General features: G+C 50.6%; 47 protein-coding genes, 1 tRNA gene and 1 pseudogene (2 of these 49 cut by a window edge). 28 read left to right on the top strand and 21 right to left on the bottom strand.

The window, feature by feature from the left end; genetic code table 11:
• The 3 genes from emrD to tisB form a co-directional block, all read right to left on the bottom strand.
• Positions 1–123: the start of a multidrug efflux MFS transporter EmrD gene (emrD, locus tag SK36_RS21460; protein ID WP_045448926.1), read on the bottom strand. 1,062 nt of this gene lie to the left of the window's left edge; 123 of the gene's 1,185 nt are visible here — the first part of the coding sequence; it begins with the start codon at positions 121–123; the stop codon falls past the left edge of the window.
• Between the two features lie 224 nt (positions 124–347).
• Complete coding sequence (locus tag SK36_RS21455) at positions 348–1,181, bottom strand: DMT family transporter (protein WP_048223184.1); 834 nt, start codon at positions 1,179–1,181, stop codon at positions 348–350.
• A 118-nt stretch (positions 1,182–1,299) separates the two neighbouring features.
• On the bottom strand, positions 1,300–1,389 hold the full coding sequence (gene tisB, locus SK36_RS21450) for a type I toxin-antitoxin system toxin TisB (protein ID WP_003840643.1): 90 nt from the start codon (positions 1,387–1,389) through the stop codon (positions 1,300–1,302).
• Between the two features lie 522 nt (positions 1,390–1,911).
• Here tisB and ivbL point away from each other — a divergent pair.
• The 3 genes from ivbL (at position 1,912) to ilvN (ending at position 4,224) form a co-directional block, all read left to right on the top strand.
• Entirely contained in the window at positions 1,912–2,010 is a 99-nt protein-coding gene (gene ivbL, locus SK36_RS24155; protein ID WP_003827118.1) for an ilvB operon leader peptide IvbL, read from the top strand.
• A 231-nt stretch (positions 2,011–2,241) separates the two neighbouring features.
• Positions 2,242–3,930 (top strand): acetolactate synthase large subunit, encoded by a 1,689-nt coding sequence (gene ilvB, locus SK36_RS21440; RefSeq protein ID WP_048223182.1) that lies wholly within the window; start codon positions 2,242–2,244, stop codon positions 3,928–3,930.
• Between the two features lie 3 nt (positions 3,931–3,933).
• Entirely contained in the window at positions 3,934–4,224 is a 291-nt protein-coding gene (gene ilvN / locus SK36_RS21435; RefSeq protein ID WP_045448917.1) for an acetolactate synthase small subunit, read from the top strand.
• 1 nt (position 4,225) lies between these two features.
• On the opposite strand, the gene SK36_RS21430 is transcribed toward ilvN, so the two are convergent.
• Positions 4,226–5,011 (bottom strand): DeoR family transcriptional regulator, encoded by a 786-nt coding sequence (locus SK36_RS21430; protein ID WP_048223179.1) that lies wholly within the window; start codon positions 5,009–5,011, stop codon positions 4,226–4,228.
• Positions 5,012–5,337: 326 nt separating this feature from the next.
• Here SK36_RS21430 and rbsK point away from each other — a divergent pair, with 326 nt between their 5' ends.
• From rbsK to uhpT, 7 genes are all read left to right on the top strand, one after another.
• A complete protein-coding gene (gene rbsK / locus SK36_RS21425; protein WP_045448909.1) occupies positions 5,338–6,258 on the top strand; it encodes a ribokinase in 921 nt (306 codons plus the stop codon).
• A 27-nt stretch (positions 6,259–6,285) separates the two neighbouring features.
• On the top strand, positions 6,286–7,599 hold the full coding sequence (gene fucP / locus SK36_RS21420; protein WP_045448907.1) for an L-fucose:H+ symporter permease: 1,314 nt from the start codon (positions 6,286–6,288) through the stop codon (positions 7,597–7,599).
• 11 nt (positions 7,600–7,610) lie between these two features.
• Positions 7,611–8,624, top strand: coding sequence for an aldose 1-epimerase family protein (locus tag SK36_RS21415; RefSeq protein ID WP_048223176.1), 1,014 nt, complete (start codon positions 7,611–7,613; stop codon positions 8,622–8,624).
• 183 nt (positions 8,625–8,807) lie between these two features.
• On the top strand, positions 8,808–9,401 hold the full coding sequence (gene uhpA, locus SK36_RS21410; RefSeq protein WP_048223174.1) for a response regulator transcription factor UhpA: 594 nt from the start codon (positions 8,808–8,810) through the stop codon (positions 9,399–9,401).
• Positions 9,398–10,900 (top strand): signal transduction histidine-protein kinase/phosphatase UhpB, encoded by a 1,503-nt coding sequence (uhpB, locus tag SK36_RS21405; RefSeq protein ID WP_048223173.1) that lies wholly within the window; start codon positions 9,398–9,400, stop codon positions 10,898–10,900. Before uhpA ends, uhpB begins: the two co-directional genes overlap by 4 nt.
• Before the next feature lie 9 nt (positions 10,901–10,909).
• Positions 10,910–12,238, top strand: a complete 1,329-nt coding sequence (locus SK36_RS21400; RefSeq protein ID WP_048223172.1) for an MFS transporter — start codon at positions 10,910–10,912, stop codon at positions 12,236–12,238.
• Between the two features lie 142 nt (positions 12,239–12,380).
• Positions 12,381–13,772, top strand: coding sequence for a hexose-6-phosphate:phosphate antiporter (uhpT, locus tag SK36_RS21395; protein ID WP_048223170.1), 1,392 nt, complete (start codon positions 12,381–12,383; stop codon positions 13,770–13,772).
• Positions 13,773–13,985: 213 nt separating this feature from the next.
• On the opposite strand, the gene adeD is transcribed toward uhpT, so the two are convergent.
• The gene (adeD, locus tag SK36_RS21390; protein ID WP_048223168.1) at positions 13,986–15,758 is read right to left on the bottom strand and encodes an adenine deaminase; all 1,773 of its coding nucleotides are present in this window, start codon (positions 15,756–15,758) and stop codon (positions 13,986–13,988) included.
• Between the two features lie 176 nt (positions 15,759–15,934).
• On the opposite strand from adeD, the gene SK36_RS21385 reads away from it, so the two are divergent.
• A complete protein-coding gene (locus SK36_RS21385) occupies positions 15,935–17,269 on the top strand; it encodes an NCS2 family permease (RefSeq protein WP_048223164.1) in 1,335 nt (444 codons plus the stop codon).
• A 52-nt stretch (positions 17,270–17,321) separates the two neighbouring features.
• Entirely contained in the window at positions 17,322–17,774 is a 453-nt protein-coding gene (locus tag SK36_RS21380; RefSeq protein ID WP_045448890.1) for a DUF1198 family protein, read from the top strand.
• A 126-nt stretch (positions 17,775–17,900) separates the two neighbouring features.
• Here SK36_RS21380 and SK36_RS25100 read toward each other — a convergent pair.
• Positions 17,901–18,056, bottom strand: a pseudogene (locus SK36_RS25100) (hypothetical protein); the annotation flags it as partial.
• Between the two features lie 138 nt (positions 18,057–18,194).
• Here SK36_RS25100 and nepI point away from each other — a divergent pair.
• Complete coding sequence (gene nepI, locus SK36_RS21375) at positions 18,195–19,388, top strand: purine ribonucleoside efflux pump NepI (RefSeq protein WP_048223494.1); 1,194 nt, start codon at positions 18,195–18,197, stop codon at positions 19,386–19,388.
• A 106-nt stretch (positions 19,389–19,494) separates the two neighbouring features.
• On the opposite strand, the gene SK36_RS21370 is transcribed toward nepI, so the two are convergent.
• The 5 genes from SK36_RS21370 to SK36_RS21350 form a co-directional block, all read right to left on the bottom strand.
• Positions 19,495–20,874, bottom strand: a complete 1,380-nt coding sequence (locus tag SK36_RS21370) for a carbohydrate porin (RefSeq protein WP_048223157.1) — start codon at positions 20,872–20,874, stop codon at positions 19,495–19,497.
• Positions 20,875–21,079: 205 nt separating this feature from the next.
• Positions 21,080–21,382 carry a PTS lactose/cellobiose transporter subunit IIA gene (locus SK36_RS21365; protein ID WP_008786514.1) on the bottom strand — a complete coding sequence of 101 codons (303 nt, stop codon included), beginning with the start codon at positions 21,380–21,382 and terminating at the stop codon, positions 21,080–21,082.
• Positions 21,383–21,394: 12 nt separating this feature from the next.
• Positions 21,395–22,777, bottom strand: coding sequence for a glycoside hydrolase family 1 protein (locus SK36_RS21360; RefSeq protein WP_048223155.1), 1,383 nt, complete (start codon positions 22,775–22,777; stop codon positions 21,395–21,397).
• A gap of 20 nt (positions 22,778–22,797) precedes the next feature.
• Positions 22,798–24,129 carry a PTS sugar transporter subunit IIC gene (locus tag SK36_RS21355; RefSeq protein WP_045448884.1) on the bottom strand — a complete coding sequence of 444 codons (1,332 nt, stop codon included), beginning with the start codon at positions 24,127–24,129 and terminating at the stop codon, positions 22,798–22,800.
• A gap of 12 nt (positions 24,130–24,141) precedes the next feature.
• The gene (locus SK36_RS21350) at positions 24,142–24,456 is read right to left on the bottom strand and encodes a PTS sugar transporter subunit IIB (RefSeq protein WP_045448882.1); all 315 of its coding nucleotides are present in this window, start codon (positions 24,454–24,456) and stop codon (positions 24,142–24,144) included.
• Positions 24,457–24,748: 292 nt separating this feature from the next.
• Between SK36_RS21350 and SK36_RS21345 the strand changes: the two genes are divergently transcribed.
• Positions 24,749–25,696, top strand: a complete 948-nt coding sequence (locus tag SK36_RS21345; RefSeq protein ID WP_045448881.1) for a LacI family DNA-binding transcriptional regulator — start codon at positions 24,749–24,751, stop codon at positions 25,694–25,696.
• Between the two features lie 36 nt (positions 25,697–25,732).
• Here the strand turns inward: SK36_RS21345 and SK36_RS21340 are convergent, their stop codons facing one another.
• Complete coding sequence (locus SK36_RS21340) at positions 25,733–26,026, bottom strand: YicS family protein (RefSeq protein ID WP_048223152.1); 294 nt, start codon at positions 26,024–26,026, stop codon at positions 25,733–25,735.
• A gap of 129 nt (positions 26,027–26,155) precedes the next feature.
• Between SK36_RS21340 and SK36_RS21335 the strand changes: the two genes are divergently transcribed.
• The gene (locus SK36_RS21335; RefSeq protein ID WP_048223150.1) at positions 26,156–26,572 is read left to right on the top strand and encodes a GNAT family N-acetyltransferase; all 417 of its coding nucleotides are present in this window, start codon (positions 26,156–26,158) and stop codon (positions 26,570–26,572) included.
• Between the two features lie 207 nt (positions 26,573–26,779).
• Positions 26,780–27,598, top strand: a complete 819-nt coding sequence (gene nlpA, locus SK36_RS21330; protein WP_045448875.1) for a lipoprotein NlpA — start codon at positions 26,780–26,782, stop codon at positions 27,596–27,598.
• 28 nt (positions 27,599–27,626) lie between these two features.
• Here the strand turns inward: nlpA and SK36_RS21325 are convergent, their stop codons facing one another.
• The 3 genes from SK36_RS21325 to SK36_RS21315 form a co-directional block, all read right to left on the bottom strand.
• The gene (locus tag SK36_RS21325; protein ID WP_045448874.1) at positions 27,627–28,529 is read right to left on the bottom strand and encodes a carboxylate/amino acid/amine transporter; all 903 of its coding nucleotides are present in this window, start codon (positions 28,527–28,529) and stop codon (positions 27,627–27,629) included.
• A 126-nt stretch (positions 28,530–28,655) separates the two neighbouring features.
• Positions 28,656–28,961, bottom strand: a complete 306-nt coding sequence (locus SK36_RS21320) for a putative quinol monooxygenase (RefSeq protein WP_045448872.1) — start codon at positions 28,959–28,961, stop codon at positions 28,656–28,658.
• On the bottom strand, positions 28,962–29,969 hold the full coding sequence (locus SK36_RS21315; RefSeq protein WP_048223147.1) for a zinc-binding alcohol dehydrogenase family protein: 1,008 nt from the start codon (positions 29,967–29,969) through the stop codon (positions 28,962–28,964).
• A 237-nt stretch (positions 29,970–30,206) separates the two neighbouring features.
• Here SK36_RS21315 and SK36_RS21310 point away from each other — a divergent pair, with 237 nt between their 5' ends.
• Entirely contained in the window at positions 30,207–31,109 is a 903-nt protein-coding gene (locus SK36_RS21310) for a LysR family transcriptional regulator (RefSeq protein ID WP_045448868.1), read from the top strand.
• Between the two features lie 60 nt (positions 31,110–31,169).
• Here the strand turns inward: SK36_RS21310 and SK36_RS21305 are convergent, their stop codons facing one another.
• The 3 genes from SK36_RS21305 to SK36_RS21295 all read right to left on the bottom strand — a co-directional run bounded on the left by SK36_RS21305 (position 31,170) and on the right by SK36_RS21295 (position 36,496).
• On the bottom strand, positions 31,170–32,666 hold the full coding sequence (locus SK36_RS21305) for a C69 family dipeptidase (protein ID WP_048223146.1): 1,497 nt from the start codon (positions 32,664–32,666) through the stop codon (positions 31,170–31,172).
• Between the two features lie 495 nt (positions 32,667–33,161).
• Positions 33,162–33,539 carry a hypothetical protein gene (locus tag SK36_RS24500; protein WP_052369297.1) on the bottom strand — a complete coding sequence of 126 codons (378 nt, stop codon included), beginning with the start codon at positions 33,537–33,539 and terminating at the stop codon, positions 33,162–33,164.
• Between the two features lie 224 nt (positions 33,540–33,763).
• Complete coding sequence (locus SK36_RS21295; RefSeq protein ID WP_048223145.1) at positions 33,764–36,496, bottom strand: autotransporter outer membrane beta-barrel domain-containing protein; 2,733 nt, start codon at positions 36,494–36,496, stop codon at positions 33,764–33,766.
• 1,521 nt (positions 36,497–38,017) lie between these two features.
• On the opposite strand from SK36_RS21295, the gene SK36_RS21290 reads away from it, so the two are divergent.
• Positions 38,018–44,062 carry an Ig-like domain-containing protein gene (locus SK36_RS21290; protein ID WP_082138903.1) on the top strand — a complete coding sequence of 2,015 codons (6,045 nt, stop codon included), beginning with the start codon at positions 38,018–38,020 and terminating at the stop codon, positions 44,060–44,062.
• Between the two features lie 163 nt (positions 44,063–44,225).
• Entirely contained in the window at positions 44,226–44,843 is a 618-nt protein-coding gene (locus SK36_RS21285; protein WP_048223141.1) for a helix-turn-helix domain-containing protein, read from the top strand.
• A 516-nt stretch (positions 44,844–45,359) separates the two neighbouring features.
• Here the strand turns inward: SK36_RS21285 and SK36_RS24790 are convergent.
• On the bottom strand, positions 45,360–45,551 hold the full coding sequence (locus tag SK36_RS24790; protein ID WP_156184457.1) for a hypothetical protein: 192 nt from the start codon (positions 45,549–45,551) through the stop codon (positions 45,360–45,362).
• Positions 45,538–45,632 (bottom strand) — tRNA-Sec (locus SK36_RS21280). The genes SK36_RS24790 and SK36_RS21280 overlap by 14 nt, the downstream gene beginning before the upstream one ends.
• 289 nt (positions 45,633–45,921) lie before the next feature.
• On the opposite strand from SK36_RS21280, the gene SK36_RS21275 reads away from it, so the two are divergent.
• From SK36_RS21275 to SK36_RS21235, 9 genes are all read left to right on the top strand, one after another.
• Positions 45,922–47,304, top strand: a complete 1,383-nt coding sequence (locus SK36_RS21275; RefSeq protein WP_048223139.1) for a glycoside-pentoside-hexuronide family transporter — start codon at positions 45,922–45,924, stop codon at positions 47,302–47,304.
• Between the two features lie 11 nt (positions 47,305–47,315).
• Positions 47,316–49,634: an alpha-xylosidase gene (gene yicI / locus SK36_RS21270; RefSeq protein ID WP_048223137.1), complete on the top strand. Its 2,319-nt coding sequence runs from the start codon at positions 47,316–47,318 to the stop codon at positions 49,632–49,634.
• A 254-nt stretch (positions 49,635–49,888) separates the two neighbouring features.
• The gene (locus tag SK36_RS21265) at positions 49,889–51,442 is read left to right on the top strand and encodes a BglG family transcription antiterminator (RefSeq protein WP_048223136.1); all 1,554 of its coding nucleotides are present in this window, start codon (positions 49,889–49,891) and stop codon (positions 51,440–51,442) included.
• Between the two features lie 26 nt (positions 51,443–51,468).
• The gene (locus SK36_RS21260; protein WP_048223135.1) at positions 51,469–51,939 is read left to right on the top strand and encodes a PTS sugar transporter subunit IIA; all 471 of its coding nucleotides are present in this window, start codon (positions 51,469–51,471) and stop codon (positions 51,937–51,939) included.
• A gap of 19 nt (positions 51,940–51,958) precedes the next feature.
• Complete coding sequence (locus SK36_RS21255; RefSeq protein ID WP_045448856.1) at positions 51,959–52,279, top strand: PTS fructose transporter subunit IIB; 321 nt, start codon at positions 51,959–51,961, stop codon at positions 52,277–52,279.
• A gap of 26 nt (positions 52,280–52,305) precedes the next feature.
• Positions 52,306–53,397 (top strand): PTS fructose transporter subunit IIC, encoded by a 1,092-nt coding sequence (locus SK36_RS21250; RefSeq protein WP_048223134.1) that lies wholly within the window; start codon positions 52,306–52,308, stop codon positions 53,395–53,397.
• An 11-nt stretch (positions 53,398–53,408) separates the two neighbouring features.
• Complete coding sequence (locus SK36_RS21245) at positions 53,409–54,260, top strand: class II fructose-bisphosphate aldolase (RefSeq protein ID WP_048223133.1); 852 nt, start codon at positions 53,409–53,411, stop codon at positions 54,258–54,260.
• An 80-nt stretch (positions 54,261–54,340) separates the two neighbouring features.
• On the top strand, positions 54,341–55,201 hold the full coding sequence (locus SK36_RS21240) for a ketose-bisphosphate aldolase (protein WP_048223132.1): 861 nt from the start codon (positions 54,341–54,343) through the stop codon (positions 55,199–55,201).
• Positions 55,202–55,250: 49 nt separating this feature from the next.
• Positions 55,251–55,934: a D-lyxose/D-mannose family sugar isomerase gene (locus SK36_RS21235; protein ID WP_045448848.1), complete on the top strand. Its 684-nt coding sequence runs from the start codon at positions 55,251–55,253 to the stop codon at positions 55,932–55,934.
• A 92-nt stretch (positions 55,935–56,026) separates the two neighbouring features.
• On the opposite strand, the gene SK36_RS21230 is transcribed toward SK36_RS21235, so the two are convergent.
• Positions 56,027–57,671: the 3' portion of an AsmA family protein gene (locus SK36_RS21230; protein ID WP_045448846.1), read on the bottom strand. Its footprint extends 65 nt past the window's final position; 1,645 of the gene's 1,710 nt are visible here — the last part of the coding sequence; its start codon lies off the right edge, out of view — the gene reads right to left on this strand; it ends in the stop codon at positions 56,027–56,029.

Below are 57,671 nucleotides of genomic sequence, written 5' to 3'. Positions count from 1 at the left end.
ACGAACGTTCAGTTCACGTGCCATATCGGCAATAGCGGGGATATAAATGGTTTGCGCCATTTGTCCGACCGCCACCAGTAGTACCAACATCAACAACAAATTGACGCTTCTATGCCTTTTCATTTCGCTGATTACTTTTCAAAAATAGAAAAAATAAGAATAAGGTGCTGCTAATTCCCGTAAATGCGCGTGGAATCTACCACATTAAAAAAAGAAGACCATATTCAGAACTGCAATGATCGGGAGGTGAACGGCAGGAAATGTAAACAAAAAGCGGCAATAAATGTTGCCGGAATGAATGGTGATGGCGATGACAGGATAGGTAAGGCGTAGCCGCCATCCGGCAATCAGGATAAACGCAATAAAATTGCCCCCAAAGCAATTCCCCCCGCGGCGATAAGACGTATTCCGGCGACTTTTTCCTTAAGTAGTAGCCAGGCGAGCAGGGCGCCAAACAGAATAGACGTTTCGCGCAGCGCGGCGACGACCGCCAGCGGGGCCTGCGTCATCGCCCACAGCGCCAGTCCGTAAGAGCCCATGGTGCCAATACCGCCCAGAATCCCTTTTTTCCACTGTTGTACCAGATAGCGCGATGCTTCCCGGCGTCGGGCAATCATCGCCCAGCTCAGCAGGCATGAGCCGTTCAGAAAGAACGTCCAAAGCGTATAGCCCAGCGCGGTATCTGATAATCTCACACCGGTGCCATCCACCAGTGTATATCCGGCAATAAAGCAGGCATTGATTAATGCCAGGATAATTCCACGCTGCGAACTGCTGCGACCGTTAAATGCCATCCCGAGGATTGCCAGACAGATCGTAGCAATACCTACCCACGCAAGCATCGACAGGCTATCGCCGAGAAACAGGACGCTAATGATAGCGACCAGCAGTGGGGCTGTGCCGCGCATTAAGGGATAGGTCTGGCTCATGTCCGAGACCTGATAAGTTTTAGCAACCAGTACGGTATACACCACCTGTAACGCGGTTGAGATCGCTAAATATGGCAGGCTGGCGACAGAGGGATGTGGTGCAAAAGGTAAACATACCAGCGCCATAACAGCCGCCGAGCCACTGACGCTGATGGCTGAGTAAAGTTTGTCGTTTCCTGCTTTTACAATGGCATTCCAGCTGGCATGAAGCAGCGCGGCAAACAGCAAAATGCAGAAAACAGAAAGGGTCATGGCGGTATTCTTCCCTGAGAATGTCATAAAAACGTAACATATTGGCGCGGTGCAAGCACCAGGGAGAAGTGAAAGAGGAGCGGTTTCCCGCTCCTCTTAGGTGCGACTTGAATCTGAATCACTTAATGTATTTCAGAACCGCATCAAGTAGTTGCAGTGCTGCAACAATGAGTTTGAGGATAAGAATAGCGATATCCACGAGGCTCATACGCTCTCCTTTTGGTACAAGGAGCACGGTGCTGGCGTACCTTGCCGCTGCCTGTTACCAGCACCTTTGTTGACATAACACAGTGTGCTCACACGGGGTTCAGGCGCTGACGGCACCACCCGTTTCAGCCAGGACTTTGTTGCGCCGGTTTACGATGCGGCCCCCGCATAACACATTGCGTACGGTGACATTATAGATAAATACTGTATAAATTAACAGTATTATATGGACGTTCTGCCATCGTTAAGCCATACTCAAAAACATCAAAATTCGTGCCGAAATTGCGTGTTCTTCGCGGAACGCGTATACTTTTACCGTTGACATAACACAGTGTGCTTTGCGGCCACCAACCGCACAACGCTGAAAAAACCTCGCTCCGGCGGGGTTTTTTGTTTTTTGCGTCACATATAGTGAAGTGTGATCTTTGACGCATTTTTGTGCAGATGAAAAATTTTCCATTGTCACGCCGAAAAAGCTGTGTTTGTATGAATCCTGTTAACCAACAAACAGACAAGGTCCCTAATGAACCCTTCCATGCTGACTGCGACCCTACTAAAAACTGCGCCATCTCGCGCAGCGGTCGTCGTGCGTGTGGTGGTGGTCGTCGGCAATGCGCCGTAGGGTCCGGAACAACACACGATTCCAAAACCCCGCCGGCGCAAACCGGGCGGGGTTTTTCGTTTAAGAGACCTCCCCGGATACGCTAAGTAATTCGGGTTGCAGGAAGGCGGCAAGTGAGCGAATCTCCAGGAGCGTACATCGGTACGTGACTGAGGGGAACGCGAGCAGCCAACGCACCAGCAACTTGAAATACGACGCGTAAAGTCGGCCCAGAATAAAAAGGACTGGAGCATGGCAAGTTCGGGCATAACATCCAAACGTACGCGTTTTACGGGCGCAGAATTTATCGTTCATTTTCTGGAGCGCCAGGGTATCAAGGTGGTCACCGGTATTCCTGGCGGTTCGATTCTCCCCGTCTACGACGCCTTAAGCCAAAGCACGCAAATCCGTCATATCCTGGCGCGCCACGAGCAGGGTGCGGGGTTTATCGCCCAGGGAATGGCGAGAACCGATGGTAAACCCGCTGTGTGTATGGCCTGTAGTGGGCCAGGCGCAACCAACCTGGTGACCGCTATTGCCGATGCGCGTCTGGATTCCATCCCGCTGGTGTGTATCACCGGGCAGGTTCCGGCCTCAATGATCGGTACCGACGCCTTTCAGGAAGTCGACACCTACGGCATCTCTATCCCCATCACTAAACACAACTATCTGGTCCGACATATCAATGAACTACCGCAGGTTATGAGCGATGCATTCCGCATTGCGCAGTCAGGACGACCGGGTCCGGTGTGGATAGACATTCCTAAGGACATACAAACAGCAACGATTGAGCTGGACGAGATGCCTGAACCGGCCGAAAAAATGTCCACGCCTACTTTTAACGCGGACAGCATCCGTGATGCCGCAGCAATGATTAATGCGGCGAAGCGGCCTGTGTTATACCTCGGGGGCGGCGTCATCAATGCGCCTGCGCGGGTGCGCGAGCTGGCAGAAAAAGCGACGTTGCCAACCACCATGACCTTAATGGCGCTCGGCATGCTGCCAAAAGCGCATCCGTTGTCGTTAGGTATGCTGGGGATGCACGGTGCGCGCAGTACCAACTTTATTCTGCAAGAAGCGGATTTGTTGATTGTTCTTGGTGCACGTTTTGATGACCGGGCGATTGGCAAAACCGAACAGTTCTGTCCGAATGCCAAAATTATTCATGTGGATATCGACCGTGCCGAATTGGGTAAAATTAAACAACCGCACGTGGCGATTCAGGCTGATGTCGATGAGGTGCTGGCGCAGCTGATCCCTCTGATTGAGGCGCAGCCGCGTGAAGAGTGGCATCAAATGGTGGCCGATTTACAGCGCGAATTCCCTTGCTCTATTCCGCAGGAAAGCGACCCACTCACCCATTACGGGCTGATTAACGCCGTTGCTGCCTGTGTGGACGACAGCGCGATCATCACCACCGATGTGGGTCAGCATCAGATGTGGGCGGCGCAGGCTTACCCACTGAACCGTCCGCGTCAGTGGCTGACATCCGGTGGCCTGGGGACTATGGGCTTTGGACTGCCAGCGGCAATTGGTGCTGCACTGGCGAATCCGGATAAAAAAGTGCTGTGTTTCTCTGGTGATGGCAGCCTGATGATGAATATTCAGGAAATGGCCACCGCCAGTGAAAATCAGCTGGATATTAAAATTATCCTGATGAACAACGAAGCGCTGGGGCTGGTGTATCAGCAACAAAGCCTGTTCTACAAACAGGGGGTTTTTGCCGCTACCTATCCTGGAATGATTAACTTTATGCAGATTGCCGCCGGTTTTGGTCTCGACACCTGCGATTTGAACAACGAAGCAGACCCACAGGCGGCGCTGCAGGAGATTATCAATCGTCCAGGACCTGCACTGATCCACGTGCGCATTGACGCCGAAGAGAAAGTGTACCCGATGGTGCCGCCGGGTGCGGCAAACACAGAAATGGTGGGGGAATAAGCCATGCAACAGCAGACTCATGACAACGTAATTCTGGAACTCACCGTACGTAACCACCCCGGCGTAATGACCCACGTTTGCGGCCTGTTCGCCCGTCGGGCATTTAACGTGGAAGGTATTCTCTGTCTACCGATTCAGGGCAGCGATCAGAGTCGTATCTGGCTATTGGTCAACGACGACCAGCGTCTGGAACAGATGATAAGCCAGATAGATAAGCTGGAAGATGTTGTGAAAGTTGCACGTAACCAGTCCGATCCCTCAATGTTTAATAAAATTACCGTCTTTTTTGAGTAGCTTAGTCGCCGTCTGAATCGGGGGTGATCACTTTGACGGAACCGTTCCGGCAGTGGGTGGCGTAATCTGCCGGTAACGGACGGTCGCTGATCAGCACATCAAAGGTGGAAAGCGGACCAATGCTGGCAGGTGCGACCTCATCAAAAAGGGCGTGACGGGTCAGCAAAATTTTACGGAGCCCGCGCTCCATTGCTTTGCGTTTGGTGGCGAGGTCGTCCGGGTTAAACCAACTGACGCCGAAGTGCTCGTGTACACCGCTGGCGGAGATAAAGACTTTTCGAGGATTCAGTGAGTCCAGCGGCGAAGGATTACTGGTGTCGTAGAAGGCGTCACTTTTCGCCCGATAGGTCCCCCCGCAGAGGATCGCTGTGGCATTAGGCTTTTCATTCAGCGCCACAAACACCCGGTGCGAGTAGCAAATCCCGGTAAAGGTTATATCGTCAGGGATCATGCTGACCACCAACGGCATTTCCACACCATTATCAAAAAAGACCAGATCGTTTTCACTCACCAGTCCTGCGGCCAGAATGGCAACCGGTAGATCGTCGCGATGATAAGGTTTTTGCGTGGGGAGCGGAGCGTTAACGATGGTGGCGGGTTTGTTCACCATCACAATATAGCCGCCGAGCAGCGTCAGGGGTAACGGTTCGTCATCCTGGCTGAGATCCCGGCGAATGGTCATCACGGAAACCTCCAGCATCCGCGCGGCGTCTTTCAGATGGATGCGGTCGGTCTTCTTCAACAGTTCCATCAGGCGTCGAATACGTTCTTTTTGCTTGGTTTCCATTCACCTTCTCCGCGATTCATATTTTGCATGTTCCGTTAGTAACATTTTTGTGTCGTAAGGAACATCACATTGCTGCATTACTATACGTCCGACGGGCGGGAATTAAAAGCGCGTTTATTCTCGTTTTTTTGATTATAAACAGTTTAATTTCAGTAGATTGTAATTGTTGTGAGAAGGGGGGGATTAATCAACCGCTAATCTCGTGTTTAATAAATAAACAGAAAAATGATCCTCCAATCGCGATCGTAATCACAAATGATACGAAAGTAACATGATAATGTTATTTTAATATCATTGTTGTGTGATTGTTTCTGAGAGGTAGTAAAATGGATATCGCTGTTATTGGCTCTAACATGGTGGATCTCATCACCTACACCAACCAGATGCCGAAAGAAGGGGAAACCCTGGAAGCACCGGCGTTTAAAATCGGCTGTGGTGGTAAAGGGGCGAATCAGGCCGTTGCGGCCGCGAAACTCAATTCTAAAGTGCTGATGCTGACGAAAGTCGGTGATGATATTTTTGCCGATAACACCATTCGTAACCTCGAATCCTGGGGTATTAACACCACCTATGTAGAAAAAGTTCCGTGTACCAGCAGCGGCGTCGCACCGATCTTTGTGAATGCCAACTCAAGTAACAGCATTCTTATTATTAAAGGGGCGAACAAATTTCTCTCTCCGGAGGATATCGATCGTGCAGCGGAAGATTTAAAAAAATGCCAGCTTATTGTCCTGCAACTGGAAGTCCAACTGGAAACAGTTTATCACGCGATTGAATTTGGTAAAAAGCATGGCATTGAAGTGTTATTAAATCCCGCACCAGCATTACGTGAATTAGATATGTCCTACGCTTGTAAATGTGATTTCTTTGTGCCGAATGAAACCGAACTTGAAATATTAACGGGGATGCCGGTTGATACTTATGACCATATTCGCGCAGCTGCCCGTTCCCTGGTGGATAAAGGACTTAACAATATTATTGTGACAATGGGTGAAAAAGGCGCGCTATGGATGACGCGTGACCAGGAAGTACATGTCCCGGCGTTTCGCGTCAATGCCGTCGATACCAGCGGCGCAGGCGACGCCTTTATTGGTTGTTTTGCCCATTATTATGTCCAGAGTGGTGATGTCGAAGCCGCCATGAAGAAAGCCGCCCTTTTTGCTGCGTTTAGCGTCACCGGAAAAGGTACGCAATCTTCTTATCCGAGTATCGAACAATTTAATGAGTTTCTTACCCTAAACGAATAACACTCCTGCATTGTAAAAGGTAGCACTATGAACGATAAAAACATCATTCAGATGCCCGATGGGTATCTGAATAAGACCCCTCTGTTCCAGTTTATTTTGTTATCCTGTTTATTCCCGTTATGGGGATGCGCAGCCGCATTAAATGATATTCTGATTACGCAATTTAAAAGCGTATTTTCACTCAGTAACTTTGCCTCGGCATTAGTTCAGAGCGCCTTTTATGGCGGCTATTTTTTAATTGCGATTCCAGCGTCTCTGGTGATTAAAAAGACCAGCTATAAAGTGGCGATATTAATTGGCCTGACGCTATACATTGTTGGCTGTACGCTCTTTTTTCCGGCATCGCACATGGCAACCTACACCATGTTCCTTGCGGCAATCTTCGCGATTGCGATCGGTTTGAGTTTCCTGGAAACCGCAGCGAATACCTACAGTTCGATGATTGGGCCAAAAGCCTATGCCACGTTGCGACTGAATATCAGCCAGACCTTTTACCCGATTGGTGCGGCATCCGGCATTTTGTTGGGTAAATACCTGGTCTTTTCCGAAGGCGATAGTCTGGAAAAACAGATGGCGGGGATGAATGCCGAGCAGATCCATAACTTCAAAGTGCTGATGCTGGAAAACACCCTTGAGCCGTATAAGTATATGATTATGGTTCTGGTGGTCGTGATGGTGCTGTTTCTACTTACCCGTTTCCCGACCTGCAAAGTGGCGCAAACCGCGAACCATAAACGCCCGTCGGCGATGGACACGCTGCGCTATCTGGCGAGCAATGCCCGCTTCCGGCGTGGCATTGTGGCGCAGTTCCTGTATGTGGGGATGCAGGTAGCCGTGTGGTCATTCACCATTCGTCTGGCGCTGGAGTTGGGCGATATCAACGAACGTGATGCCTCTAACTTTATGGTCTACAGTTTTGCCTGCTTCTTCATCGGCAAGTTTATCGCCAATATTCTGATGACCCGCTTTAACCCGGAAAAGGTGCTGATTCTTTACTCTATCATCGGCGCATTGTTCCTTGCCTATGTCTCCCTGGCACCGAGCTTTAGTGCCGTTTACGTTGCGGTGCTGGTGAGCGTGCTGTTTGGACCCTGCTGGGCGACTATCTATGCCGGCACGCTGGATACCGTAGATAACGAACATACTGAAATGGCTGGCGCGGTGATTGTGATGGCCATTGTTGGCGCGGCCGTGATACCGGCGATTCAGGGCTATGTCGCGGATATGTTCCACTCGCTGCAACTCTCTTTCCTTGTCTCCATGCTGTGCTTTGTTTACGTGGGGATCTACTTCTGGCGCGAAAGCAAAGTGCGCAGTCTGGCTGAAGCAACTGCATCCTGAGGAGAACGATCATGACAACACGAATCACGCTGTGGCGGGAGCTCTTTAGCGAACATCCGCGAACCCTAATGCAGAACAGCGATTTCACTATCACCGCATTTCGCTATGCCAGCGGTGTGGAAGGGCTGAAGGTCCAGAACAGTCGTGGATACCTGGTTATTCTGCCCTGGATGGGGCAGATGATCTGGGATGCTCAGTTTGATGGTCACGATCTGACCATGCACAACATGTTCAGCCAGCCGAAACCTGCAACGGAAGTGGTCGCGACTTATGGCTGTTTTGCCTTCCATTCCGGGTTACTGGCGAATGGCTGTCCGTCACCAGAAGATGTTCACCCGTTGCACGGTGAAATGGCCTGTGCCGCGATGGACGAGGCCTGGCTGGAACTGGAAGGCGATAGCCTGCGTGTGACCGGACGCTGTGAGTATGTGATGGGATTCGGTCATCATTATCAGGCGCAGCCTGCGGTGGTGATGCGTAAAGCAAGTGCGCTTTTTGACATTCAGATGGCCGTCACTAACCTGGCATCTGTCGCGATGCCACTTCAGTATATGTGCCACATGAATTATGCGTACGTACCGGAGGCTACCTTTAGCCAGAATATCCCGGATGAAGCGCTGAAGTTGCGTGAATCTGTTCCGGCACATGTGAAACCCACCGAACAGTGGCTGGCGTTTAATCAACGGATCTTACAAGGTGAAGCGTCACTGACAACGCTCAATGAACCTGACTTTTACGATCCGGAAATCGTCTTCTTTGCTGACAAGCTGGACAGATACACGGATAAACCCGAATTCCGGATGATCGCCCCGGATGGCACCACGTTTGTTACCTGTTTTGCCAGTTCCGAACTCAACTACGTGACTCGCTGGATCCTTTATAACGGCGATCAGCAGGTGGCAGCATTCGCCCTGCCTGCGACTTGTCGGCCGGAAGGGTTCCTGGCTGCCAGGCGAAACGGTACTTTGCTTGAGGTACAACCGCAGCAAACCCGGTCATTTACGGTCACTACTGGTATCGTCTGAGCGCTCAAGGTTTGAATAGCAACGCGCTGGTACACAAAATTATTCAAGTTGCATCAAGGCGGTAAGACTGAGAATCCCCAGGCGCTTTCTTCAGTAAGCTCCTGGGGTGAAAAGACGCAGCTTGAAGGATGAAGTGTATATCGTTAAGGTAAGCGCGTTTTTTATACCCGCCAGGACAAAACCATGATCACCGTTGCCCTCATTGACGATCACCTTATCGTCCGCTCCGGCTTTGCTCAACTGCTGGGGCTTGAACTCGATTTGCAGGTTGTTGCCGAATTTGGCTCCGGGCGAGAGGCGCTGGCAGGGTTGCCGGGACGCGGTGTGCAGGTGTGCATCTGTGATATCTCAATGCCGGATATTTCCGGGCTGGAGTTACTCAGTCAGTTGCCGAAAGGGATGGCGATCATCATGCTCTCCGTTCACGACAGTCCGGCGCTGGTGGAACAGGCGCTGAACGCTGGTGCGCGAGGTTTTCTCTCCAAACGCTGTAGTCCCGACGAGTTGATTGCAGCGGTACATACCGTCGCAACAGGCGGTTGTTATTTAACGCCGGATATTGCGGTTAAGCTGGCTGCCGGGCGTCAGGATCCACTGACCAAACGTGAACGACAGGTGGCGGAAAAACTGGCGCAGGGCATGGCGGTGAAAGAGATTGCCGCCGAACTGGGCCTGTCGCCAAAAACGGTACACGTACATCGCGCTAACCTGATGGAAAAGCTGGGCGTCAGTAACGACGTTGAACTGGCGAGACGGATGTTTGACGGCTGGCAATGAACACCTTTTTCTCCCGCTTAATCACTGTTGTCGCCTGTTTCTTTATCTTCTCCGCCGCATGGTTCTGTTTGTGGAGTGTCAGCCTGCATCTCGTAGAGCGTCCTGAGTTGGCGGTACTGTTATTTCCGTTCGGCTTGCGTCTGGGACTGATGCTGCAATGTCCGCGTGGCTACTGGCCTGTGTTGTTGGGGGCGGAATGGCTGCTCCTGTTCTGGCTGGTGCAGGAAGTTGCGCTGGCACATCTACCCCTTTTGATGATCGGTAGCCTGTTGACGCTGCTCCCTGTGGCACTGATCTCTCGCTATCGCCATCAGCGCGACTGGCGCACTCTGCTGTTACAGGGCGCGGCGCTGACCGCGGCGGCGCTGCTGCAGTCAGCTCCGTGGCTGGGGCAAGGTGGCGAGGCGTGGAACGCCCTGCTGCTGACGTTAACCGGTGGATTGACGCTGGCTCCTGTCTGCCTGGTGTTCTGGCACTATCTCACCAGTACCACCTGGCTGCCGCTTGGTCCGGCGGTGATTTCCCAGCCGGTGAACTGGCGCGGGCGGCACCTGGTGTGGTATCTGCTGCTGTTCAGCGTCAGCCTGTGGCTCCAGTTGGGGTTGCCGGATGAGTTGTCACGCTTTACGCCGTTCTGCCTGGCGCTGCCGATTATAGCGCTCGCCTGGCACTACGGCTGGCAGGGGGCGTTGATTGCGACGCTGATGAACGCTATCGCACTCATTGCCAGCCAGACCTGGCACGATCATCCGGTTGATTTGCTGCTCTCACTGTTGGCGCAAAGTCTGACCGGACTGCTGCTCGGTGCAGGCATTCAGCGTTTGCGCGAATTAAACCAGTCGTTGCAAAACGAACTGGCGCGTAATCATCGCCTGGCAGAACGCCTGCTGGAAACCGAAGAGAGCGTGCGTCGCGACGTAGCGCGTGAGCTACACGATGACATCGGCCAGACTATTACCGCCATTCGCACTCAGGCGGGCATCGTACAGCGACTGGCCCCGGAAAATGCGGGCGTTAAGCAGAGCGGGGCGCATATCGAGCAGCTCTCTCTGGGTGTCTATGATTCGGTACGCCGCCTGCTTGGGCGCTTACGTCCACGTCAACTGGATGATTTGACGCTGGAGCAGGCTATCCGCTCCTTGATGCGAGAAATGGAACTGGAGAGTCGCGGTATCGTCAGTCATCTTGACTGGCGGATAGATGAAGCCGTGCTCAGCGAAAGTCAGCGGGTGACGCTGTTTCGCGTCTGTCAGGAAGGTCTGAATAATATAGTGAAGCACGCTAACGCCAGCGCGGTAACGCTGCAGGGGTGGCTTCAGGACGAGCGATTAATGCTGGTGATTGAGGACGATGGCAGCGGCTTGCCGGCGGGTGTGAATCAGCAGGGATTTGGCCTGACCGGGATGCGAGAGCGCATCACTGCCCTTGGAGGTTCGCTTGCTATTTCCTGTACGCACGGTACGCGAGTTAGCGTGTCTTTGCCTCAGCGTTATGCGTAAGGAGCGACAATGTTTCAGTTTTTAAAAGCCCCGGCGAACGCGCCGCGCCTTACCGATAAACACGAGATCGATGCCCGTTACCGCTACTGGCGGCGGCATATTCTGCTGACCATCTGGTTTGGTTATGCGCTGTTCTATTTCACCCGCAAAAGCTTCAACGCCGCCGTGCCGGAAATCCTTGCCAGCGGTGTGCTGACTCGCAGCGATATTGGCCTGCTGGCGACGCTGTTTTATATCACCTACGGGTTGTCAAAGTTTGTCTCCGGTGTCGTCAGCGACCGCTCTAATGCCCGTTATTTTATGGGCATCGGGCTGATTGCCACCGGAGTAGTGAACATTCTGTTTGGTTTTTCTACTTCGCTATGGGCGTTTGCCGTGCTGTGGGCGCTGAACGCCTTCTTTCAGGGATGGGGTTCGCCCGTATGCGCCCGATTACTGACCGCATGGTATTCGCGTACCGAGCGCGGCGGCTGGTGGGCGCTGTGGAATACCGCACATAACGTCGGCGGGGCGCTGATCCCAATCGTTATGGCGGCTACCGCATTGCACTATGGTTGGCGTGCGGGAATGATGATTGCCGGGCTGATGGCGATTGTCGTAGGCGTGATCCTCTGCTGGCGACTGCGTGACAGGCCACAGGCGATTGGTCTGCCGCCGATTGGTGACTGGCGGCACGATGAGCTGGAAATAGACCAACAGCAGGAAGGTGCGGGGCTTAGCCGAAAAGAGATCCTCACCAAATATGTGCTGCTGAATCCGTATATCTGGCTGCTGTCGTTGTGTTATGTGCTGGTGTACGTGGTGCGTGCTGCGATTAATGACTGGGGCAATCTGTATATGTCCGAGACGCTGGGTGTTGATCTGGTCACCGCTAATACCGCAGTGACCATGTTCGAGCTGGGCGGGTTTATCGGTGCACTGGTTGCGGGGTGGGGCTCGGACAAACTGTTTAACGGGAACCGTGGCCCGATGAACCTGATTTTTGCCGCCGGAATATTACTCTCTGTGGGTTCATTGTGGCTGATGCCGTTTGCCAGTTACGTGATGCAGGCGGCGTGCTTCTTCACTACCGGATTCTTTGTCTTCGGCCCGCAGATGTTGATCGGTATGGCGGCGGCGGAATGTTCGCATAAAGATGCTGCGGGCGCGGCAACCGGGTTTGTTGGGCTGTTCGCTTATCTGGGCGCGTCGCTTTCCGGCTGGCCGTTGGCGAAGGTGATGGAGGTCTGGCACTGGACCGGTTTTTTTGTGGTGATCGCCATTGCCGCAGGGATTTCTGCTCTGCTGTTGCTGCCGTTTTTGAATGCTCAGGCTCCGCGCGAAGTTAGTGAAGCGTGATGCACCTCACTTTTTTGCCCCGAGTGGGGCAAAACTAAGAAATTTTCCCGGTTTCACCTGGACGCTGTCTCAGGCGTGCCTCCCGGCTGATTTTTACAATGCCTGCCATTCGCAGGTATAAAAATTAGCTCGGGAGTGTCCTATGCTGGCCTTTCTAAACCAGGTGCGCAAGCCGACCCTGGATTTGCCGCTCGATGTGCGGCGTAAAATGTGGTTCAAACCATTCATGCAGTCCTACCTGGTGGTTTTCATCGGCTACCTGACCATGTACCTGATCCGCAAAAACTTTAACATCGCGCAGAACGACATGATCTCCACCTACGGGCTGAGCATGACGCAGCTGGGGATGATTGGCCTGGGCTTCTCCATCACCTACGGTGTAGGTAAAACGCTGGTTTCCTATTACGCGGATGGCAAAAACACCAAGCAGTTCCTGCCGTTTATGCTGATCCTCTCGGCTATCTGTATGCTCGGCTTCAGCGCCAGCATGGGCGCAGGCTCAACCAGCTTGTTCCTGATGATTGCCTTCTACGCGCTGAGTGGTTTCTTCCAGAGTACCGGTGGCTCGTGCAGCTATTCGACGATCACCAAATGGACACCGCGCCGTAAACGTGGCTCTTATCTCGGGATGTGGAATATCTCCCACAACCTCGGTGGTGCAGGTGCGGCAGGCGTGGCGTTGTTTGGTGCTAATGTGCTGTTCGATGGTCACGTGATCGGCATGTTTATCTTCCCGTCGATTATCGCCTTGATTGTGGGCTTTATTGGCTTGCGCTATGGCAGCGACTCCCCGGAATCTTATGGTCTGGGTAAAGCCGAAGAGCTGTTTGGGGAAGAGATCAGCGAAGAGGACAAAGAGACTGAAGAAAATGACATGACCAAGTGGCAGATCTTTGTTGAGTACGTGCTGAAAAACAAAGTGATCTGGCTGCTGTGCTTCTCCAACATCTTCCTGTACGTGGTGCGCATCGGTATCGATCAGTGGTCCACCGTCTACGCCTTCCAGGAGCTGAAACTCTCCAAAGAAGTCGCGATTCAGGGCTTTACCCTGTTTGAAGTCGGGGCGCTGGTCGGTACGCTGCTGTGGGGTTGGCTCTCTGACCTGGCAAACGGCCGTCGTGCGCTGGTGGCCTGTGTCGCGTTGGCATTAATCATTGCCACGCTGGGTGTCTACCAGCACGCCAGCAACCAGTACGTTTACCTGGCGTCGTTGTTTGCCCTTGGCTTCCTGGTGTTTGGCCCGCAATTGTTAATCGGTGTGGCGGCAGTTGGTTTCGTACCGAAAAAAGCGATCGGTGCTGCCGATGGGATTAAAGGTACTTTCGCTTATCTGATTGGCGACAGCTTTGCCAAGCTGGGTCTGGGGATGATTGCCGATGGTACGCCAGTCTTTGGTCTGACCGGCTGGGCGGGGACTTTCGCCGCGCTGGATACCGCCGCTATCGGCTGTATCTGCCTGATGGCCATCGTCGCCGTATTTGAAGAACGTAAAATTCGCCGTGCGAAAAAGATCCAGCAGTTAAAAACCGCTTAAGTGTGTATTGGTAACTTTTGCCCGCCTCTGAATCTTATTCATCAGGGCTATCTTGCTTGTCATTTTGAACCAGGGCAGTGCTCGAAATCCTCAGGTACTATCTGTACATTCCGGTTTCTGCGCGCTGTCCGTGTTCAAACTGTCTGCGCCGATAACGCCCAATGAATAAAGTTCTCATAGCGGGCTTTTTTTATGCTTCGGATTCGCTGTTCCTTACGGCGAGTCAGCAATCTCCAGCGATGTAAACGTAAATGCTTCGCCATCAAATAATCCCTGGCTGGTGAGCTTTAGCGCGGGGATCACCGGCAAAGAGAGAAATGCCATCTGAATAAAGGGCTCATCGGGGAGCGTGCCGCACGCCCGACCTGCTGCTTTCAGTGAATCGATTTGTTCGGCCAGCGATTCTGCCGTATCAGTGCTCATCAGTCCGGCGACTGGTAGCGCTAAATGGCATTGAACTTCCCCATGACGAACCACGCATAAGCCACCGCCGTCGGCGATCACCTGATTAACCGCCACCGTCATCTCTTCAGCGCTGTGACCGATGACCACGATGTTATGGCTGTCGTGGCTGACGGTTGCTGCCAGCGCCCCCTCCTTCAGCCCAAACCCGCCTAATAAACCACAGGCAGGTGGGTGCTGATAGCCATAGCGCTCAAGAACAGCGATAAAACAAATATCATCACGATCAAAGCCGTCTTCCGTGTAACAGCATTTGCTGGCGGGGGTGATTAATTCGTTGGGGATGACTTCAATCACCCGATAGCATTTTCCAGGGGTGAAATGAAACCGAAAATCCGTGGCACGGACCAGTTGCCGTGCCACGGTGTTGCCGTATGGAGGCGCTGTACGCGCCAGCCTGGACGATTCGTCAGCTTTCAGCGTATCGGCATTGAGTGGTTCACCTTTAATAAAGACCTGTTGCACCGTGACGTTGTGGGCATCGCTGAGCAGGACAATATCCGCCTGTTTTCCAGGAGCCAGCAGGCCGAGATGGCGCAGGCCAAAATGTTGCGCAGCAGACCAGCTGGCGACGCGGTAAGCGATGTGAAGCGGTACGTGGTGCTGTGTAATGAGGCGTCGAATCAGTGCGTCAATATGCCCTTCGTGGGCGATCTCCCATGGGTTACGATCGTCGGTACACAGCATGCATTGTGGGCTGTTTAGCGCGTTAATGAGCGGAGCCAGCGCGTCGAGGTTGCGGGCGGCAGAACCTTCGCGAATCATCAACGCCATTCCAAGCTGCAGCTTTCGTCGTCCTTCTTCTGGCAGGTAGCTTTCATGGCAATTTTCAATTCCGGCGGCAATGTAAGCGTTCAACGCTTTGCCTTGCAGGCCGGGGCTGTGACCGTCCAGCGTCAGATGTCGAAAGGCATCCATTTTATCAAGAAGTGCGTCCTGCCCGGCAATGACGCCAGGGTAATCCATTACCTCCGCCAGACCGGCAACGTGTGGATGATCCCGCCAGGTGAGCATTTGTTCAAGCGTAAAGCTGGCACCGTTGATGTCGCAGCCAGCCAGCGCCGGGACGCAGGAACTGATTTGAATATATTGATTTTGTGTTGCCTGTTCGGCGCAGCGGATAAACCAGGCAAGGCCAGTTTCCCCCATCACGTTGACGATTTCGTGCGGGTCGCAGATGACGGTAGTGAGCCCGCGAGGAAGCGTCGCGGTTTCAAAGGCCACAGGTGTCATCATGCTGGATTCAATATGCAGGTGAGCGTCGATAAAACCGGGAACTGCTGTCGCGCCGTGAGCATCAATACGCCGTAATGCACTGGCATGAGAATATTCCGGACCGATACCGGCGATATGCCGTTCTTTAATCAAGATTGGCCCTGGCATTTCTCCACCGTTGATCAGATCGAGAATTTTGACATTATCAATAATATAATCGGCAGGTGCGTCACCGCGAGAAACAGCCAGCAAATTTTGTCTTTGCTGACGGCTAATGTAATGAAATTTATCGTTAATCGTATTATTCATATTTTTCTCATTTTGATTTTATCAATTTGATTGTTATTTATCATTTAAGAATAGCTGTGATTATTTAAAGTTTATCGATTAACGTGCGTTTGCAATGTGATAACTATCACTGAATTAAGTATGCCATCTGTTTTAAAAAGAGACTGAATTTATACTCTCATCAATGGATGAAAAAAATGAATAATGAAATCAGTGATGATGTAAACGAGAGCTCAGGGTGGCTTGCGAGATTATTTAAGTTGCAACAGCACGAGACCACAGTACGTACAGAAATGATTGCGGGAATGACGACATTTTTAACGATGGTGTATATCGTTTTTGTGAATCCGCAAATACTGGGCGCTGCGCAAATGGACCCGAAGGTGGTGTTTGTGACCACGTGCCTGATTGCGGGCATCGGCAGTATTGCGATGGGACTGATTGCCAATCTGCCGGTAGCCCTGGCTCCTGCTATGGGGCTGAATGCCTTTTTTGCTTTTGTCGTCGTGGGGGCGATGGGGGTGAGTTGGCAAACGGGGATGGGGGCGATATTTTGGGGTGCCGTCGGATTATTTCTGCTTACCCTTTTTCGTATTCGTTACTGGATGATTTCAAACATACCCGCTAGCTTACGTATTGGCATTACCAGCGGTATCGGTTTATTTATTGCGTTGATGGGTTTAAAAAATTCAGGCGTTATTATTGCCAATAAAGATACGCTGGTAGCGATCGGTGATTTAAGCTCACATAGCGTATTGTTAGGTATTCTTGGGTTCTTTATTATTACGGTCCTGTCATCGCGTAATTTCCATGCGGCAGTATTGATTTCTATTGTTGTGACGTCATGTTTTGGATTGTTTTTTGGTGATGTTCAGTTCCTCGGTATATATTCTGCACCACCTAACATCAGTGCAGTGATTGGTGAGGTTGATTTACGCGGTGCGTTGTCGTTGAATCTGGCCGGTATTATCTTCTCGTTTATGTTAATTAATCTCTTTGACTCATCAGGAACATTAATTGGCGTAACAGATAAAGCCGGATTAATCGATCGTGACGGTAAATTTCCCAATATGAATAAGGCGTTGTACGTGGATAGTGTCAGCTCTGTTGCAGGGGCATTTATCGGCACATCTTCCGTAACGGCGTACATTGAAAGTACGGCCGGCGTGGCGGTCGGTGGACGCTCGGGGCTGACTGCCGTGGTGGTTGGTGCGCTATTCTTGCTGGTGATGTTTTTTTCACCTCTGGTCAGTATGGTGCCTGCCTATGCGACAGCAGGTGCGCTTATTTTTGTGGGTGTGCTGATGACCTCAAGCCTGGCGCGCGTTAGCTGGGACGATTTAACCGAGTCAGTGCCTGCCTTTATCACGACGGTGATGATGCCCTTTAGTTTTTCTATTACCGAAGGAATTGCGCTGGGTTTCATGTCGTATTGCATCATGAAAGTGTTTACCGGGCGCTGGCGTGAGCTGAATCTTTGTGTGGTCGCCGTGGCATTGCTGTTTGCGTTGAAAATCATCCTGGTGGATTAGTATTCGCAGTCTGTTTCCAGATATCATGAGCGCGGATAACGCAGGAGAACTCATGATCTGGATAATGCTGGCCACGTTGGTTGTTGTTTTTGTAGTGGGTTTTCGGGTGCTGACGTCTGGATCACGACGCGCGATTCGTCGCCTGAGCGAACGGTTGAGCATTGACGTCGTGCCGGTAGAATCGATGATCGATCAGATGGGAAAAGTGCAGGGAGAAGCGTTTTTACAGTATCTTCATCGGCCTGACGAATCGCATTTGCAAAATGCCGCCCAGGTGCTGTTGATCTGGCAAATCGTCATTGTTGACGGTAGTGAACAGAACTTGCTGCAGTGGCATCGATTGTTGCAAAAAGTCCGCCTGGCAGCGCCGGTTACCGATGCACAGGTGCGCCTGGCGCTGGGTTTTCTGCGAGAAATGGAGCCAGATATGCAGGAAATAAATGCGTTTCAGATGCGCTATAACGCCTTTTTTCAACCTGAAGATGGGGTGCACTGGCTGCACTGATATCATGCTTGTTTATGACGATTATTTTTAATCGTCATAATATTTATATCTATCTCCCGCACAGGGGCCCTCGTTACACTTATACGACGAGGTGCATCATGAAACAAGCGACTCAACACAGTGCGATTATCTGGCCGGAAACCTATCTGCCAGGTACGACCGATAATTTTGCCTCACAAGCGCAGTAATCTTATCGTCGTTGAGAAGCGTATAATGCCTGGCTAACTCGCGAAATCCAGCGGGTTCATGGTTGTTGATGTTGGTCATATCCTGTTTGGCGTATCAATGCGTCGTTTTTATTATGCGATCTGCCGCGCAGCGCTATTGCAAATCCTGGAAAGTTGCCTAAACGTTAAATCCGTCACATTTTTAATGTTACACTGCGTGACTTTTCTACAGAAATACCACGCAGGTTACAAAATGAGTGACGTTATTGAACAAAAATCCCGCGCTGAGGTAAATGCCCGACCAAACTGGTCGGCGGTATTCGCCGTGGCGTTCTGTGTTGCCTGCCTGATAACCGTTGAGTTTCTGCCCGTCAGTTTGTTGACGCCTATGGCGCAGGACCTGGGGATTTCAGAAGGTGTGGCCGGACAATCGGTGACCGTGACGGCATTTGTCGCCATGTTTGCCAGCCTGTTTATTACCCAAATTATTCAGGCGACCGACCGCCGCTATATCGTCATCCTGTTCTCCGTGCTGCTGACGCTCTCCTGCCTGCTGGTTTCATTTGCTAACTCTTTTACGCTGCTGCTGATTGGTCGTGCCTGCCTTGGGCTGGCGCTCGGCGGTTTCTGGGCGATGTCGGCCTCGCTGACCATGCGTCTGGTGCCCGCCCGCACGGTACCGAAAGCACTGTCGGTTATCTTTGGCGCAGTTTCTATCGCGCTGGTGATCGCCGCTCCGTTGGGCAGCTTCCTTGGCGGTATCATCGGCTGGCGCAACGTTTTTAACGCGGCAGCGGTAATGGGGGTGCTGTGTATTATTTGGGTTGTTAAATCGCTGCCTTCGTTGCCTGGCGAGCCATCGCACCAAAAACAAAATATGTTCAGCCTGTTGCAACGTCCTGGTGTGATGGCCGGCATGATCGCCATCTTTATGTCTTTTGCCGGGCAGTTCGCCTTCTTTACCTATATTCGCCCGGTGTATATGAATCTGGCGGGATTTGATGTTGATGGCCTGACGCTGGTACTGCTGAGTTTTGGTATTGCCAGCTTTGTTGGCACGTCGCTCTCTTCTGTGATTCTGAAACGTTCGGTCAAACTGGCATTGGCAGGTGCGCCGCTGGTGCTGGCGCTCAGTGCGCTGGTATTGATCCTGTGGGGGAGTGACAAAGTGGTGGCGGCAGGCATTGCGATTATCTGGGGACTGGCGTTCGCTCTGGTACCGGTAGGCTGGTCGACGTGGATCACCCGCTCGCTTGCGGATCAGGCAGAAAAAGCCGGATCCGTCCAGGTCGCCGTGATCCAGCTTGCCAATACCTGTGGGGCTGCGGTTGGAGGCTATGCACTCGATAACCTCGGACTGCTGTCGCCCCTGATGCTCTCCGGCAGCCTGATGCTGCTGACGGCGCTTCTGGTGGCAGCGAAAGTACGCATAAAGGGTATGCAGTGATCGCCAGTTCTATTTGCCGTATGGTGTTGTAAATGCGTCATCCGGCCTACAATCGCAATACAGGCCGGATAAACGCAGTGCCATCAGGCATTACACCTTTCACTAATCAGAACCACGCCTCCCACATTGCGCCGAGGTTAAAGTCATCCAGCGTTTCATCCTTCGTACCGTTGACGCGAGCAGTGCGGTCATTATCAACTTTGCCGCCGGTGACATAGAAGCGCAGCATTGGGCGGAATTCTGGACCCATAGCGATCGACATGTTCTGCGACAGCGTTAACTTCCAGCCGTTGTTATCCCCGCCGTTATCATAATCAACCCGCTGATAGCCTGCTTCCAGCCAGGTGGAGTGAACATCGTTCCAGAAATACATCGGACGTATAATCGCGCCGTAGTTCTTACGGTTGTCGCTCTTGTCTGTGCTGTTGTCGTAATCATGGAACGCCAGCAGGTATTCGACCTGCGCCTGTTGGGTGAACTTATGGCTCCCCTCAAAACTGGCGTATATCGCTGTCAGATCGTCGGTTTTGTTATAGACGCTGTTATCTGAATTATCAGAATAACGGGCGATAACCTTGTTCACACCACTGTCGTTAGTGTGGCTCAGCACAAATGCACCCTGCCAGGCTTTCAGGCGGTCATCGCTCTCGACGGCTTTAGAGTCAAAGCCATAGTTGGCGTAAATCTCCAGATCCAGCGGACCGACCTTCATATTGTGGATTTTGGACGTTACTGCGTAGTTACCCTTATCGCCCGTACCAGAACCGCCGGTACAGGTAATGCGTGATGGGTTGGCTTCGTCTTCCATCACTTCCGGGCTGCACGATTCAACCGCGGCGACAGTGGCGACATCAAACTGCACGCCGCCAATGTCGAAGTTTTTAACCCCGGCTCCCTGACCGTCATGGTTCATCCAGAAGTAGTCGTTGATGCCTTGTTGTGGACGCTGATGGAAGTCGCGGCCCGCCCAGATATAAGCGTTAGGATTGGATTCCAGCACGTTAGTTACGCCGGCGTAGGCTTTTTTGAGGTTAACTTCGTCGCCCCAGTGGTCGATCATCACGTTGATGTCCCAGATGGCGCCGTTGTCGCTTTTGAACGCTTTGGAGAGCTGGAATTCGCCGCCGTTGCCTTCGTTACCCAGACGGCCAATGGCCGACGCACCGTTATAGGAACCATCAACGCCGACGTATTTCTGATCACCGCTCTGGAAATGTGCGCCGTAGCGCGCATATCCGCTGAATTTCACGCCGAACGGAATCGCCATATCCGGGGATTGTGCTGCACTTTGTGGTTCATTAATCACATCGGCTTTTTTCGCCACAGCAGCGTCCATTTTCGCCTGACGTTCCGTAAGTGCTTTATCTACGGCTTTGGCGACGATGGCGTCGATTTGTTCCTGAGTAAATTCCTGTGCGAGGACAGAAACTGGGCAAAGCGCGGCCACGACCGCCATGGCTAGTGGAAGTTTCTTAGTTAAATTCATGGTTATCTCATTTACACTTTACCCTTCAGGTTGCCATAGGCATTCCGAATAAGCGTGTGTATTAATTTATTTTAAGATAATAACCATCCCGTCTTGGGTTAATTTGCTATCACCAAAACAAGTTGATCTGTTTATTTTGTTAACGGGTACAGAAATATTTTATTTAATCGTAATAAACTCTCCGTTCGTAAAGTGTAAGTTCATATTAGCGCTGATACAGATGAATAATTTCTTCTGACAGTTCGCGGGCTAATAGCGATGTCATTAAGTGGTCCTGCGCATGCACCATAATTAATGTCATAGGCTGCCGGGCTTCCCCGGCGTCCTGTTCGATCAATTTTGTTTGCATGTGGTGAGCTTGGCGTGCGTAGCCATCAGCCTCACGAAGCAGGCTTTTCGCTTCATCAATGTTCCCGGCGCGTGCAGCGTGGAGTGCTTCGAAGCACAGGCTTCGGGACTGGCCGGCATTAACGATGATTTCCATTACTGCTTCTTCTAATGCAATCATGATCTTCTGTTCTCAATTAAAACCATTGTTTTCGGCGGTATCGGCAAACCACTCGCCACTCTTTTTCACCGTACGTTTTTGCGTTTCTAAATCTAACTGAACAAAGCCATAGCGGTTTTTATATCCGTTGAGCCATGACCAGTTATCAATAAAGGTCCACATGTGGTAGCCAAGACAATTACAGCCTTCGCTTATTCCCTTATGCAGCCATTTAAGATGTGCAGAAACGAATTCAATACGGTAGTCATCGTTGATTTGATCCTGCTGAATGAACCGCTGTTCGTTTTCTACCCCCATTCCATTTTCAGAAATAAAACAGCGTGGGTTACCGTAATTATCTCGCAGGTTGGTAATAATATCGTAAATACCTGGCTCATAAATTTCCCAGCCACGGTAAGGGTTCATTTTGCGTCCCGGCATTTCGTAATAATCGAACAACCATTCAGGCATAAACGGTGCATCAGGATTGACCGCGCTATCACGACATTTCACCCGTCGGGGCTGGTAATAGTTAATGCCCAACAGGTCGATTTTGCCATCGGCTATCAGCTGGCTATCGCCAGGCTTACACGTGGGCAGCTGATCGTACTCTTTCAGCAGTTCCACCAGGTCTGCAGGATATTCACCTTTCAGTACCGGGTCGAGAAAACTGCGGTTGAAGAGCAGATCCGCATGGTGTGCGGCTTTCACATCCGCCGGATTTTGTGAGCGCGGATAGGAAGGCGTTAAATTTAGCACTACGCCAATTTCACCGTCATAGTTCCCGGCGCGATACGCGCGAACAGCCGTCGAATGTGCCAGTACAGTGTGGTACGCCACGGTCGCGGCACGTTTGAAATCCACCACGTTTGGATAATGGAAGTCATACAGATAGCCGCCTTCGACCGGGACAATCGGCTCATTAAAGGTGAACCAGTGCTTAACCCGATTGCCGAACAAGTCGAAGCATGTTTGTGCGTAGCGACCAAATGCCTCGACCACTTCCCGGTTTTCCCAGCCGCCTTTTTCCTGCATCACCATTGGCATGTCAAAGTGGAACAGGGTGATAAATGGCGTGATGCCCTGTGCCAGCAGCTCATTGATCACATTGTTATAGAAATTGACGGCTTCAGGATTTACTTCACCCGTGCCGTCAGGGATCAGGCGCGACCAGCTCAGGGAAGTTCGGAAGCTGTTGTGCTTCAGTTGCTTCAGCAGCGAGATGTCTTGCTTCCAGTGCTGATAAAATGTCGAGGTGTTCGCCGGGCCAACCCCCTGATGGAAACGGCCTGGCTGACGGTCGAACCATACGTCCCATGTGGTCTGGCTTTTGCCACCGTTCAGGCTATCCCCTTCGGTTTGCAGCGCTGAACAGGCACTGCCCCACCAGAAGTTTTCAGGAAAACGGTATCTCATTGTTCTGACTCCTTGATCGATTATGAGTTGCTACGGGCAGCGTTCGCCACGGAGACGGCATCCTGGGCCTTTTGCTCTTCAGTTTTCATCAAAGAGCGTTCGTATGCGCGCAGGAAAGGGAGGTACATCAGCGCTGACATCGCCATACAGATAAAGCACATCACCACCGGGCTTAATGCCCAGTTCGCGGCCCAGGAAGCACCAATTGGTGCTGGTGTGGTCCACGGTGTCAGTGAAACAACCTGCGCCAGCCAGCCAAGTTTTGTGGCGCTATATGCCAGCACAGCGTTAACCAGCGGTACGCAGACGAACGGAATGAATAGCATCGGATTCATGATGATCGGCGCACCAAACAGAATAGGCTCATTGATGTTAAAGAAACTAGGCACAATTCCCATTTTGCCGATGGTCCGCAGGTGTGCGACGCGGCTGCGCAGCAGCAGGAATGCCAGTGGTAATGTCGATCCCACGCCGCCAATGAGCAGGTAGTGATCCCAGAAGCCTTGTAGATAAACATGTGGTAATGCAGCGCCAGCGGCAAGAGCCGCCTGGTTGGCAGATAAGTTGGCCATCCAGAATGGATTCATGATGCCAGTGACAATCAGTGAACCGTGGATCCCGGCGAACCAGAAAATCTGGCACAGCAGGACGGAAAGCAGGATTGCGGGCAGGGAATCAGAAGCGGAAACCAGCGGTTCCAGCAGGTGCATTATTGCCTGCGGAATGATCATTCCGGTTTGTGCTTCGATAAACAGGTTTAGCGGATGCAGGGTCGCAATCACGACCAGAACCGGAATCAGGATTTCAAATGAGCGGGCGACGCCGGTCGGCACCTCTTTAGGCAGGCGAATGGTCACGTTATTCTGCTTCAGCCACGCATACATGCGGGTGGAATAGATAGCAGTGATCAGCGCGGTAAAGATCCCCTGACCGGAGAGATATTGCGTAGAGATTTTCCCGTCGGCATAGGGGGCTGCAACCAGTAAAAACGCCATAAAGGCCAGCAGACCGGACATTACCGGGTCGAGGTTAAACTGTCGGCCCAGACTGGCGCCAATGCCGACGGAGATGAAGAACGTCATAACACCCATGCTGAGGTTAAACGGCAGCATCAACTGTTCGCGATAGGTGGCAGAGAAATCAAGCCAGCCACGGGCAAAGCTGTTGGTGGTTTCGGCAGAGAACGGAGGAAAAATAAACACCAGCATGAAGGAGCCGATGATCATAAACGGCAGCGCCGCCGTAAAACCGTCACGAATCGCAATCACATACTTTTGCTGTCCCAGCTTTCCGGCGAGGGGGGTGATGGATTGTTCAATGACGGCAACCATTGACTGATATAACGAACTCATATTGACACCTTTCTAGTGTGCCGCTTCAATCAGCGACAGAGCATAATCCAGCACTTTGTCACCACGTTGCATACCGTAATCCATCATATCTATGGCTTTTACGGGTATACCCTGGGTGGCAGCCTTTTCTGAGAGTGTGTTAAGCATATATTTTACCTGGGGGCCAAGTAGCACCACCTGGTAATTTGGAAACTGTGTGTCAAATTCGGCAACACCGTATGCCTCAATCTTCACCGGTAGTCCACGAATGTCCGCCTCTTCAACCATTTTGCGAACTAGTAAACTGGTGGACATTCCTGCAGAGCAGCACAGCATAATCCTGAACATTGTTAGCCATCCTTTAAATGTAAAAACATATTGCGAGTTTGATTTGATATCATACGGAAACCGGTTTCCATTCGTAGCAAACGGAACTGTGATGGCCATCAAGATCTGATGCGTATAAGGCTGATTATTTGAATCCAGCTCACGAAATTTGGTGGTTTGAACTCTTTTTGAGTGCAAATGGAAAATCGGTTTCCATGAAAAACGGAAACAGATATACTGCGAGTGGCGATTATTTAAGCCAATGTTAAATACAGGAAGGAAAGGGCCAGGCGGGTCCTGTCAGGGGAGAATGATGTCTACTATCAACGATGTATCGCGTTTGGCTGGCGTATCTAAAGCTACTGTGTCGCGCGTGTTGAGCGGATCACGTGGCGTAAAAGAGGCCAGCCGTCTCGCCGTGTTGAAGGCGGTGGATGAACTCAATTATCGTCCGAATGTGATTGCACAGTCGCTGCTGAGCCAGTCTACAGGCTGCATTGGCGTGATATGCGCACAGGACAACATCAATCAGACAACGGGCTATCTCTACGCGCTGGAAAAGCATCTTAGCCAGCATCAAAAACACCTCCTCCTTCGCTTTGCCAATACCAAAGCGGAAGTGATGAGCGCCCTTGATGAGCTAAGCTGCGGTTTGTGCGATGACGTGTTGATTATTGGCGCACGTTTCCCGTTAAGTATTAGTCAGGATAATGTCATTCTGGTGGATTGCCTGGAGTCTGGCGATGACGTCAACAGCATCCAGTTCGATCACGCATTCGCTACCGAAACGGCATGTAACTACCTGATTAGCCAGCATCGCCGCCAGATTGCGTTGATCCACCCGGATGGTATGGGTTTCTCCGACCAGGTACTCCTGGGTTACAAACATGCATTGGAAAAAAATTTCCTGCCCTTTAACCGCAATCTGGTGTTTATGGAAGCGACTTCATCATCAGTGGCCTTGCAGGAATTGCTAAATAACGCGTCAACGCTCAATTTTAACGCGCTGCTGGTGGCGGATGAACAGCAGGCCCAGCGTGTGATCCCGCAGTTGCAGGCATTTAATAAATCCGTACCGGAAGACATTATGGTCTTTAGCCTGGCCGGTACACTGCACCTGCCCGGTATCCCGACAATCCCGGCTATTGAATATTCAATGGATGCCATGGCCGCACGTATAGTCAGCTGGTTAAATGAAAAAACGCAGAGTGTGCTGAGTTCGTACGTGCTGCGCGGAGACTTAATTATTCCTCAGCGGTAACGGTATCAATCAGGCGTTAAGCACTCTGCTTCGCGCCTAGATATCCGGACATTCAACCTTACTAAGTGCTTCCCAGTAGTTGTCCTGATGACTTCTTTGTATTGCCAAAATGGCTTCGCGAATATGCTGCTGATTACGTGAATCAGCCATAATCGTTTTTTCCCACACCTCATCCGATGGCGACCCCTGTGGGGTACAAATCTTACGTAAATCCTTCAGCACAGTGTTTTTTTCGTGAACTGACTGTAGCGAACCGTAAGCCGAGTCGGCCTGCGCCAGACCCGGCAGCATGAAAAGAATGGCAATGATCGGAAAAACGGCTCGTTTCATGTTAATAATCCTTGTTGTCGACGCGCATAATTTCAAGAGTAAGTGTAGTCGGCATACGGCTCACTCATCAGCCTGTGTTAGTGTAGAAAAATTAATCAGCCAGAAGTTGTAGTTTTTCAGGAGGATAGAATGCAGATACAGATTACGGATACGGTTACAGAAGATGATCAGAATGCGCTGCTCACCGGCCTGCGTGCTTACAATCTCCAGTTCCTGAAAACGTCCAATTTTGGCGATCTGGCGGTCTACTGGCGCGATGAGCGTAACGAGATACTGGGTGGGCTGATTGGTAAAATCAAAGGTGAGTGGCTGTGTATTGAGTTTTTATGGATGCATGAATCCCTGCGTAAAGGCGGTTATGGCACAAAGCTGATGCAGGCGGCAGAACAGACTGCGCGCGAGAGAGGGTGTTTGCATGCGCTGGTTGATACCATGAGTTTCCAGGCGTTGCCGTTTTATCAAAAGAACGGTTACCAGTTACAAATGACCCTCGAAGACTTCCCGGAAAAAGGGGCAGCACGCCATTATTTATCAAAATCATTTTGATGACCGGAAGGATGGCTTGCTGAATATCCACCGAGAGTTGAGAAATCGTGTCGCCCGGTAGCGTCGTGCCACCGGGCATTTTTTTGTATATTCCTTCGTTATGCTTTTTTCTTCTTGCTGATACTTTTTCGTTTTTTAAACCGCAGCAGCCTTCCCGCTATAGTCAATTCATTACTCATCAGGCGGTTATTTCAAAAGGATAAAAACGTGAAACTGAACATACCTCATTTCGGGGCCGGGGCGGCATTATTGCTGGCGGGAATATTACTGGCAGGTTGCGATCAGCAAAGCAGTGATGCGAAACATATCAAAGTCGGCGTGATTAACGGCGCAGAGCAGGATGTGGCGGAGGTTGCGAAGAAAGTGGCCAAAGAGAAGTACGGTTTGGATGTTGAGCTGGTAGGGTTCAGCGGTTCGTTACTACCCAACGATGCAACCAATCATGGTGAACTGGATGCCAATGTCTTCCAGCATCGTCCTTTCCTGGAGCAGGATAATAAAGCGCATAACTTTAAGCTGGTGGCGGTGGGCAATACCTTTGTCTTCCCGATGGCGGGTTATTCGAAAAAAATCAAAACCGTTGCCGAGCTGAAAGACGGCGCGACAATTGCGATTCCTAACGATCCAACTAATCTCGGACGTGCGCTATTGCTGTTGCAAAAAGAAAAACTGATTACCTTGAAAGAGGGCACTGGTCTGTTGCCGACGGCGCTGGATATTACTGATAACCCACACCATCTGAATATTATGGAGCTGGAAGGCGCGCAATTGCCGCGTGTACTGGACGATCAGAAAGTGGATGTGGCAATTATCAGTACCACCTACATTCAGCAAACCGGGCTTTCCCCGGTACATGACAGCGTATTTATTGAAGACAAAAACTCACCGTACGTGAATATTCTGGTGGCGCGGGAAGACAACAAAGATGCAGAGAACGTAAAAGAGTTCCTGCAATCTTATCAGTCACCGGAAGTGGCGAAAGCAGCCGAGAAAATCTTTAACGGCGGCGCGGTACCGGGCTGGTAATATTCGCCCGTCACCGCGCTGGTTGGCGTTATGCCGTTCTGGCGCGGCGGCGGGAATCCATTGAAATCAGCACCACTGAAGAGAGGATCAGCAGCGTACCGAGCCAGTCCGGTAAAGTGAACGTAATGCCTAACAGGAGCAGGGACAGTAAGGCACTGCTCAGTGGCTCCGCACAGCTCAAAATGCTCGCTTTCGGCCCACCAATCATCTGCGCACCTTTCAGGTACAGGCTAAACGTCAGTGATGTACCGATCACCACCAGATAGAAAAATGCCAGAATCAAACTGCCATTGACCACAAAGTTCGTTCCCTGCCCGGCATAGAATGGGAGCAGGATCAGGCCGCCTATCAACATGCTCCAGCCGACAATCGGTAGCGTACCGTAACGCGCGATAAGCACAGAGGGATATGTCGTATAGAACGCGGCAGCAAATGCCGAAGCGATCCCCCAGAACAGCGCGGCAGGCGAGATGGATAACGACGTCGGGTTGCCGTGGGTGACCAGCAGGAATGTGCCGATTAGCGAGGTGAAGATCGCCGTCAGCACTAATATTCCCGGTCGCGCTTTGCGTACCACCGAAAACCACGCCACGATAATTGTCGGTGACAAAAATTGCAGTACCGTTGCGGTGGCGGCATTGGATTTTTCAATGGTAAGCAGAAAGGTCAGTTGTACGGTGAGCGCCCCGACCACAGAAAAAATCAGCAGGCTGATGGCGTCTTTGCGGTTTTTGATAACGGAGAAGACTTTGTCACCGTGCACAAAAGAGAGCATCAGCAGAATGAGCCCGGCGAAAATCAGACGTGTCATGGTCAGAAACTGCGACGACATCTGACTTTGCTCCATGATGTACTGCGCGCAAACGCCTGAACTTCCCCATAATACGGCGGCTATCAGGACGTTCATCATCCCTCTTCTGGTGGAACTCATCTTTCCCTCTGCATAATGTATTGTCTTATTTGTGTGCAGACATCATAGCAGAGATGACTCTGACAGCAGGAATACCTCATGCACTGTCTTTAGCTCCCCCGCCAGGCAGGGAGCTCTGGGATAATGTTAAGCGTCTATCGGTGTCAGATAATCCAGACGCAGCGGCTCGGCCAGCAGGTCGTTCATTTGCAGAATAAACGTCTGGAAATGCGGTAAGGCGATATGTTCGTCCAGACCTGCCTGGCCTCGCCAGGATTCACGCACGTAAAATACATCCGGCGTATCGCGTAACTGAAACAGCGCATACTCAATATTGCCCGGCTCCCGGCGAGTGGGTAGCAAAAGGGCTTGCAGCGCTTGTTTCAGTGCGTTGATTTTCCCTGGTTTGGCTTTTAGCACCGCTATGATTGAAATCACCGTAGAGTCAGGCATTTAAAATCCCTCCAGAACAATCTTGCCCACTGAACGACCGGTTTCAATTTGGGCATGGGCTTTTTGCAAATTAGCTGCGGTGATGACACCAAAATGTTCGCCCAGCGTGGTATGGATAACCTTGCTGTCGATCAGTTGCGCCACGCGGGTCAGTAGCTGATGCTGGGCAATGATGTCGCGTGTTTCAAACATCGAGCGTGTAAACATAAATTCCCAGTGCAGAGAAATGCTTTTAGTTTTCAGCGGACGCGCATCAAGGGATTGCGGATCGTCAATTAGCGCCAGTTTTCCCTGTGGCGCCAGCGCGGCAATAATCTGCTGATAGTGCTGCTCGGTATTGTTCAGGCTGGCGACGTGGGTCACCTGTTTAATGCCTGTTCGTGCCAGCTCTTCTGTCAGCGGTTTACTGTGATCAATCACATGATGAGCGCCCGCTTCACGCACCCATTTCTGGCTTTCCGGACGCGATGCCGTACCGATAACGGTCATTTTGGTCAGCTTACTGGCTAGTTGGGTCAGGATAGAACCAACGCCGCCTGCAGCGCCGACAATCAATAAAACATCATTCTCATTGCCATTTTCCTCAACGCCCAGGCGGTCGAACAGCATTTCCCACGCAGTGATGGCGGTCAGCGGCAGGGCTGCCGCTGAAGCGTTATCCAGTGATTGTGGCTTCAGCGCAACAATGCGTTCATCAACCAGCTGAAATTCACTGTTACTGCCAGCACGACCCAGCGCACCGGCGTACCAGACTTCGTCGCCAGGCGCGAACAGCGTCACCGCATCGCCCACGGATTTCACCACGCCAACCGCATCCCAGCCCAGCACGCGCGGCACGTCGGCATTGAAACCTTCGCGTACTTTGGTATCGACGGGGTTGACGGAAATAGCTTTCACTTCAACTAAAAGGTCATGTCCGGTAGCGATCGGAACCGGCAGGTCAATTTCTTGTAAAAATTCAATATTGCTGCCGTTGGTTGCGGCGTGGGTAATGGCGATAGCTTTCATAGTCTCTCCGGTTACAGGAATCTATTTATACCCGTCATACTTCAAGCTGCATGTGCGTTGGCTACGCTCGCTCACTCCAGTCACATAGTTCGCTATGTTCCAGGAGACTCACTCCCTTGCCGCCTTCATGCAACTCGAATTATTTAGGGTGTATCTGTTGAATAATTCGATGGTAAACCGGCATCAGAACGGGAAAAATAGCCTCACGGCGACAGGACTTATACTCGAGGAGTGAAAATGTTCCGGCTTGAAGATCTCACGTTGTTTGTCCGCGCCGCGGCGCTGAACAGTTTTAGTGATGCGGCGCGCGAAGTCGGCGTCCAGCCCGCCCAGGTCAGTTCAGCTATCAAGCGTCTGGAGTCTACGCTGACGATTCGCCTGTTCGCTCGCTCCACACGTAGCCTGCGGCTCACACCGGAAGGTGAGATCTGGTTGCCCTATGCCCGTCAGATGCTGGATGTAATGCACGCCGGATTGCAAAAAATCCAGACGCCGGAAGATGAGATTTCAGGCATGCTGCAAATTGCGGTGCCGTCCGATCTCGGACGGAATCTGTTGTTGCCGGTCTTTCAGTCGTTTCGTCGTCGCTATCCTGCGCTGCGCCTGCGGGTCTTTTTCTCCGACCAGGTGACCGATGTATTTAAAGATCCCGTCGATGTCGCGTTTCGGTATGGTAATACCGAAGACGCGTCTTATATCGCGTTGCCCGTCGCGCCAGGTAATCGCCGCGTGCTGGTGGCTTCTCCGGACTGGATTGCGCAATACGGTGAGCCGCAACACCCTGGCGATTTAGCGCAGCTGAACGCCATGACCTTTGTATTACGCGGGCGGCTTCATGATCGCTGGACGTTTACGCGTAATGGTGAAGTCAGTAGCGTGCAGGTCAACAGCACCATTATGAGCGATGATGCCGAAGTGATAAGGCGTCTGGCGATTGCCGGTGAGGGGATTGCGTATAAGTCGTGGCTGGATGTGAGCGAAGATGTGCGTGACGGTCGTTTGCAGTTGCTGATGCCGGGGTATCTGGGGGAAAAAGTTCCGTTAAATATGATTTGCCCACACCGTAAACAGCTTTCAACGGCGGTACGGTTATTGCACGATGCCGTGAAGGCGCGGTGTGAAATGCTGGCGCAGAGCTAACGTTCTTGCTCTGCACCAGAATCATCAGGTCTTTAACCTTGCTTTCTACTCTGCGGTCACTCAGTCTTTTTTGCTGGCGTTAGCAAAGAAAATATCAGACTGAATGTCTTTGGTGCGGATGGTGAACAACTGATTAGTCAGGTCTTCGGTTAGCTTCTCGGCATCGGCCATGATGCGCAGGTTGAAGTCATTCAGCATCTTATCGGCGGCGGGTTTATCGGTTTTTGCCATCTTCAGATATTCTGCCTCAGCCTCTTTTTGCTCCTTCGCCACTTTGTCTTCCCACGCTTTGTAGGCTTTTTTGACGATAGGGGCGAGCTTCGGATAGTCCGTCATGGTCAGCGTCTGTAATTTGCGATACTTCCAGTAAATGGATTGATCGTCAGCGTTGTTCGTGCCCATCGTATAGTTGGCCGGATACGTTTTCAGGCCGCTATAGTAGGGAACAAAGGCGGTAAGATCGGCCATACCCAGACCAATATAGGTTGTTTCACCAATCTCTTTTGGCAACCACGGACGTACCTGCATAACGTGCGCTTCGTAGGTACGGAAGACACTGACCGGACGCCACGGCTCTTTACCGTTCAGGCCGTTGGTGTAAGGGTCATGTTTGGTGCCTTCATAGTGGTTACGCAACACAGATTTCACATCGTCCAGCGTCATTTTCTTCTCTGGCGTCATGAATACCGGGAATTCACGACCTGCGGCCATATCCTGTTTTACGGAAGGATTGAACTCTTTCTGAATAGTCCAGACGCGGGGATCGTTATATGTGCGGTCACGCTCATCGTCACGAGTATAGACTTTGGAAAAGTTGAATTTGCCATCTTTTGCCTGATCGTAAAGACCTTTTTCGGTCGCGAACTCAACCAGGTTTTTTGACGCCATCATATTAGGGTTCTTAGGATCGTAATCCTGTAAGCGTCCCTGATTACCAGTGGCAAAATATTGATTATTCGGTAAACGCTGTGCCATCCACTGGTGGCCGCTACCGGTTTCCAGATACCAGATTTCGTTATCGTCCACCACGGCAACGCCAAAGCCTTCGCCAGCCCCGGCGGTTTCAACGATATGTCCCAGCAACGCCACCGCTTCACGGGCTGTTTTGCTCTGTGACAGCAGGATATCCGGAATATCGTCTTCGGTGATGCCTTTGTCTTCAACATATGGGTCGACGGCCAGCGCTTTTGGCGAAGCAAAAATAGATTCTGTACCGCTCACGCCGACGCCCAGTTCGTTAAAACCGGTTGCGCCATGCAGTTGCGTTTTCCAGTTTGGAACGGTGGTGTAACGCAGGGAATTTTTTGGCAGCGGCCAGGTAAAATCATTCGCGCCATTATGCGCTTTGGTGCTGTACACACCGGTCTGATTCTGTTTTGCCGGATGAATGACAAAATGCTGTGCTTTCAGGGCATCGCTGTCTGCACTGCGGGCTACCAACATGGATCCATCCGCCGACGCTTCATTGCCGACCAGCAGGGTCGTACAAGCAAAACCTGATGAAACAACAGCCAAATTTATAGAAAGTGCAATCAGGCACTTTTTAAACGTAAACATTAAATATCCCTCATAAGTACGCCATAAATACACCGGAAACACACCGTTTGCTGAAATGCGATAACGTCCGAACGCTCAGACATTGCTCGCCAGAGAGATAAACGCCCCTGCCCACGTTTTCTCCAAATATCCATTGGTAGGTTGAAGTCTTCTGGACAAAATAAAGTGCCCGTTTCGCTCAATTATTACGCAATGAATATCGAGGTATTCAGGATGTTTCCTGATTCGGGGGAAAGAATAGCAATGGCACATCGACAAATTCAGTGACGTGTGTCGCGTAAGTTGACGGCGATAATTGTGTCGAAAAATAACAGATGCTGTTGGTTGCGATGAAAGATGTCAGGCTACTGGAAATATTAAGGGTGGTATTGGAAAGTTGATTGGACATTATGTTCTTTGTTGGCCGGACACGTATAAGCGTTATCCGGCGAAGAATGAAGCTGTAAATGCCATTTATTACACACTCAGTGAACTTGCTGGTAGTCGATACTCAAATCACAATTGGCTGATTGCGTACATTTTTTTTTCGATACCGGCATAGGCGGCATTTTTAACTCGAGCGCAGATTAAATGCAGCTTTGAATTGGCCTCCATAGCGATCAATTCTTTATGGTCTTTATCCAGAATGGTTGAGTTTTTATCATAAAAATCATAGCTTTTATTGATTTCAGTGAACTGCTTTTGATAAAGCATAAACTTATCAGGATCAACTTTTCGTAGTACGTTGAAGTTATTAATACACTCGCTGTCTGAGAAAAGTGAGTCATCCGTTGAAGCTTTATTTTTAGTCACATCGTTTGTTGGATGCGTTGCATCAACACAACCACTGAGAATAATAAGAGCAACAAAATAGCACATCCACTGCTTGTTCATAATAAATATCCATGATGTTAATTGATATGATGATATTTAATGGTCTGGAATTGATTTTAATATCTTGATTTTTTGGCGGAAGTTAATGATGGGAGGCATTCTGGTGCATTATTGGGATGTGCAAAAATATACTTGAAGAGATTTTTAATATCTTACTAATGCAATTGGAATAGCGCTCCCCTAATAATTAAAGGCCTGCAGTAGCAGGCCTTTGCATTAACTTATTACCAGGTATATTTCACACCAGCATTTGCTGACCAGTCTTGATCGACATCAGCTCCGCCAAGATAATCACCGCCGGCATATGCACTAAAGTTTTTAGTAAAGTTGAATTGACCACCCAACCCGGCGCGTACTGCTGAACCACCCACACCATTATCAATATCATCGCCATTAACATCTGCGCTGTTATTATCTGAATCATCATACACATATGCGATTTTTGCATACGGAACGAATGACTGTTCGCCGAAGCTAAAGGTATAGCCGGTATTGACGCCTGCTTCATAACGCATGCTGTCATAAGACTGGCTATCAACATTCATATTGTTGCTGAGCTGGTATCCGTCACCATCCTGGAACAGACCAGAAATGCTTGCGTATGGAGTAACGTAGCCATTCTGATTGTATTTCCAGTCATAACCAGCTTTCAGATTCAGACCCCAGGCGTCAGAAGAGATACCGTTGCCGCTTACTGAATTACCATTGCTCATGCTCGCAGACAAGTCATTATCAAAGTGGCTGTAGCTCAATGTGCTATCAACGAAGACATTGTTGTTAAAGCGCGTAGAGGTATAAACACGAGCAGACTGGCTATCCTGATCGACATGGCCGGTTTGATCATCGATATCACCTTTCATGAAGCTGGCAGCGGCACCGACAATCCAGTTCGCACCATTACCTTCAATCGCTTTATCAAAACCAACCATGATGCCGCTGGTATCTTGATCATAGCTTAGTGTATCTGTATCTCCCTGGAAGTGACCGCCGATGTAAGTCGCCCATGCACCGCCAGTATCCTGACTGTTTTGATTTACACGGCCATTATCCAAACGATTTGCCAGTGCATCTTGTTCCAGATTCCAGATATTGGTGTTAGCAGACGGGATGCTCAGCGCAATATTGGCATAATCGGTTAAGCCATCCTGTTTCAGTACAACAGAATCACCGCTCTGCTGAGCTTCATACTGATAAGCGCCCAGATCGGCTTTGTTTGCTGCGGTAAAGGAAGCCTGCGTATCGGTGTTATCATCATAAACGCGAATCAGCTCATGACCTTTATAATCAGCAACAGAGCCTTTACCGGTGGCATTATTCACGCTAACTTTATAGTTACCTGCGACATCGCCATTGACTGCCAGATGACCATCAGAATTCACATCGACTACACCATAGTCAGATGCGTTATCGGTATTACCATTGGTATAACCCGTGTTCATGTCACTGTTCAGGACATATTCGCGGCTACCCACATCAAGCTGACCACCTGAAGTCAGGACAAGGTTATGCGTGTCGACTTCACCCGTGCCAATATTTAGTGCTGCGCCATTGCTGACAGTAATGGTATTAGCATATAAATTTGCCGTTTCCTCTGTCAGATTCACCGTACTGTTGCCATCAATATTCATGGCATTAGTATCTACCTGGCCATCATCACCGATGTTCATGGATGAAGAGCTATTCAGGTTGATGGTATCGGCCAGCAGCGCAGAGCTTTCTACGTTCACCTGCGAGCCATTAGATACGGTTAAGGTATCTACATCGGAAGCTTTACGGGTATCCCACTCAGAACCATGATCCAGCGTTACGTTAAAGATCCCACTCTGGAAGACGGCTGCACCATCAACATATCCCGTGTCGGCGTTATAAGTTGAGGAAGGAATCAGGCTGTTTGCTGCAATATCGTACAGTGTTGCTGTTGCATCAACGTCAGAGATTGCCGCACCGACCCACTTGCTTCCATTATCAAGCGTCAGGTTCATTTCGTCCTGGTTCAGGCTGTCATCAGCATAACCCAGGTTAGAATCGATCACGCCGTCTGCATTGGTATCAACACCTGCAGGTGCAAAACCGTTATTGAAACGACTGACGAACAACACATCGCCCGTTAAGGTTGAATTGTTGAATGTTGCATTGGTTTTCATGGATTCAGTTGAATCCGGATTATCGATAGCCGCAATCGCAACATCATTCATGTTGATGGTTTGATCATTGCTATTAATGACACCATCGCCATTCACATCGAAATCAGCCTGCATTGTCAGTGCGCCGGTGTAATCAGAAGGTTTTTCTGACTGACCGTAGAAACCTGACGTATCCAGCTCAGTCCAGGCTCCAGAGGTAACGGAAGAATCATTGACAACAATATTGTCTACAAAGCTGTCAGTGCTACCGCTGTCGGCGTAATCCTGAATTTCCTGGCCTAGTGTAATACCAGCAACGTGAGAGTTGTTTTCAATGGCAATATTGCTTTCTTGATCAAGCGTAATTGCTGTACCCAGATTATAGATTGGTAAAGAACCCGCAGAGGTACCATCGGTGTTGTAATAATCAAAATGCTCAAAGCTGTCATCAATAGTTGAATTATTAACGGTCAATGTCAGCGGATCGTTATAGTTCTGCTCGACGTCAGTGCAACCTGACGTCATGCAAGCAGACGTCACCATTCCATGTACAGTCGTATTACTGATGGAGAGTGAATTTGGATTGGCTGTATCTGCATCAAGGTAATTTGTCGAAATAACACCGTTTACGACGGAGTTATTGATGACAGGGTAAATATTGGCATCTGCGCCGTTCCAGTCCGCATATCCCTGATAAGTTACGCCTGAAGTACCATCGTAAATGAAGGTATCCCATACGCCATTCGAAATGTCTGTTGCCGAAGCTTGAAATGCTACAGCTAAAGAGCACGCGAGGGCGATTCGTGTTTTATGGAACTTGCCACAACTTTTCAATCTAAAACTCCTGTTATGCAAAAAAGAATGCTCTCGGCAACACTATATATTCGAGATATAATTCAGAGGGCAGAGAGGACGGATAGTAAAATCCCCTATCTATCTCTTCAGATAAACATCATGTAGTCACCGTAGTTATTTAAAATTCCGCGTGCACAGATATACGACATACTTCTTCTGGTGCTTGTGCAGTCTCACGAAATCTCGCAAATAGAATAATCATTTCTATATTTTGAGTTCAATTTGTTTTGTTATTTAATCCATTATTGGAATTTTGGTGATTTAAATGAGGTTTTTTTATTTTTTGCGGTGTTATTATAACTTCTTGATTGGTATGATTTTTGTATTTATTTTTAATCGTTAATAAATGCCGTGAAATAAGTTTCTGTGAAATGATATATTACTGGTGTCACATTGATTGTCATCTCCTTGCTGGTAAAAATATACCGAATTAGTTACTCTTGTTATTATTATTCTGCAAATTAAAAGTGGTGTTGTTATTATAATAAATACTCCTTATTTGTTTCTCTTGGTTTGTTTTATATATCTTGTTTGTAAATGAAGTGTTGCCATTTACCAAAAATGGACGTCGTGTTCGGATTACTAAACGGATCACGAAAGATGGGTGATGTTTTTTGCCAGGAAGTGGTTAATGTACTTAATGCATTTGATTGTTCTCACCGTAGGCACACCAAACGAACACTGTCTGCTGGATTTTGCTGAGGTAACAACTTAAAAAAGATGGTTTTTTCTTGTTTCGAATGGAAAAATAACCACTCGGGCAATACTTTTTTATCGATCCCTTATCGATAAGAGAGCTGGTTTGCCAGAGAGCCGGAGGGGCGGTTTTTAGTTAGAACTGTTCTTTTACTCCTCCAGAAATGTACTGACAGTAGTGAAGGGCTGGCATGGCGTGTTTTTCTCGCGCTGTTCAACGCGGTAAAGATGATTAAAATGCATAAAATGTCAATTACCAATATAAGGTGATCACCTCGGCACCGTTTCTTTCTTTCTTTTTTATTGAAACTTCGCCCTCGCTGAGTGAAGTCCAGGCTAATAGTGTCTTTTTCCAATGAGTTATGTGTGAATTAAAAAGTCAGAAAAATTTTATAAAGATGCTTGCTGAATAGGATTTTATTGCCCATAGTTATAGCAAACCAATGTTACATCTTATTACATTGCCAGATTTGGCTTACTCGATCATCTTTGCAAGGTGAGGATATCGCTCAAAGTTTTGCCAGAACAAACGAAGCGATTACCTCCTAAGGAGCATCAGGAAGGCAATAATTAATAAAAATGCAGGTGAACAGCATAAACTATGAACCGTTTTAGATAATGGCGGCCTTATTTTAGTAAATGATTTTTATTATCGATTCCCTGTAAATATAATAATAGATACCTGTTTTCCATTGCATAAATAGAATATTCCATTTTTGGACTAACACAGTAATTTTTCTTGCCTTAAAAATAAAATATTATAGGGCGAATTATTAATGCTAAATCTACCGAGTATCTAATAACATGCATGCCAGGCCGGACAGGCGCTTTAGCGCACGTTTAATTCAGACAATTGCGTTACTGAATATATTTCTGCAAATTGTCATGCCTGTCCTGCTTTCATTCTCATGGGTTTCTGTGGCTGTGGCCGCTTCACCGTCAGAACAGCAATTCAGTCAGTCCATGACCACCATGCGTAACTCAGCGCTTCTCTCTGCTGTCCCCGACTCCCCTCCGGAAGAGAAAGATAAAATATGGTCTTCCTCTTCTGTTGAGCTAAATGTCAAAAAGACGTCTCAGGAATCATCCGGTTTTTTCTCCTCACAGCCGACTAAATCTGCGGAGTTGCCTGCCTTAGCTTCAGAACCAGAAGCGGGGAAAACCTCCTCTGTCGCCGATCCTGAGTTGCAGATGATTGATTCAGGTAAGACCGCAGCTACGCGCCTGTGGCAGGTTTTGGGCAGTGATGATCCTGCAGCTCAGGGACGTAGTGCCGCCGCCGGAATTGCTGCCGGGATTGCCAACCAGCGTATGGAAACCTGGCTGAATCAGTACGGGCATGCGCAGGTAAATTTATCCTTTCCGGGCGGTGGCGATCTCGATCTGTTATTCCCGATGCTTGATACCGCTGATTACCTGATTTTTACCCAGGGTGGGATCCGCCGGGATACGGATGATAAACGCACGACCTCCAATATCGGCCTTGGAGTGCGCGGCTTCACGGGTAACTGGATGCTTGGTGTGAACAGTTTCTATGACTACGACATCACCGGAGAAAACAGTCGCTACGGTATTGGCACTGAAGCCTGGACGGATTACCTCAAACTGTCCGCCAACCTTTACCAGCGCATTACCGACTGGCACCAGTCTGGCGTTGAAGATATGGAAGATTACGATGAGCGACCAGCCAACGGTTATGACGTGCGTCTGGCCGGCTGGTTGCCTTCATATCCAAATGTTGGCATGAACGCAACGTATGAGAAATATTTTGGCAAGAATGTCGCTCTTGATGACCACACGGATCTGGCGGACTCACCTTCGGCGGTGACGGTTGGGTTGAACTACACGCCGATCCCGCTGGTTACGTTAGGAGCGGAGCATCGTAGCGGCAGCAATACGAATGATTCACGGGTGTTTTTGAACTTCAACTATCGTCTGGGCGTATCAATGGCCGATCAGACCGATCCGGATATGGTCGGGTTGGCCCGGACGCTGGCAGGCAGTCGTTACGATATGGTTGAACGTAATAACACCATCGTTATGCAGTATAAAAAACAGGATCTTATTACCTTGTCGCTGCCAGCGACAGTATCTGCGGATGCGAACAGTACCGTGTCGCTAACCGCGGACGTGCGGGCAAAATACGGTACAGAGAGTGTGGACTGGGACTACAGCAGTATTGTCAATGCGGGAGGCAGCGTTACACAACAATCCCGTGAATCACTGCTTATCACACTGCCGGCCTGGAAAGCGGAGCAGGGCAGTGTGAATACCTATCGTATTAGCGCAGTGGCGTATGACTCGCGCCATAACAAATCAAACAGCGCGGAAACGGTGGTAATGGTCCACAAAGCGCGAAACGACATCTCGTCATTTGTGGTGGTAAACGATAACGCACTGGCGGACGGTAATACCCAAAACACGGTACGTCTGACGGTAATTGATACGCAGACAAACCAGCCGGTACCTGGGTTGGCGGTCAAATTTGCAACCAGTGCCGGAACTCTGTTGGCGGCAAGTGCGACGACGGATGCACAGGGAATGGCGACCACGGAGATCACCAGTGTGGTTGCCGGAGAAGCGAAAATCACCGCGACGCTGGAGAACGGCAATGCGGCAGATGTCAGCGTGACGTTTTTGCCAGATGAGGCAGCCACCCTCAGCGATCTAAAAATAACGAAAGACAATGCCGTGGCAGATGGGAAAGCGACTAACGTGGTACAGGCCAGCGTGACCGATGCGCGTGGCAATGCGGTAGCGGGGATCACAGTGGCATTCAGTGCCGGGAACGGTGCGGTGCTGGAAAATACCTCGGTAGTAACGGATGCCAAAGGGCTGGCGTCGACCACGCTGACGAATCTTTCTATGGGCACGACTGTCGTGACCGCGACGGCGAATAATGTGTCCCGTAGTGTAAATACAACGTTTACAGCGGATGTGGCGACGGCGTTTATCAGTAGCCTGACGGTGGACCAGGACAGCAGCCCGGCAGATGGTAAGACAACCAATACGGCGACGGTGACAGTACTGGACGCGCAGGGGCATCCGGTACCGGGGATTGCTGTGGCATGGCAGGCGGATAAAGGAACGGTGAAATTCAGTTCCGGCTCGAGCAATACCGGGGCAGACGGCAAAGTCAGTGTGCAATTTACAGATACTGTGGCTGAAAGTACCAACATCACTGCGGTACTGGCGAACGGTAGCAGCCAGTCGCAGCCCAGTCATTTCTCTGTTGATCTAACCGCTTTGAAGATCAGCCGTTTTGATGTCGCGCAACAGATAAAAGCCGACGGGCGTACCGTCAGTACCGCCACGGTTATTGTCGTAGATGCCGCAAATACCCCGCAGGCGAATGTTGTAGTGAACTGGACGGTGGATGGAACAGCCTCCCTGGCGGGGCCAACATCCACGACGGATACTTCGGGCCAGGCGGTGATGACGCTGACGGATGCGAAAGCCGAAACGGTGAACGTAACAGTGACGGTAAGTGTCAGTGGTGCGACGCAAACAAAAACCACCACCTTTGTTGCCGATACGGATACAGCGGTGGTCAGTACGCTGGTCATCAACCAGGACAGCAGCGTGGCGAACGGTTCGGCGGCGAACACGGCGACAGCCACGGTGCTGGACGCAAATAATAACCCGGTCGCCGGAGCTGCGGTGGTCTGGAGCGCAGACAAAGGCACAGTAAGGTTCGGCACGCAGGACACCACGGATGCAAATGGTCATGTGAGTGTGACCTTCACCGACACGGTGGCGGAAACGGCACAGATTACCGCCACACTGGGCGGCAGCAGTCAGACTGAACCGTCGAAATTTGTGGCGGATGCGGCAACGGCGGTGGTCAGTACGCTGGTCATCAACCAGGACGGCAGTGTGGCGAACGGTTCGGCGGCGAATACGGCGACAGCCACGGTGCTGGACGCGAACAATAACCCGGTCGCCGGAGCAGAGGTGGTCTGGAGCGCAGACAAAGGCACAGTAAGGTTCGGCACGCAGGGCACCACGGATGCGAACGGGCATGTGAGCGTGACCTTCACCGACACGGTAGCGGAAACGGCGCAAATCACCGCTACGCTGGGTGGTTCCAGCCAGACCGAACCATCGCAATTTGTGGCGGATGCGACAACGGCAGTGGTCAGTACGCTGGTCATCAACCAGGACGGCAGCGTGGCGAACGGTTCGGCGGCGAATACGGCGACAGCCACGGTGCTGGACGCGAACAATAATCCGGTCGCCGGAGCCGCGGTGGTCTGGAGCGCAGACAAAGGCACGGTAAATTTTGGCACGCAAGGTACCACGGATGCGAACGGGCATGTGAGCGTGACCTTCACCGACACCGTCGCGGAAACAGCACAGATTACCGCCACGCTGGGCGGCAGCAGTCAGACTGAACCGTCGAAATTTGTGGGGGATGCGGCGACGGCAACACTCACTTTGCTACCCGATCATAGCGGTAGTATTGCAGATGGCATTGCTACTAATGGTGTAACGGCAATGGTCGTCGATGCTCTCAATAACCCAATTGCCGGGGTGATTGTGACGTGGACGGTAGATAAGAGCACGGCGAAACTCAGTGTCTCTTCAGGAGTGACCGATAGTAGTGGTAAGACGAGCCTGACCTATACGGACACCGTAGCGGAGCATGTAGAGATCACGGCTACTCTGGAAAACGGCAGTAGTAAGGTGCAGGGCAGCACATTTGTTGCAGATGCAAGTACCGCCAGGATCGGCTCTATTGTTATTGATCCCGATAATAGTCCAGCTAATGGCGCTTCGAAAAATGGTGTTGCTGTGACGGTAGTGGATGCGAACGGTAATCCGGTTGGTGGATTAAGAGTTGCTCTCAGTGCGAGTAGTAATACGGTGGAATTCTCCTCGAAATTTACCAGCACTAATCAGAGTGGTGTGGCGAGCGCCACTTTCACCGATACAGTGGCAGAAACCATAAGTGTTACCGCAGGTTTGGATAATGGTAGCGCTAAATCACAGAACAGTCATTTTGTGGGGGATGCTGCGACGGCAGTAATCAGTACGCTGACCATTGATACTGACGGCAGCGCGGCGAACGGTTCGGCGGCGAACACGGCGACAGCCACGGTGCTGGACGCGAACAATAACCCGGTCGCCGGAGCCGCGGTGGTCTGGAGCGCAGACAAAGGCACGGTAAATTTCGGCACGCAAGGCACCACGGATGCGAACGGGCATGTGAGTGTGACCTTCACCGACACGGTGGCGGAAACAGCACAGATTACCGCCACACTGGGCGGCAGCAGCCAGACCGAACCGTCGAAATTTGTGGCAGATGCGGCAACGGCGGTGCCCAGTTCGCTGGTCATCGATCCGAACGGCAGCGTGGCGGACGGTGTAACCGCCAATGTTGCAACGGTTACAGTGCTGGATGCGCACAATAACCCAGTCTCAGGAATAAATGTGAGCTGGTCTCCTGACTCCGACGGAACGATGCGTTTCAGTCCGACCTCCGGGGCTACCGGAATTGATGGAAAGATGACAGTCAGAATCACTGATACGAGGTCCCGGAATACTTACATTGGGGTCTGGGTGAACGGTAATTATCTGTCAGAAATAATAGAGTTTGTTGCAGATCCTGCAACGGCGGCGGTGAGTTCGTTGACCATCGATAAGAACGGCAGTGTGGCGAACGGAGTTGCGACGAATAGTGCTACAGCGACTGTACTGGATGCACACAATAATCCAGTGGCCGGGGCGACGGTCACCTGGAGTGCAGACAAAGGCACGGTAAATTTCGGCACGCAAGATACCACGGATGCGAATGGACAAGTGAGCGTGACCTTCACCGACACGGTGGCGGAAACGGCACAGATTACCGCCACACTGGGCGGTTCCAGCCAGACTAGTCCGTCGACATTTAACGGAGATATCACATCGGCAGTCGTTAGCACACTGACCATTGGTACTGACGGCAGCGCGGCGAATGGTTCAACCGCGAATGTCGCAACGGCCACGGTGCTGGATGCAAACAATAACCCGGTCTCCGGAGCGGCGGTCACCTGGAGTGCAGACAAAGGCACAGTAAGTTTCGGCACGCAAGGTACCACGGATGCAAATGGTCATGTGAGTGTGAACTTCACCGACACGGTGGCGGAAACGGTGCAAATTACTGCGAAACTGGGCGGCAGCGGTCAGACCAGTCCGTCATCCTTCGTGGCAGATACGAGTACGGCACAAATATATTCCACAGAGGATACGCATTATATTAGCCTGATCGAAATATCGAATACTTTCGAGGTTAAGGATGCAAACGGAAACCGGATACCAGGAATGAAGGTTACCTGGTCGGTTGATAGTAATAATGCTAGCCTGTCATCTTTTACCAGCGTTACTAATGAGTCTGGGTTAGCCTCTGTTTCAGTCAAGGATTTCCATGCAGAGTCAGTTACGATTTCCGCATCTCTTGATAATGGTCAATCTCTTACTTCGTCTTTTTCTTTCAGCGGATTATGTCCAGATCCTGATTTGGACGTTAACCGAGATACCCAATACGCCGATGGTCAAAATCGTATTGTAATTTATGGCTATTTGGACAATTGTACAACAGGGCGTCTTTTGACAGTCGAGGAACTTAGTGCGCTAGGCGATGATGCCTATCTCCATTTTAGCGTTTCTGGTGTTGGTGTTGTGAGTGGAGTTAGTGGTGCCCCTGGCTCTCGTGAGGTTGATATTGTAGTGGATGTGGACAGCGTTCATCGAGCGCAAGGTTATTTAACCTCTACGGAAATTGGGGACTCTGTTATTACAATATCAGTGTCTAAGAATCCAGGGGAAAAAGTTAGCTCAGGAACTTTAAGATTCATTGCACCACCATAATATGACTGCATATTCGAATTTTTAACTTGGCTAAACAATTCGAATAATAAATGTTGACATCATAGGGTTCTGGCGACAAGTAAACCACATCCAGCGATGTTTGTCGCCGTGCCGCTATCGTTCCTAATTTTTTAATTAGCTAATAACAGGAGTAACGTGCTTTATGTTAGAAATCCCTCGTGAGTCAATTAAACGACTTGGCGACATGATTATTCAATATGGTTATTCATTCCATCTTGCAGAAGGCAATGAATTAATAAGAACATCACCAGATGGCGAACCTTTATTCTTTTATCTTGTAAAGGGACAGGTGCGTTATGAGTTATCTGATGATTATTGGTTGTCTTCCGTCAGAGCGCCCATGGTCTTAGGGTTTGTTGATTATTACTATCCGAATGAATACGCCGGGCGTTTTTTTACGGAGACGGAAACATCAGGGTTCTATCTTTCTGCCGAGAAAGTGGGTCAGCTCATCTCTGAGAATGACTTGTGGTACGATGTATCTGTTGTCCTGAGCTATATTATCCGAAGGTTGTTGGCGCGTGAGGTGCTGCTATCGTCCAGTAATGCGTACAAGATTATCTGTCACTATCTCAATATTCTGAATTCTGAATGCCCGGAAGTAAAAGAGAGATTGAGTGCGTTGTATTATCTGCATAAGCATACAAAATTGTCTAAAAGCATGATTTCATTAATTATTAGTGAATTAAAAAAAGGAGAGTACATAGATATCAGTAAAGGGCATCTTAAGAGTATAAAATTCTTACCAGAAAGTTTTTAAATTCAGTACTGGAGAGTGAATTATTAGATAAATATGTGTTAGGTAAATGGAATTAGCATTGACACAGTCAGTGATAAGCAGTTGAAAGAGAAATTATCAACTGTTAAAGAAACGTTGTTTTTTAGCCGATCATCACAACTGAAGGGGTGGTAGGCGCATTTTGTATCAGGAATGGAAGACTACGGACATGGTGGAATTCGTTGAGGATGGTGCATAGCCAGTTGAAAACGGAATATTATAAATTTATATCACTCTGCAATCTGTTGTACTTCACTTCTTACAGATAAACAATGGCACAAAATGACGTAATTAATGATTGTGCACAGCGTGGATGAAATACCTCTGGTCTTTTGATTTAATATTGATGTTTTGTATTGGATAAATGAGTAACCCCCATAATCCCCCTCAAATGATTCTGCTTGTGGGATGTGGGGGCATTCTGAGCTACTTTTTCGGCTCTTTTTTCCACTGTAGTAAACCGGCAATATCCTACTCGCCTTCGGCTTCTTTTAAGCGTCATTGTTGCCCGGCAAACTGACTGTATTCCGGCTGGCTGGCGCGAATATTGCGGCTTACCTGACAATTCCCTTCCTGTGGAACTTGTAAGTAAGACTTACAGGTTGGCCAGAGTTCAATACGGGATAAAGACAGCTTAAAAGAGATGTGATTAAAGACGTGCTTACTTGAGGCATTTTGGCGGAAGATCACAGGAGTCGAACCTGCCCGGGACCGCTGGCGGCCCCAACTGGATTTGAAGTCCAGCCACCTCACCGGAGATGACGATCTTCCGCGCCTCGATTGCTACATGGAGGCGGGGCGCATTATAGCTACTTCCAGGAGTTTCCACACCCCCCCACTCACTTTTTTAACTTCCCTTTCTCTTTACCATGACCGTTTTCAAATAAACCTCTACAAAATCCAATACTTACATTTAGACATATTTTTTCGACGCTACTCCGATCACAGAAAGCAAGAATCGTAAATTGATTACAAAATATCGGAATGTTCGCGCTCACAAGGATGGTTTACAACGTCTGTAACCGGTTTCAGCTACCTTACGGTGTTAAAGGATAAAACAATGAAGAGCGAGATATTGTCCGTCACAGAGAAGATTGGCTATGGAATGGGTGATGCCGCCAGTCATATTATTTTTGATAACGTTATGTTGTATATGATGTTTTTTTACACTGATATCTTCGGTATCCCCGCCGGTTTTGTCGGCACTATGTTTTTGCTGGCGCGCGCACTGGATGCTATCTCAGACCCGTGCATGGGACTGATTGCCGACCGTACCCAATCGCGCTGGGGTAAGTTCCGCCCGTGGATCCTGTTTGGCGCGATTCCGTTTGGCCTCGTTTGCGTGCTGGCATACACCACGCCGGACCTCAGCCTGAATGGCAAAATGATCTACGCCGCCGTCACCTATACGCTGCTGACCCTGCTCTACACCGTGGTTAACATCCCTTACTGCGCGTTGGGCGGAGTTATTACCAAAGACCCGACTCAACGTATCTCACTGCAGTCCTGGCGCTTTGTGCTGGCGACGGCGGGCGGCATGCTCTCCACGGTGCTGATGATGCCGTTGGTAAACCTGATTGGCGGCGAAAACAAAGCATTGGGTTTCCAGGGCGGGATTGCTGTGCTCTCGGTCATTGCATTCCTGATGCTGACCTTTTGCTTCTTTACTACCAAAGAACGTGTTGCAGCACCTCCGGGTAATAACTCAATGCGGGAAGATCTGCGCGATATCTGGAAGAACGATCAATGGCGCATCGTCGGATTGCTCACCATTCTCAATATCCTGGCTGTCTGCGTACGTGGCGGGGCAATGATGTATTACGTCACCTGGATCCTCGGCACGCCGGAGGTGTTTGTCGCCTTCCTCACCACCTATTGTGTCGGAAATCTGATCGGCTCTGCGCTGGCAAAACCACTTACCGACTGGAAATGCAAAGTGAGCGTCTTCTGGTGGACTAACGCCCTGTTGGCGGTTATCAGCCTGGCGATGTTCTTTGTGCCGATGCACGCCACTATCACCATGTTCATCTTTATCTTTGCGATTGGTGTGTTGCACCAGTTGGTGACGCCTATCCAGTGGGTAATGATGTCTGACACCGTTGACTACGGTGAGTGGTGCAACGGCAAGCGCCTGACGGGTATCAGCTTCGCAGGGACGTTGTTTGTGCTCAAGCTGGGCCTCGCACTCGGTGGGGCGCTTATTGGCTGGATGCTGGCTGGCGGTGGCTACGATGCCGCAGCGAAAACCCAGAACAGCGCCACCATCAGCATCATTATTGCGTTGTTCACCATCGCCCCGGCGATCTGCTACCTGTTGAGTGCCGTCATTGCCAAACGCTTCTATACCCTGAAAACTCCGTATCTGACTGAAATTATGAGCCAGTTGGCTCAGGGGGCACGTCGCAATCAGCAGGACTTTACGACCAAAGAATTTCAGAACTAAAGGAACAGACGATGAAAATTAGCGATGGAAACTGGCTGATTCAGCCTGGGCTAAATTTGATAAACCCGATTCAGGTATTCGACGTTGAGCAGCAGGGAAGTGAGATGGTGGTCTACGTTGCGCCGCGCGATGTACGTGAGCGCACCTGGCAACTCGATACTCCACTGTTTACCCTGCGCTTCTTCTCGCCGCAGGAAGGGGTTGTAGGCGTGCGTATGGAGCACTTCCAGGGCGCGCTGGATACAGGTCCGCATTATCCGTTGCATGTGCAGCAGGATGTGCCGGTGGTAATGCAGAACAATGCCGAATTTGCCGAACTGAAGAGCGGTAATTTGAGCGTGCGCGTTACCAAAGGGGAGTTCTGGTCACTCGATTTTTTACGTAACGGCGTGCGTATTACCGGCAGCCAGTTGAAAAATAACGGCTATGTGCAGGATACCAACAGCGGGCGCAACTATATGTTTGAGCGTCTGGATCTGGGCGTCGGTGAAACGGTCTACGGGTTGGGCGAGCGCTTTACCGCGCTGGTGCGTAATGGTCAGACTGTAGATACCTGGAACCGCGATGGCGGTACCAGCACTGAGCAGTCTTATAAGAACATCCCGTTTTATATCACCAACCGTGGCTACGGCGTACTGGTGAACCATCCGCAGTGCGTATCGTTTGAAATCGGCTCCGAGAAAGTCTCAAAAGTGCAGTTCAGCGTGGAGAGTGAGTATCTGGAATACTTTGTGATCGACGGGCCAACGCCTAAAGCGGTACTGGAGCGATATACCCGCTTTACTGGCCGTCCGGCGCTGCCTCCAGCCTGGTCATTCGGTCTGTGGCTCACCACCTCGTTCACGACCAACTATGATGAAGCGACAGTAAACAGCTTTATTGACGGTATGGCGGAGCGTAACCTGCCACTGCACGTTTTCCACTTCGACTGTTTCTGGATGAAAGCATTCCAGTGGTGTGATTTCGAATGGGACCCGGTGACGTTCCCGGACCCGGAAGGGATGATCCGCCGCCTGAAAGAGAAAGGGTTGAAGGTCTGCGTATGGATTAACCCGTACATTGGTCAAAAATCCCCTCTCTTCAATGAGCTGAAAGAGAAAGGTTATCTGCTCAAGCGGCCTGACGGTTCTCTGTGGCAGTGGGATAAATGGCAGCCCGGCCTGGCAATTTATGATTTTACCAACCCCGCTGCCTGCGAGTGGTACGCCAGCAAGCTAAAAGGTCTGGTGGATATCGGAGTGGATTGCTTCAAGACCGATTTTGGCGAACGGATCCCCACGGATGTACAGTGGTTCGACGGTGCCGATCCGCAGAAAATGCACAATCACTACGCTTTCATCTACAACGAACTGGTGTGGAACGTGCTGAAAGAAACTGTGGGTGAGAAAGAAGCGGTGCTGTTTGCCCGTTCCGCCTCCGTGGGCGCGCAACAATTCCCGGTGCACTGGGGGGGTGACTGCTACGCCAACTACGAATCCATGGCGGAAAGCCTGCGCGGTGGATTATCTATCGGCCTTTCCGGCTTTGGTTTCTGGAGCCACGATATCGGCGGTTTCGAAAATACAGCGCCCGCGCACGTCTATAAACGCTGGTGCGCGTTTGGACTGCTTTCCAGCCACAGCCGCCTGCACGGCAGTAAATCCTACCGTGTGCCGTGGGCATATGACGACGAGTCCTGTGATGTGGTGCGTTACTACACCGAACAGAAATGCCGCATGATGCCGTATCTGTACCGTGAAGCGGCCCGCGCCAGTGAACAGGGTACGCCGATGATGCGCGCGATGATGCTGGAGTTTCCGGACGATCCGGCGTGTGATTATCTCGACCGTCAGTACATGCTGGGCGATAGCATCATGGTCGCACCGGTGTTCTCGCAGGCAGGGGATGTACAGTTTTACCTGCCGGAAGGACGCTGGACACACCTGTGGCATAATGACGACGTGCAGGGCAACCGATGGCATAAGCAACAGCATGGCTTCCTGAGCCTGCCGGTCTATGTGCGAGACAACACCCTGCTGGCGCTAGGCTGCAATAGCCAGAAGCCTGACTATGCCTGGCACGAAGGGACGGCATTCCAGTTATTCCAACTGGAGGAGGGCCGGGAAGCCATCTGTGAAGTCCCGGCGGCTGACGGCTCGGTTACCTTCACGCTGAAGGCCACGCGCGCGGGTAATACCATTACTGTGCAAGGTGTCGGCGAAGCGCGTAACTGGACGCTGTGCCTGCGAAATATCCTGCAGATTAGTGGCGTGAAGGGCGGTTTATCTGCGGGCAGCGAATGGGGCGTGGTTGTGACGCCTGACAGCAATGAATTAACCATCACGTTATAAATTTTTTATCCTCCCTCTCTCTGATAAAGAGGGAGGGTTTTTGCGAGCGTTATCACTATAACTCTGGCAAAAAATGTGATCTGCGCTGTAAATATCTCACTATTTTCCTTTTTTGTCTTATTTCTGTCCGGAATACAGGACACGATTTAGTATTGTTGCAACATCGTAGGCCTTTTATATTTATCATCACGGATTGCAAGTGGAGCGTCAGTGCTTCGTTAGATATTTAATCTGGTGTGTGATAAGGGTAAATAATGCAAATGATTACCTCGCGACAAAACAGATTATTAAAATTTCTTCTGCCCCGGAAGGAATATGTCACGCTGCTGAAGATCGCTGAATACTTAGCTGTTTCAGAAAAAACTGTGCAACGCGATCTGCGGATGCTGGAGCAGTGGTTATCGGAATGGAAAATATCCATTGATAAACGTACTGGCGCAGGCGTGATGCTTATTGCCGATAATATTACTGATCTTTTATATTTGGATCAGTTATTAGGTGCCGAGGGCGATGACGTTGATGGAATGATGAATAATTCACGGCGCGTAAAGATAGCATCACAATTATTAAGCGAAACGCCGCATGAAACATCTATCAGCAAATTATCTGAACGTTATTTTATCAGTAGCGCATCGATTGTTAACGATCTGAAAGTCATTGAATCATGGATAACCCCGCTGGGATTATCTTTGATTCGTAGCCAAAGCGGAACGCACATTGAAGGCAGCGAGAGTGGTGTGCGTCAGGCGATGGCCTCGCTGATTAACGGTGTGATTAACCATAATGAACCCGGTAGCGTCGTTTATTCTCGCCTTGATTCAGGTAGCTATAAAGCGCTAGTGCATTACTTCGGTGAAGAAGACGTTTTATTTGTACAAACGCTGTTGCAGGAAATGGAGAATGATCTGTGTTGGTCGTTGGGTGAGCCTTATTACGTCAATATTTTTACTCATATTCTGATCATGATGTACCGCATCACACGGGGGAATGCGTTACCGAGAAAAGATGAAAATATTACCTCATTTGACGAGAGCATCTTTTCCATTGCCAGCCGCATGATCCAGCATATCGAAAAACGTATTGCACACCCGCTGCCGCAAGACGAAGTCTGGTTTATTTATCAGTATATTATCTCTTCTGGCGTGATGATTGAAGAACATAACGATGTGAGCGTAATTGGCCATATGCACTCCAGCGATGAGGCGCGGTTGATTACCTGGCGGCTGATCGCGACATTTGCGGAGATGGTCGACAGCGACCTCAGTCAGGACGTTGCGCTGTATGACGGGTTACTGATTCATATTAAGCCGTTGATTAACCGGCTGAACTACCATATTCGTATTCGTAACCCGCTGTTGGATGACATCAAAGGAGAGCTGGAGGATGTCTGGCGTTTAACACAGTGCGCGGTGAATCGGGTGTTTAGCGGCTGGGGCGACCGGGCTGTATCGGAAGATGAAGTTGGGTACTTAACTGTGCATTTTCAGGCAGCAATGGAACGCCAGATTGCCCGCAAGCGGGTGCTACTGGTCTGCTCAACGGGTATCGGTACTTCTCACTTACTCAAAAGCCGCATTTTACGCGCCTTTCCGGACTGGACCATTGTGGGTGTGGTGTCGGCAGGAAGTTTGCCCTCCGTACTGACGGAAGATATTGAACTGGTGGTTTCAACAATAAATTTACCCACCATTGCGATGCCTGTCGTGTATGTTACCGCGTTCTTCAATGATGCTGATATTAAACGAGTTACTGAAACGGTTATTACTGAAAAATTACATCGTGCGACGTCGCTGGTCGTTGAAAATTAATGTCTGAACTCCATGAGGTATGATTGATGGACATAACGAAAATACTCAATACAAATTGCGTTATTTTGGACATGAAGGCTACAAATAAAACGGAGGCCATTGAGGAACTGACTGACCTGCTGCAAAAAGATGGTGCGATTAGCTGCCGGGATACGTTTATTCAGGACGTCTGGCAGCGTGAGTCTGAAGGCTCGACTGGTTTTGAAAATCATATTGCTATCCCGCACGGTAAATCTTCGGCGGTGGTCAATACTACTCTGGCTATCGGGCGTACTCGTCATGATATTCCGTGGGAAACGCTTGATGGCAGCAACGTACGGTGCATTATTTTATTTGCCGTTCGTCTTGAAGATCAAAACACAACACATATTCGTCTGCTCTCTCAGGTTGCCGGGGCGTTAGCAGATGACGAGATTATTGAGCAGTTACTGATCGAGCGCAGTCCACAAAAAATTATTGAGTTGTTTAGCCAATATGCTGAGTCGAATGTCTGCTAAATAAAATGTGGAGCATCTTATGAATATTGTTTGTGTTGCCGCTTGTACGGCGGGTATTGCGCACACTTATATCGCCCGTGAAAAGTTAATAAAAGGCGCAAAAGCGCTTGGCCATAATATCAAAGTTGAAACCCAGGGCACCATCGGCACGGAAAACGAACTGTTGGCAGGTGATATTTCTGCCGCTGATGTCGTCATTCTGGCTGTGGATGTCAAAATAAAAGGGGAGGAACGTTTTATAAATAAACGTATTGTGCGAGTGAAAACAGAAATAGTGATAAAGTCGCCAATTCAGTTTCTTGAAAAGGTCGAAAAATCATTGGTTAATTTGAACCAGTAGCGATCCTCATTCTGGAGGGATCTCACATGAATGAAAATAAAATACCGCTATCTCAGGAAATAAAAAAACATTTGTTAACGGGAATCTCGTGGATGATCCCGTTAATTGTTGCCGCAGGGATTTGTATTGCCCTTGGGCAAATACTCGGTGGCACAAATGTTGGTGAAAAAACCGGGACAATACCGTGGATGCTTAACCAGATTGGCGGTTGGGGGATGGGATTAATTGTTCCGCTGATTAGTGCGGCAATTGCTTACTCTATCGCCGACCGCCCCGGATTCGTGCCGGGTCTGATTGTCGGTTTTGTCTGCGGTGAAATTCATACCGGTTTTATTGGCGGGATGCTGGGCGGATTTCTTGTCGGCTACACCGTGTTGCTGCTTAAGCGTTATATCCGGTTGCCGCAGTCGATGCAGGGGTTGATGCCCATTATGGTGTTGCCGGTATTGAGCACCGTGATTGGCGGTCTGTTGATGATGACGCTGATTGGCAAGCCAATTGCCTGGCTTCAGGAAGCGCTGATTCATTTGCTGGAGTCCATGCAGGGTGGATCGCGCTTTCTGATGGGCGCAATCCTCGGCGCAATGGCGACATTCGACTTTGGCGGCCCGGTGAATAAAACCATGTCACTGTTCGCCGATGGCATGCTGGTAAGTGGCGTATATGGCCCGGAAGCCGTGAAGTTTGTCGGTTCGATTATCCCGCCGTTCGGCATTACGCTCTCCTTCCTGCTGACGCGTCACAAGTACACCCGTGCTGAACGCGAAGCGCTGAAAGCGGCGTTCCCGATGGGGATTTGCATGATCACCGAAGGGGTCATTCCGATTGCGGCGCGCGACCTGCTGCGCGTGGTGGGGGCCTGTGTGGTGGCCTCCGCGGTGGCGGGCGGCCTGATTATGGTGTGGGGCGTAGAAAGTCCTGTCCCGCACGGCGGCATGTTTGTTGTCCCACTCTTCACACATCCACTGTTGTTTTGCCTGGCGTTGGGCATCGGGACGGTTATCTGTGGCGTCATGCTGTCGCTGTGGAAGAAACCAGTGACCGAGCGTGACGAAGAGTTTGACGAACTTAGCGATCAAAAACTGAAAGACGAAGATATCACCTTCACCCTGGAATAACCGGAGGCCGTATGTTTGCCGATATGAAAAGCATGGTGACGAAAGCCTGGCGTGGGCAGTACGCACTGCTGGCGATCAATTGTATGAACCTGGAAAGTGCCAGAGCTGCGGTGCGGGTTGCTGAGAAACACCGTGCGCCCATCATTCTGAATCTGTACCAGGGACATCTGGATCATTTCCCTGCCTCACTGGCGGCGGCGGTCGTTAAAGCACTAGCAGAAGAAGCCTCTGTACCTGTCGCGTTAGCACTTGACCATGGAAAGGATCCTGTACGCATTCGCCAGGCTTTCCGCGCCGGATTTAGCGGTTTGATGATCGACGCCTCTGCGTTTGCGCTGGAAGAGAATATTCGCCAGACCAGGGCGGTGGTGGAACTGGCCGCCAGCGCAAAACTTTGCGTTGAGGGGGAACTGGGCCATCTGGCCGATGCGCCGCGCTATGACCATGCGACGAACGTCGATTTGATGACTCAGGTCGCAGATGTTGCGCCGTTTATCCAGCAGACAGGTATCGACTTACTGGCCGTTTCAGTCGGAACGGCGCACGGCATGTACGCGCCTGGCATTACCCCTGCCATTGATTTCCAGCGTCTTGAGGAGATCGCCCGTATGTCGACCGTGCCGCTTGCTCTGCATGGCGGTAGCGGTACGCCGTTTGACCAGCTCCAGCGTTGCCCGGCCTTTGGCGTTGCCAAGATCAACGTTGGGGCGGCTGTCTTTGAGGCAGGAAAAGCGGCATTGCTGCATACCCTCTGTCGGGACAAATCCTGTGAACTGGTTGATGCTCTGGCGGTGATGGAGCAGGCCAGCGAGGAAGCCATAATTCCGTACCTGCAGGCCAGCGGCGCTATCGACAAAGCCTGATTCGTTTTCTGTAACGCCCTCTATGCCTCTGCGATAACGCACTGGCAGGGCTTTCTACACCCTGAAACTGGAGAATTACCATGTTAGTTTCGATGAAAGAATTACTGCAACCTACCCGTCAGCACGGTTTTGCCATTGGCGCCTTTAACGTTGCAGATAGCTGTTTTGTGCGTGCTGTGGTGGAAGAAGCGGAAGCGACCAACACACCTGCGATTATCTCCATCCACCCTAGCGAGCATGATTTCCTCGGTGATGCGTTTTTTAGCTATGTTCGTGATATCACGATGCGCAGCCCGGTACCGTTCACTCTGCATCTGGATCACGGTGCCTCGGTAGAGCATGTCCTGCGCGCAATTCAATGCGGGTTTACCTCCGTGATGATTGACGGTTCGCTGCTGCCGTATGAGGAGAATGTGGCACTGACGAAGGAAGTGGTCAGACTGGCGCACGCGGTAGGTGTTTCTGTTGAAGGTGAGTTGGGAACGATTGGTCAGACCGGGACGTCAGTAGAAGGCGGTGTCTCGCAAGTTACCTATACCGATCCTGCTCAGGCAGAGGATTTTATTGCCCGTACGGGTGCCGACACGCTGGCGGTGGCGATTGGTACCGCACACGGGATCTACCCGAAAGGTATGCAGCCTGAACTGCAAATGAACATCCTGCGCGACATCGCTGGACGGCTGGATATTCCGCTGGTTCTGCACGGCGGCTCAGCGAATCCGGATGCGGAAATTGCCGAATCCGTCACGCTGGGGGTCGGAAAAATCAATATTTCCAGTGATATGAAATACGCCTATTTCCAGAAAGTCCGTGAAATCCTGGCAAAAGAGACCTGGTGGGACCCAAATGTAATTTATCCGGAAGCGATCAGCGCCGCACGGGATGTGATCCGTCACAAAATGAAACTGTTCGGCTCCACCGGAAAAGCGTCACTTTACTAACCGCATGCAGGCGGGGTGACCCGCCTCTTTCGCAACAAGGAAAAGTGGAATGAAGCGTTCTCAAATAAATTATGCCGTTGATAAAGCGCATGCCATCGCCGAGACCTTTCGGGTGTGTCTGCCTGATTTTGCCTATTTTACCGCCGATGTCTGGCGACAGCAGGATAGAGCGGAGTGGTGTGAAGTACTCGATCTCAGGTTGGGCTGGGATATTACCGACTTTGGTCGCGGGGATTTTTCGCAAACGGGGCTGACGTTGTTGACGTTGCGCAATGGCTTGCTGGGTTCAGCCAACTACCCCAAACCGTATGCCGAAAAGATGCTGCAAATTCAGCAGGATCAGCAAACTCCGTGGCATTTTCATACGCATAAAATGGAAGATATCGTGAATCGCGGCGGTGGTGATTTATGCATGCAGCTGGCGTGGGCTACGCCCGATGCACAGTACGACGGTCAGCGAATAGTTGATGTCAGCGTGGATGGTCAACGGCGTACTTTCAAGCCCGGCGACACTCTGGTGCTGAAGCCGGGGCAGAGTGTCTGCCTGCCGCCGCGTTTGTACCATCGCTTCTGGGCTGAGAAAGCGTTTGTGCTGGGTTGGGAAATTTCGATGGTGAATGACGACCTGCAGGATAACCACTTCCTTGAGCCAGGCGGGCGCTTCCCGGCGATAGCTGAGGATGAGCCAGTAAAATGGTTGTTATGCAGTGAATATGATGGTTTACGGGAATAGCCCGTCACCGGATGGTGGCTTGGTCTTATTCGGCTGGCAAGGAGGCAAAATCGCAGGCCCGGTAAGCGCAAACGCCACCGGGCAATCTGGTTTTATTGCGCAGGCGACGGGGACGTGACTTCCCCGCCAGACACGACGCCTGCCTGCATGGTTTGCGTCATCTGTTGTTGTTGCGCATTCACCGCATGCAACTGACCGTTCACTGTTGGCTTCAACGGTGCATCTGCCAGAATGTTACCGCTGGCGATAAGCTGGATGTTGCCGTCACCGGAAAGCGGCAGTGCAGGCCAACCCCACTGTTGCAGGATAGTCATTGGTACACCGCGCCCGTTCAGGCTGACTTTTGTCTGGCGCTGTGGTAGCTGCGAGATGCTGGCGGTGGCTTCCAGCAGCCCTTTCTCGGTATACGCGCTTAGCTCGCTGATGTTAACCGTGCTGCTGTTCGCTGTGAGTGCCAGCGAAGGACGGCGAACGTCGGTGCGGTTGAATGTAGCAGCAGCGGCATTGAGCGTGGCATTACCGCTCCAGATCCCCCATTGATTGTTTTGCACCAGCCCCAGGTTAGCGCCGTAGCCATCCAGCGCGGTAAGTTGCCACGGGAACGCTGGATCGATATCAATCACCAGGTTACGGCTGGCGCTGAATTTCTTCAGGGTCAGGCTGTTCAACCAGGCTGGCAGCGGTTTCATCCACTGCTGCTTCCAGTTTTCCGGAAGCGTGTATTCCAGCCCGGCAATCGCGGCATCGTCGAGGATCAGCGCTTTGTTGTTGCGCAGCCAGTTGCCGGACGTTCTGACCATGCCGCCTTCCCAGCGGGTTGTGAACTGGCGAAGTGCAATGCCTTGCGGTGAGAACTCGGCGTTCAGAATAGGATCGTAGAAGTGCAGTGAACCGTAGATGAACTCACTGGCGTTCATCGACAGTTTACCTTCCTGTGTCTGCCAGTCGTCCTTGCTGAAGGTCATGTTGCGCAAGCTAAGGTCGAGATCCGTTACCGCCCAGTCAGGGCCCTGCAGACGGGCATCCGTCACCTCAAGGCGACCTATTTGCAGAGAAGGAATGGTGGTTAACGGCGCGAAAAAATCGGCCAGTGATTTATCGCTCTGTAGTCGGATATCATTCAGACGCAGATTCTCCACTACCCAACTGCCGTCGGCATTCCGCTGTGCCACACCGGTTAATGCACCGCGTGCCACATCTGCACCAATGTTGCTTAACGTCACCCGTTCATGGTCGATACTGCCTTCAATCAGCACGTTAGTGGTGGGAACATCGTTCAGCGTCAACGAGCTGGCGCTGAGCTGGATTTGCGCCTTGTTGCCGAGAATTTTACCTGCCTCAGGACTCCAGGGGATAACGCCACCGTTCACGCGCTGGGCGCTCAGGTTCCACGCACTGCCGGGGCTGTTAAGCGCCATATCCTGCAATTGCAGGCGATCGGCCTGAAATGGAAGCGGCGCAGTTTGCTGGGAAAGATTGAGCGTACCGTTTTGCAAAAGAATGGTGTCAACGTGCAATGGATCGGTGATTTGACGGCTACTCAGCCCAATATCGACCATTTTTGCGACCAGAGTGGAAGGCTGCCCGTCCCGGCCAAAGGTGACGTTTTCCAACAGAATGTGGGAGGGTGCGGAAAACCGGTGATCGATGGCATCAAAAGTCAGGTGGTAGCTGCTATTCTCCGATACCCAGGCGCTGACATGCTCTGCGCCCCAGCGGGTTTGCAGTAGAAAATAA

Source organism: Citrobacter sp. MGH106 (assembly GCF_001037495.1).
In the GTDB taxonomy this organism is placed as follows: domain Bacteria; phylum Pseudomonadota; class Gammaproteobacteria; order Enterobacterales; family Enterobacteriaceae; genus Citrobacter; species Citrobacter murliniae.
Note: the sequence above shows the minus strand (reverse complement) of the source record. Positions and strands in the feature narration are given on the sequence as shown.

Bases quoted from the DNA above. Each gene is read 5' to 3' on its own strand.
- SK36_RS21325 (WP_045448874.1), bottom strand. From the start codon at position 28,529: ATGAGTTCCACCAGAAGAGGGATGATGAACGTCCTGATAGCCGCCGTA.
- SK36_RS21255 (WP_045448856.1), top strand. From the start codon at position 51,959: ATGAATATTGTTTGTGTTGCCGCTTGTACGGCGGGTATTGCGCACACT.
- SK36_RS21355 (WP_045448884.1), bottom strand. From the start codon at position 24,129: ATGAGTTCGTTATATCAGTCAATGGTTGCCGTCATTGAACAATCCATC.
- ivbL (WP_003827118.1), top strand. From the start codon at position 1,912: ATGAACCCTTCCATGCTGACTGCGACCCTACTAAAAACTGCGCCATCT.
- rbsK (WP_045448909.1), top strand. From the start codon at position 5,338: ATGGATATCGCTGTTATTGGCTCTAACATGGTGGATCTCATCACCTAC.
- SK36_RS21240 (WP_048223132.1), top strand. From the start codon at position 54,341: ATGTTAGTTTCGATGAAAGAATTACTGCAACCTACCCGTCAGCACGGT.
- SK36_RS21245 (WP_048223133.1), top strand. From the start codon at position 53,409: ATGTTTGCCGATATGAAAAGCATGGTGACGAAAGCCTGGCGTGGGCAG.
- SK36_RS21380 (WP_045448890.1), top strand. From the start codon at position 17,322: ATGATCTGGATAATGCTGGCCACGTTGGTTGTTGTTTTTGTAGTGGGT.
- ilvB (WP_048223182.1), top strand. From the start codon at position 2,242: ATGGCAAGTTCGGGCATAACATCCAAACGTACGCGTTTTACGGGCGCA.
- SK36_RS21385 (WP_048223164.1), top strand. From the start codon at position 15,935: ATGAATAATGAAATCAGTGATGATGTAAACGAGAGCTCAGGGTGGCTT.
- tisB (WP_003840643.1), bottom strand. From the start codon at position 1,389: ATGAGCCTCGTGGATATCGCTATTCTTATCCTCAAACTCATTGTTGCA.
- SK36_RS21315 (WP_048223147.1), bottom strand. From the start codon at position 29,969: ATGAAAGCTATCGCCATTACCCACGCCGCAACCAACGGCAGCAATATT.
- SK36_RS21400 (WP_048223172.1), top strand. From the start codon at position 10,910: ATGTTTCAGTTTTTAAAAGCCCCGGCGAACGCGCCGCGCCTTACCGAT.
- SK36_RS21305 (WP_048223146.1), bottom strand. From the start codon at position 32,666: ATGTTTACGTTTAAAAAGTGCCTGATTGCACTTTCTATAAATTTGGCT.
- SK36_RS21290 (WP_082138903.1), top strand. From the start codon at position 38,018: ATGCATGCCAGGCCGGACAGGCGCTTTAGCGCACGTTTAATTCAGACA.
- uhpA (WP_048223174.1), top strand. From the start codon at position 8,808: ATGATCACCGTTGCCCTCATTGACGATCACCTTATCGTCCGCTCCGGC.
- SK36_RS21345 (WP_045448881.1), top strand. From the start codon at position 24,749: ATGTCTACTATCAACGATGTATCGCGTTTGGCTGGCGTATCTAAAGCT.
- SK36_RS21365 (WP_008786514.1), bottom strand. From the start codon at position 21,382: ATGATTGCATTAGAAGAAGCAGTAATGGAAATCATCGTTAATGCCGGC.
- SK36_RS21235 (WP_045448848.1), top strand. From the start codon at position 55,251: ATGAAGCGTTCTCAAATAAATTATGCCGTTGATAAAGCGCATGCCATC.
- SK36_RS21455 (WP_048223184.1), bottom strand. From the start codon at position 1,181: ATGACCCTTTCTGTTTTCTGCATTTTGCTGTTTGCCGCGCTGCTTCAT.
- SK36_RS24500 (WP_052369297.1), bottom strand. From the start codon at position 33,539: ATGAACAAGCAGTGGATGTGCTATTTTGTTGCTCTTATTATTCTCAGT.
- adeD (WP_048223168.1), bottom strand. From the start codon at position 15,758: ATGAATAATACGATTAACGATAAATTTCATTACATTAGCCGTCAGCAA.
- SK36_RS21335 (WP_048223150.1), top strand. From the start codon at position 26,156: ATGCAGATACAGATTACGGATACGGTTACAGAAGATGATCAGAATGCG.
- SK36_RS21260 (WP_048223135.1), top strand. From the start codon at position 51,469: ATGGACATAACGAAAATACTCAATACAAATTGCGTTATTTTGGACATG.
- uhpB (WP_048223173.1), top strand. From the start codon at position 9,398: ATGAACACCTTTTTCTCCCGCTTAATCACTGTTGTCGCCTGTTTCTTT.
- SK36_RS21415 (WP_048223176.1), top strand. From the start codon at position 7,611: ATGACAACACGAATCACGCTGTGGCGGGAGCTCTTTAGCGAACATCCG.
- uhpT (WP_048223170.1), top strand. From the start codon at position 12,381: ATGCTGGCCTTTCTAAACCAGGTGCGCAAGCCGACCCTGGATTTGCCG.
- yicI (WP_048223137.1), top strand. From the start codon at position 47,316: ATGAAAATTAGCGATGGAAACTGGCTGATTCAGCCTGGGCTAAATTTG.
- SK36_RS21265 (WP_048223136.1), top strand. From the start codon at position 49,889: ATGCAAATGATTACCTCGCGACAAAACAGATTATTAAAATTTCTTCTG.
- SK36_RS21430 (WP_048223179.1), bottom strand. From the start codon at position 5,011: ATGGAAACCAAGCAAAAAGAACGTATTCGACGCCTGATGGAACTGTTG.
- SK36_RS21350 (WP_045448882.1), bottom strand. From the start codon at position 24,456: ATGTTCAGGATTATGCTGTGCTGCTCTGCAGGAATGTCCACCAGTTTA.
- SK36_RS21250 (WP_048223134.1), top strand. From the start codon at position 52,306: ATGAATGAAAATAAAATACCGCTATCTCAGGAAATAAAAAAACATTTG.
- SK36_RS21340 (WP_048223152.1), bottom strand. From the start codon at position 26,026: ATGAAACGAGCCGTTTTTCCGATCATTGCCATTCTTTTCATGCTGCCG.
- SK36_RS21275 (WP_048223139.1), top strand. From the start codon at position 45,922: ATGAAGAGCGAGATATTGTCCGTCACAGAGAAGATTGGCTATGGAATG.
- ilvN (WP_045448917.1), top strand. From the start codon at position 3,934: ATGCAACAGCAGACTCATGACAACGTAATTCTGGAACTCACCGTACGT.
- SK36_RS21310 (WP_045448868.1), top strand. From the start codon at position 30,207: ATGTTCCGGCTTGAAGATCTCACGTTGTTTGTCCGCGCCGCGGCGCTG.
- SK36_RS21370 (WP_048223157.1), bottom strand. From the start codon at position 20,874: ATGAATTTAACTAAGAAACTTCCACTAGCCATGGCGGTCGTGGCCGCG.
- SK36_RS21320 (WP_045448872.1), bottom strand. From the start codon at position 28,961: ATGCCTGACTCTACGGTGATTTCAATCATAGCGGTGCTAAAAGCCAAA.
- nepI (WP_048223494.1), top strand. From the start codon at position 18,195: ATGAGTGACGTTATTGAACAAAAATCCCGCGCTGAGGTAAATGCCCGA.
- SK36_RS21285 (WP_048223141.1), top strand. From the start codon at position 44,226: ATGTTAGAAATCCCTCGTGAGTCAATTAAACGACTTGGCGACATGATT.
- fucP (WP_045448907.1), top strand. From the start codon at position 6,286: ATGAACGATAAAAACATCATTCAGATGCCCGATGGGTATCTGAATAAG.
- SK36_RS21360 (WP_048223155.1), bottom strand. From the start codon at position 22,777: ATGAGATACCGTTTTCCTGAAAACTTCTGGTGGGGCAGTGCCTGTTCA.